Raw genomic sequence first — 57491 nt, forward strand, 5'->3', positions numbered from 1 at the left:
GTCCCTGCTGGCGGGTGTGCCGACCTACCTCAGGGGAGCGGTGCGGACCGACATCCCGTCCGGGACGCAGCTGGCCGTCGACGCGGTGACCGTCGAGTCGGGGACGGCCAAGGTGGACCTCGCGGCCACCCGGCTGGGCAACGACCCGGGGCAGCGTCAGAACCTTGGTGCCCAGTTCCTCGCGACCGTGACCCAGGCGCCGGGCGTCGAGCGCGTCGCGCTGCGGCTGGAGGGCGCCGACCTGCAGATGCCCAACGGCGAGAGCACCGTCGACTCCCTGTCCGTGCTGGGCTTCACCACTCCGTCCGACCCGGACGTCAAGCCGCTCCTGCGGGTGGGGTCGGCCTTGGTTCCCGTGGATCCCGATGACGTCGGCGACTCCGTCGAGCGGACCCCGCCGCCGGAGGCGGCGACACTGCCTGCGGTGCAACCCGGGTGGGCCTATCTGGCCATGTCCCGCAACGGTCAGGAGGTCGCGGCCGTCGGTGGCGACCGCGCCCAGCTGGCGCGGTGGCGGGGCAACACCCAGGTGCAGCTCGTCTCGCCCGGCACCCGGCTCACCCGGCCCACCTACGACCGTGAGGACGTGCTGTGGGTGGCGGGTCGCAGCAACGGCGCGACGAAGGTCTGGGCCATCAATGCCGCGGCCGATCCGGCGGACGCCTCCAAGGCCCTGCCGCAGGTCGTGGCCGTCGACTGGCTGGCCGACCGGTCGGTGGTGAGCCTGCGACTCTCGCCCGACGGGCAGCGCCTCGCTGTCATCACTACCAAGGCGGACGGCACGGACCCCCGCGTCGAGGTCGCTGGAGTCGTGCGGCAGCCGAACGGTCTGCCGGCGTCCTTGGCTGAGCCGCTCCGACTGGCGCCGACGCTGACGCTGGCCCGCGACCTGGTGTGGGTGGACGACGCCACCCTGGCGGTCCTGGGCAGGTTGACGCCCACACAGGTGGTCCGGCCGTGGCTGGTCCCCCTGGGTGGTGCGATAGCCGCGGGGCCGGATATCGCTGGGGCACAGTCGATCACGACGGTCAACGGGGAGCGTGGACTCGTCGTGACGACCGACAAGCACCAGGTGCTCATCCGCGCCGGCAGCAGGTGGCAACGGGTCGGCGAGGGAACCGACCTGGTGGTCGCCGCCAGGTAGTCCTGCTGCCCTGCTGCCCTGCCGCCCTGCTGGCCTAGGAGGCGCTGACCGGCGCGCGCAGGAGCACGTAGTCGCCACCCGTGGCGATGGGGGACCACCCGAGCCGTTGCTCCAGGGCGCCGGCCAGCGCCGAGTCGGTCCTGAGCACGGCGTAGGTCGCCCGCGTCCGGGTGAGGATGTCCTGCCACCCCGGCTGGACCCGCTCCGCCCGGCGGTAGGCGGCAATGTGCTCAGGGGAGTAGAGCTCCACTCGCAGGTCGATCACGGGCGTGAGTGACGGGTGCCGCCACAACAGCCACCCGCTCAGGCCGAAGTCGTCGAGGACCACGGTGTGCTCGGGAAGGTTCGCCAGCGCGGAGTCGACCGGACCGAGCTTGCCGGGGAACTGCTGGGCGGAGGTCCCGCCCGGGCCGGCCGCCACGAGGGCTGCCAGGGCCAGCGCCAGTGCCCAGGAGACCGCGACGGCCCGGCGCTCGCGACGCGACCATGCTTCGCGGGGTCGGCCGATCACGGCCTGGAGCGCCGTGGCGAGCAGGGGCGCGGCCAGGATGGCGCCGAGCGGCACGAGCCGCCACATCACCAGGGTGAGGGCCAGCGACAGGAGGAGCTGTGCCGACTCCCAGGGTCTGGGTCGATGCCGTCCCCACACCCACAGCAGTGCGGTGCCCACTCCCATGGCGAGCGCGGCGAGGGCGAAGACGTTGTTGACAGGGGTGGCCCGCCATTCCTCCGCGACGCCGGCGGCGTTGGCCGCGACCTCGAACGGGCTGAGCAGCAGGGCCGGGCCCAGCGGGGTGAGGGCCACCGCCGCTGCGCAGGCGGCCACGAGGCCGACGAGCTGGGCCGACCTCCGGCGATCCGGGCGGGTCGAGGGGTCGATCAGGAGGGCGGTGACGAAGACGGCGCTCGCGACCAGACCGAAGGTCCACAGGCCGTGGCTGCAGGCCCAGAGCCAGAACACCGGGATCAGCCACCACCGGGGTCGGCCGTCCCGAACGGTTCGCGACCAGGCCAGCACGACGACGGCGAAGCAGACGAAGCTGATGAGCTGCGGTCGCGGGTTGAGCCCTCCTCCGCAACCCAGGATCCCCAGCGCGGCCGTCGCGGAGGCCGCCAGGCGGCCGGCCGACTGACGCCCCGTCAGGTAGAGCAGGACCACCAACGACACGGTGGCCAGGGCCCGCAGCCACACGAGGGCGCCCAATCCGGTCTGGCCGACGAGCCACGCCGTCACCGCTTCGGGCAGCCACTGGGTGGCGGTGTAGGCGTGCGCGGCGAACGCTGCCCAACGGTCCGGGCCGCGCAGCACGTGGGTGTCCAGGACCTGCTGTCCCACCCGCAGGTGCCACCACGTGTCCACCTCGGCGTACTGCCCGACGCCGAAGCCGAGGGCGACGACGAGCGCCACGGCATACGCGAAGACTCCCAGGGTGCGCGAGAACGAACGCGTCATGGTGCGACCAACAGAACGAAGCCGCGGTCGTGTCCGCGGGCGACCCAGCCCGACTCTTGCTGCAGAGCGCCCGCGAGTGGGGAGGACTGGAGCAGGAGGGCTGCCTCGGGGTCGGTCCTGGTCAGGAAGGACTGCCACCCGGGCACGGCCGCGCGGGCGTCGATGTAGGCCTGGACGTGGGCGGGGGAGTACGACTCGATGCGCAGGTCGAAGACGGGACGCAGCTGGGGCGCGACGTACAGCACCCATCCCGTGACGTCGCCCTCAGCGACGACCCGGGTGCCTTCGGGCAGGGCGTCCAAGGGTGCCCGCAACGCCGTGGGGACGTAGGCCGGGCGGTCCTGGGCCGCGTGGGCGGCGAGAGGCACCGCCAGCAGGGCAGCGACCAGGACGGCGGCGACCAGGCCCCACGTCTCCGTGCGAGGGACGCGCGACCAGTCGTGCGGCTGGGGCGGCGGCTGCGGCGGCTGCGGCGGCTGCGGCGGCTGCGGCGGCTGCGGCGGCTGCCGAGAGGTCCAGGCGCTGGCGACCATCGGCGCCAGGATGAAGGCTGCCACCGGCACCGTTCGCTGCATGGCGAGGGCCAACCCGAGGGACAGCAGCAGGAGTAGGACCTCCCAGGACGAGGGTCGGGCCGGCTGGTGCAACCAGAGCGCCACCAGCACCGCGGCCAGGCCGAGTGCTGCGACGACCTGCGGGTCGCGCGCCGACGACGGCAGCCACTCCTCGACGAACTTGCGTCCGTTCGAGCCGGCCTGGAACGGCGTCAGCAGGAGCGCGGGCCCCAGAGGCGTGAGGGCTGCGGCGACGAGGCTGGCCACCCACACGGCGACCAGCTGTCGGTGGCCGGGGCGCGTCCAGGACGTGGCGATGACGGCCACGGCACCAACCGCGACCCCCAGTGACCAGACGCCGTGGGTGCACGCGAGGAGCCAGGTGAGTGGCACGAGCGACCAGTGGGGTCGGCCGCTGCGAGCGCTGGCCTGCCACAGGGCCACGATCGCCGCCAGGAGCACGAAGCCCAGCAGCTGCGGTCGTTCCGTCAGGGCCGGCCACGCAGCCACGAGGACCACGCCCGAAACCGCAAGGGACACGGCTACCGCGCCCACCTCCCGCAGGGCTCGGTAGACCACGGCGGCCAGGGCCACGATGCCGACGACCCGCGCCCAGACGACCACTCCGAGACCGAACGTGTCGGTGAGCGCGGAGACGACGACGGACGGAAGCCACTGGGTGGGGATGTAGGCGTGCGTCGCGAGGGGGGCCCAGGGGTCCGGGAGGCCGAACCGTCCACCGTGACGCAGGTACTCACCCACGCGCAGGTGCAGCCAGGGACTGGGATCCCCGATCCCGCGGCTCAGCAGGATCGGGGACAGGGCAAGGACCAGGGGAGCGATGAGGAACGCCCGGCCGCGCAGCAGTCGTGGGGGCCGGGGCATGGGGTCATTCTTCGGGCAGGGCGCATAGTCCTGCACCTCGACCCCTGGGTATCGCCTGTTCGGGGGACCAGGCTGAGTCGAAGGTGCCGGTCAGTCCTGGCGTGATGGACGATGATCCAAAGTAGTTGCAGATGCCACCCTTCGAAGGCGCTAGGGCAGATCGTCCAGCCACCGCGTCTCGAAAGGACTCCTCATGCACAAGTTCGCAGCCAGGCTGAAGGCTCGGATCGTCACCCGCGAGCAGGGCGCGACCGCAGTCGAGTACGGCCTGATGGTCGCCCTCATCGCCATCGTCATCATCGTCGCCGTGGCTCTCCTGGGTGGCAACCTCAGCACGCTGTTCAACAACGTCGCCACGAGCGTCTGAGCTCAACCACGCTTCTTGCTGGACCACGCTTCTTGCTCGACCACGCTTCGCAGTCGCCTCCACGCGACGGGATGGAACGACACGGTCGTCTCCATCCCTCGCTGGGGGCGACTTTCTTGTGCCCGCCTACTCACACCCCTCCACGCACGGGTATCCGCCGTTCGGGGGATAAGGCCGAGTCGAAGGTGCCGGACCGTCATGGCATGACGGACGATTACCTGCCGTGGGTGGAACTGGAAGTCTTCTCGGCGCTGGGGCATCCCGTCCAAGCGCCCGTTGGTCTTGAAAGGACACATCACATGCACAAGTTCGCCGCAAAGCTGAAGGCCCAGATCGCCACCCGCGAGCAGGGTGCGACCGCTGTTGAGTACGGCCTGATGGTCGCCCTCATCGCCATCGTCATCATCGTCGCCGTCGCCCTCCTGGGTGGAAACCTCAGCACGCTGTTCCACAACACCGCTACCAGCATCTGACGCTTCACCAACCGACGGGCAGCTTCAGCCCGCCGACCAGGAGGACAGCATGACTGCACGACTCGTCCGTATCGCGCCCCTCGGCCGGTTCGTCCGGGCACTGCGGTTGCGTTCCTCCGACAGCGAGCTGACCCGGGGGGGGGGGGGGGGGGGGGGGGGGGCGGGGGGGGCCGTGGTCATTATCGTGTCGGTGGCGGCCTTCGGCCACAACGTCAGCGACCTTTACAACGTGCCGTCGAGCATCTTCAACCCGTAGGCCGGGCCCCGACAGCGGGCTCGCCTTCTTCGCCTGACTTCAAGCAAGGGAAATGACATCGTGGGACGCAGAATTGTCGCCATCTTCGCGGCCGCGCTCGTGGCACTTCTCGGCGTGGTCGCCGTGCTGATGTACGCGAGGGGCGCGGACAGCCGCGCAGTCGCCTCGCAGCATCCCGCGTCCGTCTACGTGGTCAAGTCGATCGTGCCTGCCGGGACGACGCTCAAGGACTCGGTGCAGAGCGGGTTGATCATCAAGACCTCCGTCGCGGCCAAGGGTGTGCCGCTCGGCGCACTCTCCGGCGTCGACGGGTCCAACGGTGGGCTCTTCGCCCTCTCTGACATCCAGCCCGGCGAGTACGTGCTTGCTGACCGCTTCGGGACCAAGCCCGTCGGACAGAAGGCCATCGACGTCCCCGCCGGCCTGGTCGCGGTCTCCATCGCGCTCGCCGACCCCGCCCGCGTCGGCACCTTCCTCACCCCTGGCTCGAAGATCGTCCTCTTCGACACCTACACACCGACCGAGACCGGCGCGAAGACCGGGAGCACCAGCGGCACCGCGAAGGTGATCAGCCAGCAGACCCGTGTGCTCCTCGACGACGTCCTCGTCATCGCCATGGGCGAGGCCTCGCTGACGCCCGCCCAGGCCCCCGCCGGTGAGGACAAGGCTGAGAACACCGCGCCGGTGGCCGGGGCCCTGATGACGGTGGCGGTGACCCCCGCCGACGCGAACCGCCTCGTGCACGGGATCCAGACCGGCAACCTGTATGCCGCCCTCCGCGGCACCGACGCCAAGGTCGACCTGGGCAAGGTTGTCTCCGAAGCCAGCCTCTTCTCCGGCAAGTAGGAGCAGGACCATGACCCTCTTGTGGGATGCAGACCCCTCCGCCCAGGAGCGCTACGACTTCGCCGTCGGTGCGATCCTCCGCGTCGACACGCAGGTGGCTGCGGTGCGGGCCCTCGAGGACAACCCCAACGAGCCGCTCGTCCTGATCGGTCCGGACGTCGACATGGACGCCGCGTGTCAGTTCAGCGAGTTCTGCCGCGTGGAGCACCCCGAGCTCGGGGTGCTCCTGCTCCGTCGTCGCATCGACGTGGCTGTCCTGGGCCAGAGCCTTCGCGCGGGTGTGCGCGAGGTGGTCGCCGCAGACGACCTCACGGGTCTGGCCGACGCCGCACGACGCAGCCGCGAGCTGACCATGCGTGTCCACGGCCACTCCGGCGAAGCGGTGGGTGGTCACACGGCCAGGGTCGTCACGATCTTCTCGGCCAAGGGTGGGGTCGGCAAGACGACCTTCGCGACCAACATCGGCGCCTACCTCGCCTCGACGGGGTCCAAGGTCCTGCTGGTCGACCTCGACCTGGCTTTCGGCGACGTGGGCATCAGCCTGCAGATGCTCCCCCAGAACTCCATCATCGACCTGGTGAGCATGGCCGGAAACATCGACGAGCAGGCCATCAAGTCGGTCGTGACCAAGCACGACAGCGGGCTCGAAGCCATCAGCGCACCCGCAGAGCCGAGCGACGCGGACCGCGTGCCGGGGTCCACCGTCGGTGAGCTGATCCGGGTGGCCAAGCGGCACTACGACTTCGTCGTGCTGGACACACCTCCCGCATTCACCTCCCACGTCCTGGCTGCCTTCGACGACAGCGACGTGCTCGTCCTCATCGCCACGCTCGACATCCCGGCCGTGAAGAACCTGCGGCTCACCCTCGACACCCTCGACCTGCTGGGCAACCCGAAGGACAGCAGGCTCATCGTGCTCAACCGGTCCGACGCCAAGGTGGGACTGCGGGCCGAGGACGTGGTGGCCGCCCTCAAGCAGGAGATCGCGGTCATGGTCCCCAACAGCACCGCGGTGCCGGCTTCGGTGAACCGGGGAGTCCCGATCGTCCTGGACGAACCCAAGCACCCGGTGAGCGCCGCCCTGCGCGACCTCGCCGACAACTTCATCCGCACGCCCGAGCACCACGGCTCCGCAGCAGTGCAGCCGACCACCGCACCAACCACCCGTGCGGGTCGCTGGTCGCTGTCACGAGGGGGTAACCGATGAGTCTGGCCGAGCGTCTCGAGAGTGTCCGTAGGAGCCAGCAGGCAGTCGAGGCGAACTCCGGGACCCAGACTCCCGCCACGGGCAACGAGCGCCAGCGCATCGCCGACCCGTTCGCTGCTGTCAAGGCGAGCGTCCACCAGGCCCTGCTGGACTCGCTCGGCCCGCAGCTGTACGACCCGCACCTCGACCAGGCCGAGCTCGAGTCGAAGGTCAGGCACACGCTCCAGGAGGTCATCGACCACGAGGAGACGCCTCTGTCGCTGGCCGACCGGACGCGCATCTCCCAGGAGGTCGCCGACGAGATCCTGGGCCACGGGCCACTGGAGCCGCTCCTGCGCGACAGCGAGATCACCGAGATCATGGTCAACGGTCCCGACCAGATCTACGTCGAGCGCGCCGGCAAGCTCTATCCCGTCGAGACGCACTTCAGCTCCGACGCCCACCTGCGCCGCACGATCGACAAGATCGTCGGTCGCGTCGGCCGGCGCGTCGACGAGGCCAGCCCGCTGGTGGACGCCCGACTCCCCGACGGCTCGCGTGTCAACGCGGTCATCCCGCCGATCGCCCTGGACGGGTCACTGCTCACCATCCGAAAGTTCGCCACCGACCCCTTCACCGACAAGGACCTGATCGCCTTCGGGACGTTCACGCCGCAGGTCCGTGACTTCCTCAGCGCCTGTGTCCGTGGTCGCCGGAACATCGTCATCTCCGGTGGTACCGGCTCCGGCAAGACCACGCTGCTCAACGTCGTGTCCTCCTTCATCCCCGACGACGAGCGCATCGTCACCATCGAGGACGCTGCGGAGCTCCAGCTCAAGCAGGACCACGTGCTGCGCCTGGAGTCCCGACCGTCCAACATCGAGGGCCGGGGTCAGATCGACATCCGCGAGCTCGTGAAGAACGCGCTGCGCATGCGACCCGACCGGATCGTCGTCGGTGAGTGTCGAGACGGCGCCGCCCTGGACATGCTCCAGGCCATGAACACCGGTCACGACGGCTCGTTGACGACCGTCCACGCGAACAGCCCCCGCGACAGCCTGGCCCGTCTCGAGACGATGGTGCTGATGGCCGGCGTCGACCTGCCCGTGCGCGCCATCCGCGAGCAGGTTGCGGGAGCCGTCGACATGGTCATCCAGCAGGCCCGCATGAAGGACGGCTCGCGCCGGGTCACCGCGATCAGCGAGGTCATCGGCATGGAAGGCGAGATCATCACCATGCAGGACCTGTTCGCGTTCGACTACAGCGCCGGGCGCGACGAGCAGGGCCGCTTCCGCGGCACGCTCCGGAGCACCGGACTGCGGCCGAAGTTCGCCACCGAGCTGCACGACCAGGGAATCGAGCTCGCCGCCGACATCTTCGTGCGGGGGATTTGATGCTCGTTCGTATGCCGCGCATGCTCGGCGCCGTCGTGGCGCTGGCCTTCGCAGGCCTGCTCTCGGGGGCTGTCTCTGCGAGTGCGGCCTCGGCCCCGATCGTCAACATCACGGGCATCGAGGCCAAGAACACCAACCTGATCGGCCTGATCTCCGCCAGCGGCGGAGCGGCCATCGACCCGAGCCTCACGGTGACGGTCTCGGGCAAGGACTACCCGGTCGACGCGATCACGTCCGGCCAGGGCACGCCGGTGACCCGCACGACCGTGCTCGTCGTCGACACGAGCGGCTCCATGGGTGAGTCCGGGATGGCCACGGTCCGCTCCGCTGTCGCGGCCTTCCTCAAGAGCGTCCCGATCGACGTCCGCGTCGGCGTGGTCTCGTTCTCCGGCAAGGCTGTCGTCAACCTCGCGCCGACGAGTGACCAGGGCAAGGTCCAGGCCGCCGTCAACAACCTCAAGTCCGACGGCGAGACCGCCCTCTACGACGGCGTCGCCCTCGCCGTGCGGACCCTGGGCAGCAAGGGCGAGCGAAGCATCCTGCTCCTCAGCGATGGTGGCGACACCGCCAGCAAGACCACCCAGGCCCAGGCCACCAGCGCCCTGAAGCGTGGTGGCATCCGGGCTGAGGCAGTGTCGTTCAAGTCCACCGAGGGCAACGTCTCGGTGCTCAAGGGGTTCGCCTCCGCGGGTGGTGGCTCCGTGGTCTCGGCCGCGAATGCCGGTGCGGTCGCCAGTGCCTTCACCACCGCTGCCAAGACCCTGGCGTCGCAGCTCACCTTCTCCATGCCGATGCCGCCGGGTGTCAGCGCCGTGCAGAACATCAAGATCTCCGGCCTCGCAGGCGGCAAGAGCTTCGCGACGACCGCCCTCGTCGACTTCGGCGATGGCGTCCCCCTGAACGGCAAGGCGGCCCCCGCCTCGAACAGGCCCGTCGTCGGTCCGACCGAGGAGGTCGTGAAGGCGGCCCCAGAGGCCAAGACGCTTCCGGTCCTCGGGGTCTCGCCCCTCGTGGGAATCGCGATGATCGCGATCTTCCTCGGCGTGGCCGCTGTGGGCATCGCCCTGTCGGCCTCGTCGTTCAAGTCCGGTCGCCAGAGCCGGGTCGACAGCATCGACAGCTATGTGACGGCCGGCGGACCCATCAAGGCGAAGAAGCGGCAGCGCCAGACCGCCGCGATGTCCGAGAGCCTGGTGTTCCTGGGCGAACGGATGATGGAGGGACGCGCGTCGACCAGCAAGACCATGGCGCTCATCGAGCGGGCCGACCTGCCACTGCGGGCCGGTGAGTGGTGGGTGCTGCGGATCATCGCCCTCGTGGCGGGTGTTGCCGCGTCGATGTCCCTGATCCGTGGCGGGACGGTCATGACCCTCGTCGCGGCGCTCCTGGGCGTTGTCCTGGGCATCTTCGCCCCCGCCTTCATCCTTCGCTTCCTCGCGAAACGGCGAGCGAAGAAGTTCGACGGCCAGCTCCCCGATGTGCTCACCCTGGTGGCCAGCAGTCTTGCCACCGGCTTCTCGCTCCCGCAGGCACTCGACGCCGTGGCCAAGGACGCGGCCGACCCGTCGGCCAAGGAGTTTTCCCGGGCCCTGGCCGAGACGAGGATCGGTGCGGACATCGCAGACTCGCTCGAGCGGATGTCCGAGCGGATGGACAGCGCCAACATGCGCTGGACGTCGATGGCGATCCGCATCCAGCGTGAGGTCGGTGGCAACCTCGCCGAGACCCTGCGCATCACCGCAAAGACTCTTCGGGAGCGCGAGGAGCTGCAGCGCCACGTCCGTGGGCTCTCCGCCGAGGGCAGGCTCTCGGCGTACATCCTCATCGCCCTCCCGATCGGCATCTTCATCTACACGTTTGAGACCAACCGGTCGTACATCGAGCCGCTGTGGACCCGACCCATGGGCATGGTCATGATCGCCGTTGGCATCGTCCAGCTGGTCATCGGCTGGTTCTGGATGAAGAAGACTGTGGAAGTGAGGGTCTGAGATGGGAACCATGCTGCTGATCGTCGGCCTCGTCGCCATCGCGGGGGCACTCGCGACGCTCGTCATCGCCATGTCCGCTGGGGCCGGTACGACCACAGGTGTCGCCAGGTCGCTCGAGCTGCTCGAGAAGACCGTGAACCAGCGGGAGGTCAGCAAGTCCGACCTGCCGTTCATGGAGCGGATCGTGGTGCCCACGCTCGCCAGGTTCCGCGCCCTGGCGAACAAGCTGTCCCCCACCGGCACCCAGGAGGGCCTCACCCGGCGCCTGGACCTGGCGGGAAACCCCGGTGCCTGGACCGCAGAGCGGATCATGGGCGGCAAGGGAGCGGGCCTGATCATCGGCGCGGTTCTCGGTCTCCTGTTCGGCGGTTTCAGCCTCAAGGGTGGCCTGATCGCCCTGGGCGCTGCAGCGGCCGGTTTCTACCTGCCTGACGTGCTGCTGATGAACGTCGGTCAGAAGCGTCAGGAAGAGCTACGGCGTGGCCTCGCCGACGCTCTCGACATGCTGACCGTCTGTGTCGAGGCCGGCCAGGGATTCGACGCCGCGCTGATGCAGGTGGCCAAGTCGGTCTCCGGGCCGATCTCGGGCGAGTTCGCCCGCGTCCTGTCCGAGATCCAGATCGGCAAGTCCCGCGGTGCGGCGTTCAGCTCGCTGGCCGCCCGCACCACTGTCGCCGAGGCCAAGACATTTGTCAGCGCGCTGGTCCAGGCGGACCGGCTCGGTCTGCCCATCGGCAACGTCCTGCGCGAGCAGTCCATCCAGATGCGCCTCGTCCGTCGTCAGCGGGCCGAGGAGAAGGCCATGAAGGTGCCGGTGAAGATCCTCTTCCCGATGTTGCTGTTCATCTTCCCGGCGTTGTTCATCGTCATCATCGGACCCGGCGCCATCCGCATCGCCGACACCTTCAGCGGTGGGGGACTCTGACCGCGCCTGACAAGGGCGCACCCACGTGCTGACCGCCCGCGGCGACAGCGGGCGGCATACCAAGGCAGTGCCGTGGGCCGGTGGCCCGCGCCTGCCCCAGCGGCTGACCGTCAGCGGCCGCGGTGGCCGATCGACTCGGACTTGACGAGGCCCAGGCGCAGGGCTGACATGACGGCCGACGCGCGGTTGTGGGCACCGAGCTTCTCGTAGACCTTGGACACGTGCGTCTTGACGGTCGACTCGCTCATGTAGAGCTTCTTGGCGACGGCGGCGATCGAGTCGCCGGCCACGAGTCGGTCCAGCACCTCCGCCTCGCGCGGCGTCAGGCGCGGCTTGTCACTGGAGTCGCGACGACGCAGCGCTTCGGCCAGGCCGGTCGCCATGAAGGCGTCGGGAGCGACGGCGGCGCGACGGACGGCCGCGATCACCTCGTCCGACGGGGCGGACTTGAGCACCAGGGCCGACGCGCCGAGGTCGAGCGCTTCGAGCAGGGTCTCGTCGTCGTTGTGCATCGTCAGGACGACGATGCCCAGACGCGGGGACGCCTCTCGGGCCGCCCTCGCCATCACCAGGCCGGAGCCGTCGGGCATGGACACGTCCACGACGAGGACGTGGATCAGGCTCTGCGCGAGGACGGTACGGCCTTCGGCGATCCCGCCGGCCTGCCCGACCACGGACAGATCCGGCTCGCTGTCGATCATCCGGCAGACGGCTTCGCGCACCAGGGTGTGGTCATCGATCACCACGACGTTGATGGTCATGAGGGCTGGGGGATCCTTTCGTTGGACAGCGTGGCTGAGGGGGCCGCACCACGGGCTCGCATGCGCATTCGCAGGGAGACCCCGTCTCCGGCATATGGCTCGACGGAGATCTCGCCGCCCAGGCCGCTGAGCGGGTGGTCGGCGAAGTCGCGTTCGGACAGTGAGGTCGTGCCGTCGTGCGACATCCAGAGCTCGACCCTCGGGGCCGCGACGTTGAGGCGCACCTCGACAGTCTGCGCGTTGAGCGAGTGCCGCGCATCGGCGAGCATCCGCAGGAAGAGGCGGTAGATGAGCACTTCGGTGTGGGCCGGGAGGCGGAAGCCGGTCTCGCTGAGGTGCATTCGCGTCGTGACCCCGGACGACGAGCCGAAGTTCTGGAGTCGCGCACCGATCATCGCGCCCAGTCCGGTGTCGGGACGCACCGCGATCCGCAGGTCCCCGATGTGCAGCCGCAGGTCGGCCAGCACCCGTGACACATCCACGCGGAGTGCGTCGAGCTCCTCGGCGAGCGGCGACCCCTGGCCGCGGGCGTTGCGACGCACCGCGTCGATGCCGAAGCCGAGCGCCACCATCTCCTGGGCGATCCCGTCGTGCATCTCGCGGGCGAGGCGTTCGCGCTCTTCCAGGCCGGCTCGCTCCCGCAACCCTGCGAACAGCACGGACAGGTCGATGTTGGCCGCGTGCCGGGCGGCAACCGCACCAGCCGCGGCGAGGTCCTCCTCGGTGAAGGGGGTGACCAGTGGCCGGTCGGCGACCATCAGCCCCAACCGGTGGCCGTCGCCGTCATTGAGCGGGACGACGATGACCGAGCGGGCCACGAGGTCGTCCTTCCACTGCGCAAGGGTGGGCACGCCCTGGTGCCACGACCGCGCGAGGACCGAGTCGGGCTCCATCGGGTCGGGCCAGGGGGTCCGGTCCGCGCCCCGGATCGCGAGCGGCACGGCGGGGTCGTCGCCGTAGCCCACGAGGATCGCGCTGCGCGCCGCACGCATCTGGTTGCTGAGGTCCTGGAGGGCCATCTCGGCCGAACCGGGGGCGTCGAAGCCGGTGTCCAGGGTGTCGGCGAGCTCGTGCAGGCGCCGCAGCAGCAGGCTGGCCTCGGCCGCGACGTTCGGGTCGAGGGGCATCCCCACGCCCTCCATGCGGTGGGACCAGGCTCCCAGCAGACCGAAGACGAGGGCGACCATCGCGGCGAGCAGGATGGCCTGCCCCTCGGTCCAGTCCAGGCGCTTGAGCCACCACGCGGTCGCGAGGCCGGAGGCCAAGCCGACGGCGGAGATCTCCATCGCGCCCCGCCGGCCCAGCCGCAGACCGGCGTGGAACGCTGGGATCAGGATGAGGGTCTTCGACCACGGCCCGGTGTAGCCCATCGCCAGTCCGGCCACCAGGGCTCCGGCGACGAGCAGCCCGGTCAGCTGGATGCGGCGGGTCGCGGTGTCCTTGGGGCTCAGGGCGGGAAGCGCCGAGGCCGCGAGGTCGAGGGTGACGGTCAGCAGGATCCAGGGAAGACCCCGAAGGATGTCGTTGCTGAGCGATGCGAACATGGCGGCCACCAGCGCCATGGCCAGGCGAATCCGGGTGGAGACGGCGAGATGGGGCAACCACCGCATGCTCGCCTCCCGTCTCGCGTCCCCGGCTCTTCGCAGTTGTCCACAGGCCAGTGCCCAGACTAGTCGTGTCCACAGGCTTCTGCTTCCGAATCGACGCCAACACACCGCGCCGACACGATGGGGGGCATGGTGCCGCCGAACCCTGTGACCGGGGCGATCCAGGCCCTCACGGCCCTGGCCCTGCCGGTCAGCTGCGCCGCCTGCGGCCAGCCGGACGACGCGGTATGCCGTGGGTGCCTGGAAGAGCTCGGCAGGAGCCTCTGGCTCGGGGGGCCACGACAGGTCCGTCCGGACCCTTGTCCGTCCGGTTTTCCGCCCGTCTTCGCGAGCGGTCGCTACCGCGGGCCGCTCGCTGCCGTCGTCGCGGCCTACAAGGACGACGGTCGGCGCGACTGCGGGTTGCTGCTCGGGGAGCTCCTCGGCCGGGCCCTCGACGCCGCCGTGGGTGCCTGCCGGTCAGCGGTCGAGGTCCTGGTGCGCCACAACGGTCCCCTCCTGGTCGTGCCCGTCCCGTCGTCCCGAGCCTCCGTTCGCGCTCGTGGGGACGCGCCTCTGGTGGCCGTGGCCGCCCACGCGGTCAGAGGTTTCGCCGCGGACGAGGCCGTCGTGGCGCCGGCGCTGCGACTCCGGCGGCGGGTCGCCGACCAGGCCGGGCTCGGCGCGCGCGCACGAGCTGTCAACCTCGAGCACTCCATGGTCGTGCAGCGGGACTGGGCCACGGCTCTCGAGGGTGCCGTGTGTGTCGTGGTCGACGACGTGCTCACCACCGGTGCGACCCTGGTCGAGGCGGCCCGGGCGCTCCGGTCGGCGGGCGCGGTGACGGTCGTGGCGTCGACGATCTGTGCCACGCAGCGACGGGTCCCGACGTCCAGCAGTCGCACCGCGCGATGAACACTCCAATCCCTGTGTCGCAATCGACCGAGGTGGTCTAAGTTCGACGTATGGCCCCCCTGGCCCCCGTGCACGTCACGCAAACAGGGCGCCTCGGACGCGGTCCGGCGGGCGCCCTCTGGCAGGGAGCGGAGCCCGCAGGGCCGACGTCCGAGTCCCCGACGTTGCTGGCAACCGGGTCGCTGTCCCTCGTGGCAGTGCCCCTCGTGCCACTGTCCCTCGCGTCGTCAGAGCGTGGGTGGTGCCGCGGCTGAACCCGGGCCACGCCGCCCGACTCGAACTCCCGCCGAAACCATGGAGGACACCGTGGAGATTGTCGTCACCGGACGCCACATGCAGGTCTCAGACCGATTCCGTGACCACCTCGACGAAAAGCTGGCCAAGATCCCACAGCTCGCGCCGCGAGTTCAGCGCGTCGACGTGATCGTGAGCCACGAGTCGAACAAGCGCCAGGCCAAGGCCTGCGAACGGGTCGAGATCACCTGTCACGTGAAGGGCCCCATCGTGCGGGCCGAGGCATGTCTTGACGACAAGTACGCAGCGCTCGACGTGGCGCTGGACAAGCTGATGGAGCGGCTGAGGCGGGCCCAGGACCGCAAGCGCGTGCACCGTGGGAGGCACGCGCCAGAGTCGGTGTCCGCCGCCACGGCGCGGATCCAGGAACCGACGCAGGGCGAGGGCGAGGACCACGTCCACGAGGTCCATGGCGAAGGCGACCCCTTCGGCGCCCAGGGCAACTCACCCGTCGAGATCCGCGAGAAGATCCACGCCACCGTGCCGATGGCCCTGGACCAGGCGGTCCGCGAGATGGAGCTCGTCGGGCACGACTTCTACCTCTACCACGACGAGGAGACCGACCAGCCGAGCGTCGTCTACCGCCGCAGGGGTTGGTCCTACGGCGTGATCCACCTCGATGTCACGGACGACGAAGGCGTCGCCCGCAAGGTTTCCTGAGTCAGGCGCTCGACGACGCCGGGCGTGCCCACGCGGCTTTCGCCCGGCGTCGCGGCCTCGCCATGACAGTATGTGGCTCGTGACGAATGGGAATGGTGGTGTGACGAGCGGGGTCGAACCGATCAGGGTCGTCATCGCCGATGACCACGTCCTCTACCGCCGTGGCCTGCAGATGGTCGTTTCGCAGGACCACGACATCGAGATCGTCGGCGAGGCCGGCGACGGCAAGGAGGCGGTGGACCGCACCGTCGAGCTGCTGCCCGACGTCGTCCTCATGGACGTGCGGATGCCGCACACCTCGGGCATCCAGGCCTGCCAGACCATCAAGGCGCTCGTGCCCTCGACCAAGATCATCATGCTGACGATGTCCGACGAGGAGTCCGACCTCTACGAGGCAGTCAAGGCGGGAGCCAACGGATACCTCCTCAAGGACGTCCCGGGCGAGGAGATCGCCGACGGGGTGCGCGCGGTCCACAACGGCGACTCGCTCATCTCGCCCTCGATGGCCTCCAAGCTGCTCGCGGAGTTCGCCCAGATGAGCAAGCGCCAGGGGGAGCGACCCACCGGGGTCGGCGCGCCCCGGCTCACCGACCGCGAGCTCGAGGTCCTGCGGCTCGTGGCGCGGGGCATGGCCAACAAGGAGATCGCTCACCAGCTCTTCATCTCCGAGAACACCGTCAAGAACCACGTGCGCAACATCCTCGAGAAGCTCCAGCTCCACTCGCGCATGGAGGCGGCGATGTATGCCGTCCGCGAGAACCTCCTCGAACCCGGCGAGTGACCAGCGGCGCACCTGCTGTGACGACCCTCCCGCCCGTGCGGCTGACCCGCGCCCAGGCCCGTCGGATCGCCTTGGCAGCACAGGGTTTCGCCGACCCCAGGCCTGAACCGGGGGCGGCCACGATGCGTCACGTGCAGCGCGTCATCGACAGGGTGCAGATCGTCCAGATCGACAGCGTCAACGTGCTCACGCGCAGTCAGTACCTGCCGTTCTTCTCCCGGCTGGGTCCCTATGACCCCGCGCTCCTCGACCGGGCGCGCGACCGTTCGCCCCGGCGACTGGTCGAGTACTGGGCCCACGAGGCCAGCCTGATCCCTCCCTCGACGTGGCCGTTGCTCGACTTCCGCATGCAGCGCGCCCTGCACGATGCCTGGGGTGGCATGCAGAGCGTGGCCAGGGACCACCCAGAGCTGGTCGCGGCGGTGCTCGCCGAGGTCAAGGCACGCGGACCGCTCACCTCGCGCCAGCTGGAGGCGGCCCTGGAGCACGACCTGCCCCGCCAGCGCGACGAGTGGGGCTGGAACTGGTCGCTGGTCAAGAACGCCCTCGAGCACCTCTTCTGGGCGGGACAGGTGAGCTCCGCGGGCCGGACCAGCCAGTTCGAGCGACGGTATGCCGCGCTGGACCGCGTGCTGCCCGGTCAGCATGCCGCGGCTGCCTCCGATCCCGCCGTTCGGCCGCCCCACGACGTCGCCTTCAAGGAGCTGATGCTGATCGCCGCCCGCGCCCACGGGGTCGGCACCGAGCAGTGCCTGCGGGACTACTTCCGGCTCAAGCCGCACCAGTCCCGCCCCGCGCTGGACGCCCTCGTCGCAGTGGGGGCCCTGGTCCCGGCGACCATCGAGGGCTGGAAGCGACCGGCCTACCTGCACGTGGAAGCGCGACGCCCCCGCAAGGTGAGTGCCCAGGCGTTGCTCAGCCCGTTCGACTCGCTGATCTGGCAACGCGACCGCACGGCGGCGATCTTCGGGATGGACTTCCGCCTCGAGATCTACGTGCCCGCGCCGCTGCGGGTGCACGGCTACTACGTGCTGCCGTTCCTGTTCGGCGACGAGCTCGTCGCGCGGTGCGACCTCAAGGCGGACCGTGCCACGGGAGTGCTGCGGGTGCAGGCCGTGCACTGGGAGCCGGGGGCACCGCCGCAGGCGCGTCCGGCCCTCGACGACGAGCTGTCCCTCATGGCCGGCTGGCTCGGCCTGACGGGAGTCACCACCTGACCCGTCGCTCCTCCATGCAAAAGGCGAGTTAGCGCCGTCGCGCCGCGGCGCTAACTCGCCTTTTGCATGAGTTGGCGACGGGTGTGCTGGCGGGATCCGGGGGACGGTTGTCCGGAAAGCGCTGTTCGCGGCGCCGTTTTGGCAGTTAGCCTGCGACAGTGACGATTCCTGCCGCCACGGCGACCGAGACCGCAACCAGACGGCCGCGGGTGCACCGGGCCTGGTGGGTGGCCGCTGTGATCCTCGGAGCCCTCGTGGCCGCGGCCGGCTTCCGCTCCTCCACCGGCGCGCTGCTCGAGCCGCTCGAGTCCGAGTTCGGGTGGTCGCGCGCCACCACCTCGGGAGCGGTCACCGCGAACCTGGTGATCTACGGCCTGACCGCACCGTTCGCGGCAGCGCTCATGGAGCGGTTCGGCCTGCGTCGGGTCGTGGCCCTGGCGCTGGTCCTGGTGGCGGTCGGCAGCGGTCTCACCACGGTGATGACCGCGCCGTGGCAGCTGTGGCTGCTGTGGGGCGTGTTCGTCGGCGTCGGTGCGGGTGCCATGGCGCTCGTCCTCGGCGCCGTGGTGGCGAACCGGTGGTTCGTCGAGTCGCGGCGCGGACTGGTCACCGGGATCTTCTCCGCGGCCGGAGCGGCCGGCCAGCTCGTGTTCCTTCCGGGCATCGCGGCGCTCGCCGCCGGCCCCGGCTGGCGGTATGCCGCGCTCGTGGTCACCGGTGCCGCGCTCCTGCTCGTGCCACTGGTCGCGTTCGTCGTCCGCGACAGACCCGCCGACCTCGGCCTTCGTCCGGTCGGGGCGCAGCCGGGTGACGTGCTCGACGAGCCGGCCACGCGGCATACCGGATCGCAGGTCGGGCCGGCGGCCCTCGCGGTCCGCACACTGCGGGAGAGCGCGCGGTCACGGACGTTCTGGATCCTGTTCGGCACGTTCTGGATCTGCGGCTGGTCGACCAACGGGCTGATCGGCACCCACTTCATCCCCGCGGCCCACGACCACGGCATGCCACAGACCACGGCTGCCAGCCTGCTCGCCCTCGTCGGCGTCTTCGACCTCGTCGGCACCATCGCGTCCGGCTGGCTCACCGACAAGGTGGACCCGCGGCTGCTGCTCTGCGGCTACTACGGCTTCCGTGGACTGGCGCTGCTGTTCGTCCCCGCGCTGCTGGGTCCGGACATCCACCCCAACCTGTTCATCTTCATCGTCTTCTATGGCCTCGACTGGGTGGCCACGGTCCCGCCCACGATTGCCCTGTGCCGCAGGCATTTCGGGGTCGCGCGCTCGGGCGTCGTGTTCGGCTGGGTCTTCGCCGCGCACATGGTGGGGGCCGGTGTCGCAGCGAGCTACGCCGGCTGGGTGCGGCAGAGTACCGGTGACTACTTCACGGCCTGGCTCACCGCCGGCGGGCTGTGCCTGTTCGCCGCGCTGGCCTGCCTGGCCATCGCGAAGTCGCCGGAGCGCGGCTCGTGGAACTCCGAGGGTGAGGACGCCGAGGTCGGCGCCGTCGCCTGAGGCGGCTGGCCGGACTGGCCAGACTGGCCAGACTGGCCGGACGGGCCGCGAGAGGGTGGCAGACCGACTCATCCCGCTCGGGAAGCTCCGGTCTGCCACCCTTTCGGCGCGAGCTGTCAGTGCAGCCCGCGCAGCCGGATGACGACACCGGCGTGGTCTGAGGGCCACAGGCCGGTGGCAGGGTCACGGTCGGCCACCTCGTTGCCGGTGACGGTGCCGCGGTCCACGGCCGCTCCACCCGCCGCGGTCCGCGCGAGCACCAGGTCGATCCGGTGGTCGAAGCCTGCTGCGGTCGCGTCGGTGACAGCCTCGGACAGCCCCGAGGTGCAGCCGTCGTCCCGGACGTCCACCGGGCAGCTGCCCGGCCGCAGGCGGAGCCACTCGTCGGTGAACCCGCTGGCCACCATGAAGTCGTACGGGCCTGAGTGGGGCGTGCCGAGCGGGTCGGTGCGCTTGACGCTGTGGTCGAGCGGGTCGGAGTTGCAGTCGCAGACCACCACGGTCGGCTTGCCCGAGGGTGCGGCCGGACCGGCCAGGAGCTCACGGGCCTGGCCCAACGCGATGTCGGAGCTGGCCGACTCGAGGTGGGTGTTGACGACCCGCACCACGGTCGAACCCGACCGGATGTCGGCCCAGTTGTAGCCGCGGATGAACACGAACGGGACGCCGCCGACGCTGACCGCGAGCCGGGTGGCGTACTGCCCACCCCCGCTGGCCTGCACGGTGAGGCCCGGGTCGACCCGCACCAGCATCGCGTCGCGCATGGTCAGCCGGATGTCGCGCGCGGCCGTCATCGTCCCCGCGAACGGGTTGCCCTTGAACGCAGGCCCCTCCACGTCGGACTCCTGCTGCACGTTGACCACGGTGTACTGCGCGCCGGTGGCCGCCAGGTCGCTGGTGAGCGTCGCCAGGAAGTCGTAGTCCGGGTCCGGGGCGTTCGCCGTGCCGATGGCGCCGAGCTCCAGGGGACCGCTGCGCCACAGGGCCACCTCCTGCAGACCCACCACGTCCGGACGCTGCGAGGCGATCTCGCCGGCCAGCAGCTTGCTGCGCAGGGGGAAGTTGGTCTGGTCGACGACGGCACGCAGCGCGTCGTTGGAGTTGCCGAACGCCACCAGGGCCGCGGCGCCCGTCTTGCCAGCCGTGGCCACCAGCGGCCGGTTGATGTCCCCGCCCAGGTAGAGGTTGCGCGTCATCACGGTCAGCGGCCTGCCCGGGGCTGCATCGGGCGGAGCGGCGGCGGCCGGCACCGACGCGTTGGCGGCGAGCGCACTCACCAGCGCTGCTGCCGCCGCGGCGACTGCCCGGAGAGCGGGACGGGACGGGTGGATGGACATCGTTGGCCTCCCTGCGTCAGGTGTGTGGGCTCATGCTGGTCACTGGCCCGCGCCGCGGCAAGGGTCCAATGGCGTAGTTCCGCCGACCGGGTCCAAATGGCGTGGTTCCGCTGGCAGGGACGCACCCGCACGGCCCCGTCCCGGGGCAGGCCGGACCCGGCACGACCGGCGTTGACAGTCGTGCTTGGCTGGGGCCATGACGGACGCCGTGATCACGGACAACCCCGCCCAGCACCGCTACGAAGCCCACATCGACGGCGTGCTCGCGGGCTTCTCCGCCTACCGGTTCAAGCGCGACCACATCGTCTTCACCCACACCGAGGTGGACGACACTTTCGCCGGGGAGGGTGTGGGTGCCGCCCTGGCCAAGGGGGCGCTCGACGACGTCCGAGCCAGGGCGGAGCACGACGTCGTGGCCCTCTGCCCGTTCATCTCCGCCTGGATCGCCCGCCACCCCGACTACCAGGACCTCGTGGCGCCCTGAGCCGCCGAGCGCCTGGGTGGGCGCCTGGGTGGGCGCCTGGGTGGGTGCGGAACCGCCGCGGGCCCCGGCGCGTTCGGCGCTGGGGGAGGGTTCCCCCGCCCGCACGTCCGCGGTGGTGCGTCGACTCGACTAGCCTAGGTCGGGCCGTTGCCACCCGGATGTCCACGGCTGCGAAGTTCCGGGCGTAGCAGGACATCAGAACTTCCGGGCATAGCAGGAGATCAGAAACTTCAGGAGATATTGCGTGTCCAAGATCGTCGAAAAGCTGCTGCGTGCCGGTGAGGGCCGCATCCTCAAGAAGCTCCACGGGATCGCCGCCCAGGTGAACTCGATCGAGGAGGACTTCGCCGCGCTCACCGATGCCGAGCTGCGGGCCGAGACCGACGTCTTCCGCAAGCGCCTGGCCGATGGCGAGACGCTCGACGACCTCCTTCCCGAGGCCTTCGCCGCGGTCCGCGAGGCGTCCAAGCGCACCCTCGGCAAGCGGCACTTCGACGTGCAGCTGATGGGCGGCGCCGCACTGCACCTCGGCAACGTCGCGGAGATGAAGACCGGTGAGGGCAAGACCCTGGTCGCGACCCTGCCGTCCTACCTCAACGCCCTCGAGGGCAAGGGCGTGCACGTCGTCACGGTCAACGACTACCTCGCCGAGTACCAGTCCGAGCTGATGGGCCGCGTGCACCGCATGCTGGGCCTGGAGACCGGTGTCATCCTTGCGTCGATGACGCCCGAGCAGCGTCGCGTCGAGTACGCCAAGGACATCACGTACGGCACCAACAACGAGTTCGGCTTCGACTACCTGCGCGACAACATGGCCTGGTCGGTCGACGAGCTCGTGCAGCGCGGCCACAACTTCGCCATCGTCGACGAGGTCGACTCGATCCTCATCGACGAGGCCCGCACGCCGCTGATCATCAGTGGCCCGGCCGACGCCGCGACAAAGTGGTACACCGAGTTCTCCAAGATCGTCCAGCGGCTGACCCGCGGCGAGCTCGAGTCCGGCGAGGGCGACTACGAGGTCGACGAGAAGAAGAAGACCGTCGGCGTCCTCGAGGCCGGGATCGCCAAGGTCGAGGACTACCTCGGCATCGACAACCTCTACGAGTCCGTCAACACCCCGCTCATCGGCTACCTCAACAACGCCATCAAGGCCAAGGAGCTGTTCAAGCGGGACAAGGACTACGTCAACATGAACGGCGAGATCCTCATCGTCGACGAGCACACCGGCCGCATGCTCGCCGGGCGTCGCTACAACGAGGGGATGCACCAGGCGATCGAGGCGAAGGAGGGCGTCGAGATCCAGAACGAGAACCAGACGCTCGCCACGATCACGCTGCAGAACTACTTCCGCATGTACGACACCCTCTCGGGCATGACGGGCACCGCCCAGACCGAGGCAGCCGAGCTGAACTCGATCTACAAGCTCGGTGTCGTCCCGATCCCGACCAACCGCCCGATGGTCCGCAAGGACCAGGCCGACCTCGTCTACCGCACCGAGGAGGCGAAGTTCTCCGCCGTCGTGGACGACATCAGCGAGCGGTATGCCGAGGGGCAGCCGGTGCTCGTCGGCACCGTGTCGGTGGAGAAGAGCGAGTACCTCTCGGACCAGCTGCGTCGCAAGGGTGTTCCGCACGAGGTTCTCAACGCCAAGCAGCACGAGCGTGAGGCCGCGATCGTGGCCCAGGCGGGCCGCAAGGGCGCCGTCACCGTCGCCACCAACATGGCCGGTCGAGGCACCGACATCATGCTCGGCGGCAACCCCGAGTTCATGGCCGTCGCAACCCTCAAGCAGCAGGGGCTGGACCCGGTCGAGACCCCCGAGGAGTACGAAGCCGCGTGGGACGAGGCGCTGGCCAAGGCCGAGGAGGCCGTCAAGGCCGAGCACGACGAGGTCACCGGTCTGGGTGGGCTCTACGTCCTCGGCACCGAGCGCCACGAGTCGCGCCGCATCGACAACCAGCTCCGCGGTCGTTCGGGCCGCCAGGGTGACCCCGGGGAGTCGCGGTTCTATCTGTCCCTGCAGGACGACCTCATGCGGTTGTTCAACGCCGCGATGGTCGATCGGTTCATGACCACGGCCAAGATGGAGGACGACGTCCCGATCGAGTCCAAGATGGTCAGCCGCTCGATCCAGAGCGCGCAGGGCCAGGTCGAGGGCCGCAACTTCGAGATCCGCAAGAACGTCCTCAAGTACGACGACGTCCTCAACCGCCAGCGCACCGTCATCTACGACGAGCGGCGCCGCGTCCTCGAGGGCGAGGACCTGCACGAGCAGATCCGCCACTTCATCAACGACGTCGTGGGCGGGTACGTCGACGCCGAGACGGCGGAGGGCTTCTCCGACGACTGGGACCTCGACCGCCTCTGGACGGCGCTCAAGACGCTCTACCCCGTGTCGGTCACGCCGGAAGCGGTGCAGGAGGCCGAAGGTGGCTCCCTGACGGCGGACACGCTGCGTGAGTACATCACCTCGGACGCCCACCACGCCTACGACGAGCGCGAGGAGCAGCTCGGCGAAGAGGTCATGCGTGAGGTCGAGCGTCGTGTCGTCCTGTCCGTGCTCGACCGCAAGTGGCGCGAGCACCTCTACGAGATGGACTACCTCCAGGAGGGCATCGGCCTGCGGGCGATGGCCCAGCGCGACCCCCTGGTCGAGTACCAGCGTGAGGGCTTCCAGCTGTTCGAGGCGATGAACGAGTCGATCAAGGAAGAGTCGGTCGGCTACCTGTTCAACGTGCAGGTCGACGTCGACCAGCCGCAGGCGGAGGCGCCGGCGGTCCAGCCGGTCAGTGTCTCCGACATGTTGGCGGGTTCGGGACTGTCCTCCGCCGCGATCGAGGTCGACGAGCCGGTGGACGTGTCCGCCGTGTCGGGCAACGGCGGCCAGGCCGCGGACGCCGACCTGGTGCCTGCCGAGTCCGCCGCGGCGGTCGACAAGCACCCGACCTTCCGCGCCAAGGGCCTCGAGCAGCCTGAGCGTCGCCCGCAGCAGCTGCAGTACTCCGCACCCAGCGAGACCGGTGATGTCGAGCACCGGGCGGTGGGCTCCGCGGGCGACACGCTGACGGAGGACCAGCTCAAGGGCGTCTCGCGCAACGGCCCCTGTCCCTGCGGGTCGGGCAAGAAGTTCAAGATGTGCCACGGAAAGGCCTGACCTCCGCCTGACTCGCACTCACCTGCACGGCCCGCCCGCCCTGGCCGGCACTTCTGGCCACTGATGCTGCGTGCCGGCCCCGGTTGGCGGGTCTGGTGCCCCACCTGTGGCCGGAAGTGGTGCGCGTCAGCCGACCTGGAGGGCTTCGACGCGCCATCGACCGTCGATGCCGACGAGCCGGAACGCCAGCGCGCGCACCCGGCCACCGTCCACCACGACGGCGCTCGCCTCAGCGACCCCGTCCGCAGGCTCACAGACCCTCACCCCGCGCACGACCGTGCGCCGCGTCGACGCTGCTCCGCGCCGAGCCGAGACGGCGGCGCGGCGGGCCACCGCGGCATACACCTCGGGGGTGGTCCAGCGGAGCACCTGTGGTGCGGGGCGGGCCCCGGCCATGACTTCCACGAGCCCCTGGGCGATGTGGCCGGCCCACTCGAGTGGATCGGGCAGGTCGCCGCGGCGCGTGGGGCGTTCCCCGAACAGCTGGTCGTCGGTGAGGCTGTCGAAGTCGATCGCGAGGGCGTCCTGGACATAGCGGTTCGACCCGAGGTCGTCGGGGACCCACGACTCGGTCTCGGACAGGACGGGCGGCCTGGTGCGCGGCGCCGGCACGATGCGCAGGGGCGTGAGTCGCGAGACCGGAAGCCCGGCTGCCGCGTTGCCGATCAACCCGCGCGCCGTCGCCTTCACCGCCTCGGGCACCGCCGCGTTCACCGCCCCGCTCCGGACGACGCGCTGGCCGAGTCTGCGGCGGGGCTCGGCGGCCGCAGGATCTGGCCGGGCAGGATGAGGTCGGGGTCGTCGCCGATGACGACGTGGTTGGCCCGGTGCCAGGCCGGCCAGGCGTCTGCGACCTCCGCGTCGGAAGCGTCCGGGCCGAGCTGGCGGCGGACGATGTCCCACAACGTGTCGCCCCGGTGGACGACGACTTCGGCCGCAGGGTGGGCGCCGACGCTGCCCGTGACGAGGCTGGAGGCGGGCTGGGGTCGCTGCGCGGGGCGTGAGGGGGTCCACCCCGGAGCGGGAATCGGGGAGGTCGGCCCGTCCAGGGCCGAGGCAGGCGCTGGGGATGGGGCCGGGGTCGGCGCCGTTGTCGGAGAAGTGACCGGGGCCGGGGATGGGACCGGAGAAGGTGTCGGAGATGGGGCAGGGGTGCTCACCCGCTCCGGTGAGGTCGCTGTGAAGGCGGGGGTCAGGACGGCACGGGTTGCGGGCGGCGCGGTGGGACCATCCCCGAGGGCGGTCCCGGGTGCCAGCGCGGCGCCTAGAACAGCGCCCACGATGGCGGCGGCGACGCGTCTGGAGACCGCTGGGGCGCAGGCCCGAGCGCACCGGTCGGCCGCTAGGCCGAGCCGCCCGGGCAGGTGTGCCAGCAGTGCGGCGCCAGTGCTGACGGCCAGCCAGGCGCCCAGCACCGCCGCCGCGACCAGGACGACGAGCGTCAATGCCTCGGCCAGGCTGGCTGGCCCTGGGGCGTGCACGATCCGCCACTGGGCGCGGACGGCGAGGCAGAGCGCGCCCTCGACGAGCGCCCCGACCCCCATTGCTGACATGGTCCCCACTGCGACGCGGATGGCGCGGCTCATGATCCCCCCGGATGGCTGTTTGCTTGTGTTTGCGTTCGTTGGACCATAACGACCTTGACGTGCAGATGGCAAGGAGGTCCGGCGCAGGGGTAGGTTCGGCCCGGCCGCGTCACGGTCGGTGGCCGGCAACGTCTCAGCGAACGGCAGCGGGAGAAGCAACGAAGGGGGGCACGGGATGCGTTGGGACGCCCTGTTCGCAGACCTGGCCGCGCAGTGGGAGGCGGAGTCCAGGCGCGAGCTGGACGCCGAGGTCGCCGACCGGACCAGGCGCGAGCGGGCCTCGGTAGGGCTCTACGAGCGGCTGGCGGCCGCGGGGACAGGCCTCGTGACCGTGTCGCTGCGCAGTGGCGCCAGGGCGCGGGGCCAGGTTGCCGAGGTGGGCGACGGGTGGCTGCTGCTGGCAGCCGAGGCGAACGGGCCCCAGGCGGGGCCGTCGTCGGGGCCGGCGCTCATTCCCTTCTCGGCCGTGACTGCCGTGACCGGGCTCTCGGGCCGCGTCGGAGGGACTGCCATGGGGCGCCGGTTCGGGTTGGGCTACGCCATGCGGGGATTGAGCCGGGACCGCTCGGTCGTGCTCCTGACGGACCTCACGGGCACCGTGGTCGCCGGCACGATCGACGCGGTCGGTCGCGACGTGCTCGAGCTGAGCGAGCATGCCGCGGACCTGCCGAGGCGTACCCAGAACGTCACCGGGCGACGTCTCGTCCCCTTTGCCGCCGTGGTCATGCTGCGCCCTGCGTAGGCCTGACCTTCACGACCCCCMCCCCCCCGGATGGCGGCCCACGCAGGGCGCAACGACTCAGTCCTGGCCCTGACCGAACGGGTGCGCCGCGACGAAGGTCTTGGTCTCGCTGTACATCCGCTGGATGTACCCTTCGAGCTCGGCGACCTCGACGCGCCACTGACCGCGGCCGCCGACCTTGATGGCCGGCAGTTCGCCGGATCGGACCAGGGCATAGGCCTGGGCGGATGAGATGTCGAGCACTTCCGAGACCTCAGCCAGCTGAATGAAGCGCTTAGCCACGTCAATCCCCTCTTCTTTTCCGCCAGCCGACTTGACTGGATGTAGACGTTCTCTTGACCGAATTTTTACCATGTTCTTGTGGCTGCGTCTGGTCAATGGGCAGATTCTGGCATCTATAGCCGTTTGGGGGAGTTGGCCTACCGACCTTGTGGATGACCCGCGAACCTGTGGATTCAGGCGACGCTGGGCCACCTCGGTGCGCCATGATGTCCCCGCGGGTGCGGCCGAACAAGGCTGGAAAAGGGATGATGAAGGGGACATCACCATGACCGATCTGCCCGTGCCCAAGGCTGCGAGGCTTCAGAAACCGCGATGGCGGGACGCCCGGCTGGTAGTGGGTTTGCTGCTGGTGCTCACCTCAGCGGCCCTCGGCTCGTTCGTGGTTGCCCACGCCGACGACCGGACGGCTGTGTATGCCGCGCGGGGACCGCTGGTGCCCGGGCAGCAGCTGGGTGACGACAACCTCACGCGGGTCGACGTCGGGCTGGGCTCCGAGCTCTCGCGCTACCTGCCGGCCACGGAGGGCCTGGCCCCCGACCGGTACGTGTTGCGTGAGGTCAGCGCCGGTGAGCTCGTCCCCGCCGCGGCGGTGGGGGGCAAGGACCAGGTCGGGGTCCAGCCGCTGACCCTGTCGGTCGACGCAGGCGCTGCGGCCGCCTTGCGGGTCGGCTCGCGGGTCGACGTCTACGTCAACCAGGCGGACGCGGCGGCAGCTCCTGGGGGCAAGGCGTTCTCCGGTCCGGAGCTGGCCCTCGAGGGCGTGTCGGTCTCCAGCCTGCCCAAGACGAGCGGGGGCCTTGGAGGCGGCGCATCGGGTGATCGTCCCATCCAGGTGATGGCTCCCACCGCCCAGATCAAGGAGATCATCGCGGCGGTCGACCTCGGCGCCCGCATCACGGTCGTCCCCGTCGCGGGTTCGTCGCTGCGGGTCGATCAGTGACCCGTTCGGTCATCGCCGCGCTCAACGGCGCATGGGAGTCCGAGCTGGTGACGGCCATCGAAGCCACCGCCGGCTACACGGTGTCGAGGCGCTGTGCCGACCTGCCCGACCTGCTGGCCGCTGCGGCGGCCGGTTTCGGCCAGGTCGCTCTCGTGTCGGCCGACCTGCGTGCGCTCGACCGGCCGGCGCTGCACGAGCTCGCAAGCCACGGTGTCGAGGTGGCTGGGGTCGTCGCACCGGACGACGACCTGGGGGAGCGACGGCTGCGCCAGCTCGGCCTGAGCGTCGTGCTCCGGGCCGATCTGGCCAGCCACGAGATCGACGACGTCCTCGACTCCCTCGACCCCCTGGGCCACCTCCCTGCCGCGGAGGGCGTCTCCGTGGTCCTCGCGGATGACCTGGGGGAGTCAGCCCAGCCGATCGTGGCGGCCACGGTCATCGCAGTCTGGGGACCGACGGGCGCCCCGGGACGCAGCACCGTCGCCCTCAACCTGGCCGCAGAGCTGGCCAGCAGCGCACCCACCCTGCTCATCGACTGCGACACCTACGGGGCGTCGGTCGCGCAGTCGCTCGGCCTCCTCGACGAGGCTCCCGGCGTCGCGGCCGCGGCGCGGGCGGCCGACCAGGGCGCCCTCGACCTCGCAGCGCTGGCCCGGATCGCTCCCGAGGTGGTTCCGGGCCTGCGGGTGCTGACCGGCATACCCCGCGCGGAGCGGTGGACCGAGCTGCGGGCACCATCGGTGGCTCACGTGCTCACCGTCGCGCGCCAGCTGAGCCATTTCGTCGTCATCGACTGCGGCTTCGCGATCGAGGACGACGAAGAGCTCTCCTACGACACGCTCGCCCCCCGACGCAACGCCGCCACCCTCACCGCCCTCGAGTCCGCCGACGAGCTCCTCGTGGTCGGTTCGGCAGATCCGGTCGGCCTCCAGCGACTGGTCCGGGCCGTGCAGGACCTCGCGGCGGTGCCCTCGCCGACCCCCCGAGTGGTCGTCAACCGGGTGCGCGCGTCTGCGGTCGGCACCCGACCCGAGCGGCGCATCGCCGAAGCCCTGGGCAGGTTCGCGGGCATGGACGACCTCACCTACCTGCCCTGGGACCAGGACAGCCTCGACGGTGCCATGTTCGCCGGCACGTCGTTGGCCGAGTTCGCGCCCGAGTGCGAGCTGCGGCGTGCGATCGCCTCGCTGACCATCCCGTATGCCGTGTCGGCACCCGAGCGGAGCCGCCGGCGCCGGCGCCGCTGACCCCTTCCTGGCGACTTGTTGCCGCCTGGTGGTCACGAGGGGCCGGAACTGGGTGGTCGGTGACGATCTGCGAGCAACAAGTCCGGGGCCTGGCGACTTGTTGCCGCCTGGTGGTCACGAGGGGCCGGAAATGGGTGGTCGGTGACGCTCTGCGAGCAACAAGTCGCTGCCTCAGGAGCTGAACAACAGGGTGAGACCGCCGAGGGTGTAGCCCACCATCAGCACGAGCAGGGGCACCTGACCCAGCACAGCGGCCCGGCGGGGAAACAGGGAGACGGCCCGCTCGTGCGCGGCGACGACGCCGAGCACGTGGCCGGTGATGATGGCGACGACCTGGATGCCGGCGACCAGGCCGGGAGCGATCAGCGACGCCGACGGGGTCACGCCCGCCGTGCCGAGCCAGTTCGCGCCGGTCCCCAAGGGGTCCGACATCTTCGCGAGGCCGTTGGTGCCCTCCCACACCCACAGCGACCAGTAGTGCGCGACGAGGTATCCGGCCGCGATCGGGATCAGCGAAGGGGCGAACGCCGTGGCAACTCCGCGCACGCTGACTCCGGCGAGCCGCGCGGAGAGGACGGCCGCGGCATACAGGGAGGCGGCGACGACGAGGCTGAAGGTGACCAGCGCGCCGGTCTCCCACACCCTCGCAGGGAGGCTGGAGGACTGGACGAAGGTGTACCAGCGGGTCTCTCCGGAGAAGCCGTCATACGCGGTCGTCCCGAGCATCACCGAGCTCACCGCCAGCAGTCCCGGCGCGGCAGCGAGCCCCAGGGGGCCGTGCAAGGGGGTGCGCAGCACCCATCGGCGGTCGGCCCGGCGCCCGAGCGGGCTGAGGGTGCCGTAGAGGGAGGACCACGCGGTGAACGGGTCGCCGCGATGCAGGTAGGGAGCGCCGAACGCCATCGCGAGCATCAGGCTGACGACGAGGTAGCCGAGGACCGCGACCCGCAGCACCGGAAGGTCCGCGTTGTCGGGTGCAATGAGCTCGAGCCAGGCGAAGGCGAGCAGTCCCGTTGCCGCCGGCCAGTACCCGAGCCGGTACTCGGCCAGCGTGAAGTCCGGCTCGATCCGCAGCAGCGCCAGGATCCCCCGGTGCAGCCAGCGCACCGGGTTGACCACGCGCCAGATGCCGCCGACGACCATGGAGATGAAGGCCAGCCCCACCCACAGCCAGACGTAGACGACCGACGGGACGGGGTTGTTGGCGTTGTCCTTGCCCAGGGCCAGCGCCAGCAGGGTCCAGCCGGCGATCGCCAAGGACGCGATGACGAACAGTCCGCGCACCGCCGCGCTGTCGAGGGCAAGGGCGACCGGCATCGGCAGGAGTCGGCCGTCCTGGGGCCGCAGCCTGGGCTGTTTCCACAGGGCTCCCAGCGCCACGAACGACACGACGAGGGCCAGCCCCGCGCCGATCAACAGGAGGTTGAAGGGCAGTGGAAGGTCTTCGCGGGACCCGACCCCGTGGGCCGGCAGCGCGGCGAGAGCTGCCAGGGTCACTTGACGGCGATCTTCAGCAGGCGCAGCTCGGGGTGGTGGGTCTCGACATCGTAGACGCCGGGCTGGGCTCCGGTGACGGTCACCGAGAGCGGCTTCCCGGCGACCAGGTCCTTCTCGATCTCGAAGCCGTGGAGGTGCAGCTGGTCGGCGTGGTCACTGGTCACGGTCAGCGTGAGCGACTCACCGACGCCGAGGTCCACCGTGGTGGGGGTGGGTGACACCTTGTTGCCGGTGACCGTGATGGCGATGGTGCGGCCGACGGGGGTCGATGAGCTGCCCGAGGCGCCGTCGGAGGTCGACGTGCCGGGTGTGCTCGACGACGAGCTCGACGACGAGCCGCTCGTGGTGCCCACCACGGGGTCGTCTCCCGCCGTGCCGCAGGCGGTGAGGGATGCGGTGAGGGATGCGGCGAGGGCCAGCCCTGCGGCATACGAAAGGGGCGTGCGCAGAGTCATCTTCGTCACGAACCCGAGTCTAAACAGCGCTTTCTGACACGATGAGCGGGTGCCTGACCGCCTGAACTCCCTCGACGCGTCGTTCCTCTACCTCGAGGAGGCGACCACGCCGATGCACGTGGGTTCGGTCATGGTGTTCGACCCGCCGAGCGACGGGTTCGACTACGACCGGCTCGTGCAGCTCATCTCGACGCGGATCGCGTTCGTACCCCGCTACCGCCAGCGGATCCGCCAGATCCCCGGGCGGCTCGCCAACCCGGTGTGGGTCGACGACGAGAACTTCGACGTGACCTATCACGTGCGCCGCTCCGCGCTGCCGAAGCCGGGCAACGACGAACAGCTCCAGGAGTTCGTCGCCCGCATCCAGCCTCGTGCCCTCGACCGCAGCAGGCCGCTCTGGGAGGTCTACCTCGTCGAGGGCCTGGACGAGGGCCGGTTCGCGATCGTCACCAAGTCGCACCAGGCCCTCGTCGACGGCATCAACGCGGTGGACATCGCCCACGTCATCGTCGACGGCGACCCGGCGGCCGAGGGCCTGGTCACCGACACCTGGCGGCCGTCCCGTGAGCCCAGCGACATCGAGCTGCTCACCGGCGCGCTCGTCGATGCGGTCCGTCGCCCGAGCGAGGTCGTCGAGAACATCCGAGGCGGCATCGTCGACGTCAAGGCCGTCGGCACTCGCGCCTTTACTGCCGCAGGCGATGTCGTTGCCACGTTGGCTCGCACCGCAGCCCGGCCGGCGCCCCATTCTCCGCTCAACGCCTCCGTGGGCGAGGCTCGTCGCTACGTGATGATCGGCACCGATCTCGAGGACTACCGCAAGGTCCGCAGTCGGCTGGCGCGTGGCAACTACGCCGACGACGTCTCGATCAACGACGTCGTGCTCGCCACGATCTCTGGCGCCTTCCGCACCTGGCTGCTGACCCGGGGGGAGTCCGTCCACTCGGGCACGACGGTCCGCGCGATGGTGCCGGTCAGTGTCTACGACGCGGACGCGAGACACCTCGGCAGTCGCCTCACGGCCTGTTTCGTCGACCTGCCCGTGGGCGAACCGGGTCCCTCTATGCGGCTGCACCAGATCGCGTTCGCGATGCGCCAGCAGATGGAGGGCGGCCAGGCGGTCGGTGCCGAATCGCTTGCAGGACTAGCAGGTTTCGCACCCCCGACCCTCCACTCGCTCGGCGCGCGCCTCGGCTCCGCCGTGTCGCGACGCCTCTTCAACGTCGTCATCACCAACGTCCCGGGACCACAGCACACCTTGTATGCCGGTGACGCGCGGATGTTGTCCACTTATCCCGTGATGCCGCTCGCCAAGGGTCAGGCGCTGTCGATCGGGCTGACGTCCTACGACGGCGGGGTCTACTACGGCCTCAACGGCGACCGGGACTCGATGCCCGACGTCGACGTGCTCGGCCAGAGCATCGTCGACTCCCTCGGTGAGCTGCTGGACAGCCACCGGTCCAAGGCGCGATGACGCCCACGTCCCGCTCAGGGGCGGCGCGCTCCCGACCCAAGGGTCCGCGCCGTGGTCTGGTGCTGGGTGGCGGTGGTGTGCTGGGTGCCGCCTGGATGGTCGGCGCCCTCAAGGCTCTCGAGGACGAGCTCGGCGTCGACGCCCGCGAGTTCGACGAGTTCGTGGGGACGTCGGCCGGCTCGGTCCTCGCCGGGCTGCTCGCGTCCGGTGTCTCCGTGTCGGACCTGCTGGTGCACCAGCTCGAGGGCGCCGTCGACATGGGACCCCTGGCGGGATACTCCTGGGACTACGAGAAGGACACCGGGGGCGACCGTCCAGGCCTGCCCAAGGTCGGTTTCGGATCACGAGAACTGTTGCGGCGCAACGCACTCAACCTGCGTCACCTGCCGCCCACGGCGGTGCTGTCGGCCATCCTGCCGGAGGGGCGCGGCAGCATCGAGGCGGTCGGCGCACTCGTCGGTCACGTCGTGCCGCACGGCTGGCCCGACCGCTCCGGACTCACGATCGTGGCCCTGGACTACGACACCGGTGAGCGGGTGGCGTTCGGTCGGGCAGGCGCTCCGGTGGTGGACCTCTCCGCCGCGGTCATGGCGTCGTGTGCGATCCCCGGCTGGTACCAGCCCGTGCGGATCGGCGAGCACCGCTACATCGACGGCGGTGCCTGGTCGTCCACCAACCTCGACCTGATGACCGGCCTCGAGCTCGACGAGGTCTACGTCCTCGCGCCCCAGGTGAGCTTCGTCCGCGACGCGCCGACCCACTGGCGCACGCGGGTGGAACGCCAGTGGCGCAACCGCGTGACGCTGCGGGTGCTGCGCGAGCTGGCCAAGGTCCACGGGGACGGTGCCGACGTGACGGTGCTCGGTCCCGGCGAGGAGGACCTCGAGGCGTTCGGCTCCAACCTCATGGACGTCAGCCGTCGCCCCGCAGTCATCGCCACCTCGCTGCGCACCTCGGCCGTGGCGCTGCACGACCCTGCCCCCCTGCCGGACCGCTCCGCTTTCCAGGATGTTGGACTCAGTGAGGACGTTGGATGATGCAGCCAAGATGTTGGACTCAGTGAGGACTGGGATGAGAGAACAATGACGCAGACCCGGATCTACGTGCCGCTGCTCCCTGACGCCGTGCGCCGACTTGCCGCCGAAAGCCAGCTCGGACCGGCACCGATCGCCGCCTTCGCCGTCACCGAACGCCTCGAGCGTGCCGACGCCACCGGCCTCGAGGAGGAGTGGGAGTATGCCGCGTTGACCGAGGCCGTCGAGGCTGCGGCGGGGCTCCAGGGCACCAGTGTCGCCAAGCGGGTGGTGGCCGCGGCCGATGTCGACCCGGGGTCGGTGTCGACCGACGGGATCCGCGAGGGACTGGGGGCGGTGACCGTGTCGGCCGCCGTGCAGCTCTCGCGGATCGTGTCCTTCCACATCGACGAGGCGGCGGGGGACCAGGGCATGGAGGACCTCCTCTGGTACGACGCCACCGAGCTCGACGAGGTGCTGCGCCTCCTGTGAGGCAGGTCGGGAGTCGGGAGGCGGCGTGACGGGCGACGCGGAGCGTCAGGCGCGGCTGGCCGAAGCCATGGCCGCCAACCTCGCAGGCTCGACGATCCCGCACGTCGTCGTGATCCTCCCCGCGTTCAGCCTGGCCGACAGCCTCCTGGCGCACTATGCGACCCGGCTCGGCGCCTACGAGCACCGCTACCTGCTCACCACCCTGATGATCCCCAGGATCCCCGGCTGTGAGCTGGTTTTCGTGACCTGTCAGGCCCCGGAGCGCGAGGTCCTCGAGTACTACGACCGCCTCGGGTCACCTGACCGCCCGGGGGGCCTGCTCGAGCGGTTGCACGTCGTCACCGTCGACGACCGCACTGCGCGGGGAGTGTCCGCCAAGCTGCTCGACCGGCCGGACCTGCTGCAGCAGCTGCGTGGGCTGACCGAGGGTCGGCTCGCCGTGATCGAGCCGTGGAACGTCACCGATACCGAGCTCGAGGTGGCCAGGGCGCTGGGGGCTCCCGTCAACGGCACCGATCCGGAACTGTGGCCGCTGGCCTTCAAGAGTGCCGGGCGCAGGCTGTTCCGCGAGGTCGGCGTGCCCACCCCCGCCGGGATCGAGGATGTCCGCGACCTCGCAGGCGTGGCCCGGGCGGTCACCGAGATCCGACGCACCAGACCCGAGCTCGGGTGCGTGGTCGTCAAGCACGACAACAGCGGGGCCGGCGATGGCAACGTCGTGGTCGGCGTCCGAGACCCCTCCGGGCACGCCATCGAACCCGCCGACCTCGTCGTGGCCCTCGAGCAGTCCCTTCCGCAGTGGTACGTCGCCGACCTCGGCGCAGGCGCGGTGGTCGAGGAGCTGCTGACGGGTCGTCAGGTGCAGAGTCCGAGCGCCCAGGCGGACGTCCTGCCGGACGGGTCCGTGCGGGTCGTGTCGACGCACGAGCAGATCCTCGGTGGCGACAACGGTCAGGTCTACTCGGGCTGCCGGTTCCCGGCCGACCCTGCGTATGCCGCGCGGCTCGGTGAGTACGCCGTGGCCGTGGGTCGGTGGCTGGCCGACCGCGGAGCCAGGGGGCGGCTCGGCATCGACTTCCTGGCCGTGCGGCGCCGGGGCAGGTGGGACGTGCGTGCACTGGAGGTCAACCTGCGAAAGGGCGGCACGACGCACCCCTTCGCGGCCCTGCGCCACCTGGCGTCGGGGACGTACGACGCGACGACCGGGAGCTACGACCTGCACGACGGGACCGGCCAGCGGTGCTACCGCTCCTCGGACGGGTTCATGGACCCGTCGTGGACCGGTCTCACGCCGAGCCAGGTCATCGACGCGGTCGCCGCTGCAGGCCTCGAGTTCGACCCGGTCAGACGGGTCGGCGTCGTCCTCCACATGCTCAGCTGCCTGCGCGTCGACGGCAGGCTCGGGGTGACAGCCATCGCTGCCGATCCCGGCGAGGTCGAGCGCCTCTACGCGGCCACCGAGCTGGTCGTGTCGTCCCTCGTCACGACCTGATGCGCCTGCTCCGCCTCAGAACCGGTCGGCGAGCCAGGGATCGACCAGGGCATGGAAGGCATCGGGCACGTCTCGGCGCACGCAGTGGTTGGCGTCCAGGAGCTCGACCCGCACGTGAGGGTTGTCGATCGCCTTGGCGCGCAGTCGGATCGGCTCGGGCAGCAGGGTCGAACGCTCGCCGATGACGACGAGCGTGGGCGTCGTGATCGCGCCGACGAGCTCCTCCCACGGCCGGGTGAAGGACGCGACCCCGAGGTCCAGGAAGTCGAGGTCGACCTGGGTCTTGGCCTGCGCCCACGGGGCGAACTCCGACTCGGGCCAAGTGGGGTTGTCCGCACGACCCTTGGCGAGCTGGCCCTCGGGGTCGTCGACGAACGCCCGGCAGTCCGCGATCCGCTCGGCGACCACCGACGCGCCCTGTACCCGGACGCCGGGATCGCGCCAGGCAGGCTCCTCGAGCACGGCGGCGCGCACCAGGTCCGGGCGGCGGGCGGTCAGCGCCGTCGCGATGCCACCACCCATCGAGTGGGCCACGAGCGCGACGGGACCACTGACCGAGGCGACATGCTCCAGCGTCGCGAGCGCCGCGGCATACAGGTGCTCGATGGGGTCCTGCGCCGCCCGCTGCTCCGGCGTGAACCGCGGGGAGCGGCCGTGTCCGAGCAGGTCCAGCCCGACCACGCGGTACCTCGGGGACCAGCGGCGCACCGCATCGGGCCAGCAGTCGCCGGAGTCGCCCAGACCGTGCAGCAGCACGAGCGTCGGGGTGGCCGGGTCGGCGGACCCGGACCAGCGGTAGGCAAGGTCGGCGGCGTCGAGGGCGGGCGGCATACGTGACACCATAGGTGGGCGCTGCGCTGCCCCCGGAGCTGTTGGGACTGCGGCCGCGCCCGAGCCACCGAAGCGATCCCGAGGAGCCTGCCCACATGGATGCCGTCACCCAGGTGCCCGTCCCCGTCAACGAACCCGTCTTCGACTACGCGCCTGGCAGTCCCGAACGCGCCTCGCTCGAGGTCGCGCTCGCCGAGCTGGGCAGCGCGAGCATCGACCTGCCCCACACCATCGCCGGCAAGCGGGTCATGGGCACGGGCAAGAAGATCGAGGTGCGGCAGCCGCACGCCCGTCGCAAGGTCCTCGGCACGATGCGGAACGCGACCGTCGGCGACGCGCAGGCGGCGGTCGACGCGGCCAAGGCGGCGGCCCCCGGGTGGCGCGCGCTGTCCTTCGACGACCGGGCGGCGATCCTGCTCAAGGCGGCCGAGCTGCTCTCCGGACCGTGGCGGGCCCACCTCAATGCCGCGACGATGCTCGGCCAGTCCAAGACGGCCTACCAGGCGGAGATCGACGCGGCCTGCGAGCTCATCGACTTCTGGCGGATCAACGTCCACTTCGCGCGCCAGATCCTCGCCGAGCAGCCTCCCCTCAACTCCAAGGGCATCTGGAACCGCACCGACCACCGCCCGCTCGAGGGGTTCGTCTACGCGATCACGCCGTTCAACTTCACGGCCATCGCGGGCAACCTCCCCACCGCGCCGGCCCTCATGGGCAACACCGTGGTGTGGAAGCCGAGCCCGACCCAGCAGTTCGCCGCCAACCTGACCATGGCGCTGCTCGAGGCCGCTGGGATGCCGCCGGGTGTCATCAACATGGTGACCGGTGACGGCCTCAACGTCTCGAAGGTCGCGCTCGCGGACCCCGACCTCGCGGGCATCCACTTCACCGGGTCGACGCCGACGTTCCAGCACCTCTGGCAGGAGGTCGGCGCCAACCTGCCGAACTACCGCACCTACCCGCGCCTGGTGGGCGAGACCGGGGGCAAGGACTTCATCCTCGCCCACCCGTCGGCCGACCCGGATGTGTTGCGGACGGCCATGGTTCGCGGCTCGTTCGAGTACCAAGGTCAGAAGTGCTCGGCTGCCTCACGTGCCTATGTGCCGCGGTCGCTGTGGAAGAAGATCAAGGCGGACCTGGTGTCGATCACCAACGGCCTGAGCCAGGGCGACGTCACCGACCTGTCCAACTTCATGGGCGCGGTCATCGACGAGCGGGCCTACGCCAAGCACAGCGCGGCGATCGACCGGGCCCACGCGACTCCCGGGGTGGACGTCGTCGCCGGCGGCACCTATGACGACAGCGAGGGCTGGTTCATCCGCCCCACGGTCCTGGAGATCGACGACCCCACGGACGAGTCGTTCAAGACGGAGTACTTCGGCCCGATCCTGTCGGTCCACGTCTACCCGGACCGCCAGTACGACAAGGTGCTCGACCAGATGGAGAGCTTCGCGCCGTTCGGCCTGACCGGCTCGATCATCGCCCAGGACCGGATGGTCATCGCCGACGCCACGCACCGGCTGCGCTTCGCCGCGGGCAACTTCTACGTCAACGACAAGCCGACGGGCGCCGTCGTCGGGCAGCAGCCGTTCGGTGGTGGACGGGCATCGGGCACCAACGACAAGGCCGGCGCCGCCCAGAACCTCCTGCGCTGGACCAGTGCCCGCTCGATCAAGGAGACGTTCAACCCGCCCACCGAGCACGCCTACCCCCACATGGGCTGACTTTGCCGCAGCCCTTTACGCCTCCCCCTTTATCGGGTCTAGGGGGAAAGTTGCGCTTCACCCGACAAGCGTTCTCGGGTGAAGCGCAACAAAGTCCCTCAACCCGATAAAGGTGAGGTATGCCGCGTGGTCGCCACGCGGCATACCTCACGCTCGCGGCCTGCCGGCGTGAGCTCAGCGGGCGAGCCACTCCTGCGCGGTCGTGGCCTCGATGTCGATGGCTTCCTCGATCGGCGGGGCGGCGGCCTTCTCGATCTTGCCGCCGATCAGCGGGATCTTGGCCTTGAGCTCGGCGTCGAGCTGCTCGACGGTGCCGGCACCGCCGGGAGCGATCGCCAGCGTCCCCGTGAGGGCGATCGGAGCGCCGGCCACGGCCATCGCGACGGTGCCGCGACGGCTGCCGTCGGCCGACGCCGGGCCCCAGTCCTGCGTCTCGGTGACCTTGAGGGTTTCGCCCACCATCGACTTCGCGAAGTCGGGCAGCCCGTCGCTGGGCAGGATCCGCATGGTGGTGATGACGGTGTGGTCCCCGACGCTCTCGACGTCTGCAGAGTGCTTGATGGCTGCAGTGGCGGCACATTTCGCCTCCTGGAACTTCACGTCCGACAGGACCGAGAAGACCTCCTGCGGGGTGGCGGCGTACTCGATCGACTTGGCGATCTTCATGCGTCTTCTCCTGTCACGGGAATGGCTGCCCACCATGCGGCGGACGTCGCGTCGTCAGCGTAGCCACGTCACAGTCGGGACCGCGACGAAGCCTGCCGCAGCCGCACCTGCTGGCCCGGCACGAGCTGGGCGGCCGCATCGGCCGAGTGGGACGTGAGGACGCCGACGACGGGGTAGCCGCCGGTCACCGGGTGGTCGGCGAGGAAGAGGACGGGTTGCCCGTCGGCCGGCAGCTGGACGGCACCGCGGACGACGCCCTCGCTGGGCAGCTCTCGATCCTCGAACCCGGCCGCACGAGTCAGCGTTGGTCCGTCCAGTCGTACCCCGACGCGGTCGCTCGCGGCGTGGACGCGCCACGTGGGCTCGGTGAGGGCAGCGAGGTCGCCGAGCCAGTCGCTCCGCGGCCCCGGGGTCACCTCGAGGGTCGCGGCCCCGGCGGCAGGCGGAACCACCGGGGCGACGTCGACGAGGAGTTCGCCCAGAGGAGTCCCGACCGGGAGCAGGTCGCCGTCCCGAAGCGGCGCGGGACCGATGTCGGAAAGCGTGTCGTACGAACGGGATCCGAGGACGGATGGCACCGAGACGCCGCCGCGGACGCTCACGTAGGTGCGTATCCCTGTGGTCGGGCGGCCGACCCGCAGCACTGAGCCGTCGCGCACGAGGAACGGCGCGGCATACCCGACGGGTGTCCCGTCCACGCTGGCGGTGCCCGGCGCACCTGTCAGGACCATCGTGACGCTGCCGTGCGCGCGCAGGGTGAGCCCACCGTGGTGGCACTCCAGCGCGGCGCAGTCGGTGGGTTGGCCGAGCAGCCGCGCACCGAGGGTGAAGGCGCCGAGGTCGGCAGCGCCCGACGGGCCGACGCCGAGGGACGCGAGGCCGGGTCGACCCAGGTCCTCGACGAGCGTGAGCGGCCCCGCCGCCGCCACCTCGAGGTGGGCGTATGCCGGGTGGTCGACGCCCGTCACCGGTCACCTCCCGCATCGACGAACCTGACCCGCAGCCCTGGTCGCAGCAGTGCCGGGGGATCCCGGTCGAGGTCCCAGACGACCAGGTCGGTGCGGCCGATGAGCTGCCAACCACCGGGGGACGACCGCGGATAGATGCCGCTGAACTCGCCCGCAAGTCCGACGGCGCCGGCGGGCACGCGGGGCCGAGGGGTCGCTCGGCGCGGGACGTCCAGCCGCGGGTCGCCGTCGACGAGGTAGGCGAAGCCGGGGGCGAACCCGGCGAAGCCCACCCGCCACTGCCGACCGGTGTGCGCGCTCACCACCTTGTCGGGTGTCAGGCCGGTCAGCGCGGCCACGTCGTCGAGGTCGGGTCCGTCGTAGTGCACCGGGATCTCGACGACACTGAAACTGTCGTCGGGGTCCGTAGGTGCGGGCCCCGATGACAGCTCCGGACCCCGAGGTCCGGCCAGGAGGCGGTCGACGTCGGCACGCACGGCAACCAGGTCGCGGGCCGAGGCCGTGACCAGCAGGAGCGTCCGCGCCCCGACCACGGCGTCGAGCAGGCCGGGTGTCCGGTCTCGCACCCACAGCCGGTGGTGCAGCGCGAGCACGTCGTCGAGTGAGTCGACCTCGACGAGGACCGCGTGCTCGCCGCTCGGCAGCACCCGCCCGGTCACGACGCCCTAGCCGGCGACCGCGACGAACGGCGCCAGTGTGACCCCGGCGGCTTCGAGGCCGGCCCTCACCGCGGTGGCCATCGACACTGCTCCCGGGCTGTCGCCGTGGACGCAGAGCGAGGCCGCGTCCACGCGCAGGGACGCCCCGTCGCCCGTGTCGACCTCGCCGGTGACGACCAGCCGCACCGCCCGCGCCGCGACGGTCTCGGGGTCGTGCAGCACGGCTCCCTCCCGCCCGCGGGGGACCAGGGTGCCGTCAGCGAGGTAGGCACGGTCGGCGAAGGCCTCGGTGACGGTGGCGAGCCCGGCAGCCTCCGCCAGGCGGAGCAGCACCGAGCCGGGCAGCCCGAGGACTGGCAGGGACGCGTCGACCCTGCGGACGGCCTCGACCACGGCGGCGGCCTGGGCCTCGTGGTGGACCAGGGCGTTGTAGAGCGCCCCGTGGGGCTTGACGTAGCGCACGACCGTGTCGGCGGCCGCGCAGACGCCCTGCAACGCACCGATCTGGTAGATCACGTCGGCCATCAGGTCAGCGGGATCGAGGTCGATGAACCGGCGACCGAAGCCCGCGAGGTCGCGATAGCCCACCTGCGCCCCGATGACCACCGAGCGCTCAGCGGCCTGCTCGCAGACTCGGAGCAGCCCGCGAGGGTCGCCGGCGTGGAAGCCGCACGCGACGTTGGCGCTCGTGACCACGTCGAGCATCGCCTCGTCGTCGCCGAGGGTCCACCGCCCGAACGACTCCCCGAGGTCTGCGTTGAGGTCGATGGTCGTCACCGGCGCAGCGTTCCGGCGTGGGTGGCGAGCACACCCTGCGACTCGCGCAGGGTCGCGGCCAGCCGTTGGCGGCGCTGTCCGACCATGGCGGCCACCGCGTCGAGCTGGGCCTGCAGCTGCTCGCGCTGGGCGTCCAGGCGCGCACTCGTCGGGCCGTCCGCGACGCCGCTGACGCCCCACGCGGCCGCGAGCTCGCCGTCGGTGACGCGCAGCCCGGCTGCCTCGGCGCGGTCGGTGAGCAGGCGACTCTGGGCGACGGCTTCGGCCAGGTCGCTGGCGTGGGCCTGGAGGACCGTGCCGATGCGGTCGACCTCGCGGGCCGCCGCAGCCGCCGCGGCGTCGAGGAGGTCGACCCGGCGTCGGGCCTGCACGAGGACCGGGCCAGGGCGAGGGCCGTCCCCGTTGTCGAAGGCGTTGTCGATGGCGTTGTCGAAGGTGTTGCCGAAGGCGTCGTGGGCCGCTCGGCCTGCGGTGCGCAGTCGGGTGGCCAGCTGCCGCAGCGTGCCGCCGAGCCGGGAGCACGAGGCCGGGTCGCCGCTGACCGTGCCTGTCATCGGGACACCTCACCGGAGGTGCGCGTGGACCGGGTGGACGACTCAGCGATGGCCCTCGAACCGCCTGTGTTCAACGCGGCGACCCGCAGCACGTCGGCCAGGTCGGACGCGGTCGCATCGATCTCTCGCAGCAGGTCGGCTGCCTGCTCCACCCAGCCGTCGAGAGCCGCCTGGGTCTCACGGTCGCCGACCTCGGGGAACTGCGCGAGAACCTCCTCCGCGCCCCCTCTGGCGCACTCGCGCAACGGCCCGAGGGCCGCGCCGAGGGAGCGGAGACGGTCGGGATCGACCGGGGCGGGCGGCATACCCATCACTGTAGTGAGGTCATGGCAACGGCCCCCGGAGATACCCACATGCTTACGAGTGGGCACTCCGGGGGCCGTTCATCACGAACTGAGTCCGATCAGTACCAGTGCTTCCGGCCACCGATGGCCCGACCGGTGCCACCGAGGACGGCCAGGACGAGCCCGACGACGATGAGGATGGCGCCGATGGTCACGAGGATCTTGAGGCTGGAAACCAAGAGGCCAAGAATCAGCAAGACGATGCCGAGGACGATCACGTGGAGCTCCTTCTGTTCGTGTTGTGCAAACACCCCACCTCACCACAGATTCGGAAAAAACACACCTTGACCTGCGCAAACTTGCTGCTGGAGGGGCGCAAGGGACGGGGTATGCCGCGTGCGGGCACCGAGCGATAGTCTCGGTTGCGGCGCACATCGTGGTGCGGCCACGTGCATGACGATCCACCGTGCATGACGAACCACCGAGCATGACGATCCACGTGAGGGTGAAGTCGACAGCCATGTCCGCGTCGTTGGAGCAGTCCCGTCAGCAACTCCTGCACACCGCCGCCGAGCGCGCGGACCATGGGGGTGGTGAGGCGGTCGAGCAGTTCCTGCGGACCTACTACCGGCACGTGGCCACCGAGGACCTCCTGGCGCGGGCGCCCGAGGACCTGCTGGGTGCCGCGATGGCCCACCGCGAGCTGGCCCAGGACCGCCCCGTCGGCACGGCCAAGGTGGAGGTGTTCAACCCGGAGGTCGAGGAGCAGGGCTGGGCCAGCGGGCACACGGTCGTGCAGATCGTCACCGACGACATGCCCTTCCTCGTCGACTCGGTGAGCGCCGAGCTCCAGCGGATGGAGCGCTCGGTGCACCTGGTCGTGCACCCGACGATGCGGGTGCGCCGCACCGCGACGGGTGAGCTCGAGGAGCTCGTGCTGGGCGACGCCGACGGGACCTCGACGTCGGGGGCGAGCGGCTCTCGTGGGAGCGGTTTCGGGTTGGTGCGCGAGTCGTGGATGCACCTGGAGATCGACCGCGACAGCGACCTGGCACAGCGCGCCGACGTGGCCGAGGGACTGCGCCGGGTGCTGGGCAACGTCCGTGAGGCGGTCGAGGACTGGCCCAAGATGAAGGCGACCTGCTCACAGGTGGCGCAGGACCTCGTCGACTCCCCGCCGGCCGGCATACCGGCCGACGAGGTGGCGCAGGCTCACGGGCTGCTCGAATGGCTGGCCGACAACCACTTCACCTTCCTTGGCTACCGCGAGTACGCCCTCGACCGGGGCGCCGACGGCGACCGGCTCGAGGCCGTCCAGGGCACCGGGCTGGGACTCCTGCGCTACGACCGCCCCGGCGAGGGCGTGCTGCTCAGCGAGCAGGCCAGGACCGTTGCCAGGGCTCGTGAGCTGCTCATCATCACCAAGGCGAACTCACGGGCGACGGTGCACCGCAACACCTACCTCGACTACGTGAGCGTCAAGCAGTTCGACGACTCGGGCGAGGTGACCGGCGAGAAGCGCTTCCTCGGCCTGTTCACCTCCAGCGCCTACACCGAGTCCGTGACCCGCGTGCCGGTGCTCCGTGACAAGGTCGCCGCGATCTTCCAGCGCACCGGGTTCCTCTCCGACTCGCACTCGGGCAAGGACCTGCTCGAGGTGCTCGAGAACTACCCGCGCGACGAGCTCTTCCAGGCCGAGGAGGAGTCGCTCTACGACAACGCGACCTCGGTGCTGCACCTGCAGGAGCGACGCAAGACCAAGCTCTTCCTGCGACGAGACCGGTTCGGCCGCTACGTCTCGTGCCTGGTCTACATCCCGCGCGACCGCTACAACACCGCAGTGCGACTCAAGATGGAATCCATTCTGCGGCAAGCTTTTCCGGGCGCCACGGTGGACTTCACGACCCGGGTCTCCGAGTCGGTGCTGGCCCGGCTGCACTTCGTCGTCCGGGTGCCGGCGGGGGAGTCGATCCCGTCCATCGACGAGGCGGTGCTCGAGCGCCAGCTGGTCGACGCCACCCGCACGTGGGACGAGGACCTCAGCGAGGCCGCCCGTTCCGAGCATGGTGAGGAGGCCGCCGCACGCCTGGCAGGTCTCTACGGTCGCGCCTTCCCCGAGGCCTACAAGGAGGACTTCACCTCGCGCATCGGGGTGGCCGACATCCGCCACATGGATGCGCTCGAGAGCGACGACTCGACCGGGCTCAACATGTACCAGGAGCCCGGCGCCCCGGCCAACGAGCGTCGCTTCAAGCTCTACCGCCGCAGCCCCCTCTCGCTGACCCAGGTCCTGCCGATGTTCACCCACATGGGGGTCGAGGTCGTCGACGAGCGGCCCTACGAGATCTCCCGCGGTGACGGCGTGGACCTCTGGGTCTACGACTTCGGCCTGCGGGTGCGCAACGACAAGGTGTGGTCCGGAGACGGTGGGCGTGACCGGTTGCGCGAGCTGTTCCAGGACGCGGTCGGGGCGGTGTGGCGCGGCCAGGCCGAGTCCGACGGCTTCAACGCGCTCGTCCTCGGGGCCGGGCTGACTTGGCGCCAGGTGGTCATCCTGCGCACCGTCGCCAAGTACCTCCGCCAGACCGGTTCGACGTTCTCCCAGGACTACGTCGAGTCCGCGCTCGCATCCAACCTCAAGCTCGCAGGCAAGCTCGTGGCCCTCTTCGAGGCCCGCTTCGACCCGAGCCGGTATGCCGGTGCGGCAGGTCCCGAGCGCGAGGCCGCCCAGAACGCGTTGTGTGACCGGATCACCAAGGACCTCGATGACGTCAAGAGCCTTGACCACGACCGGATCATCCGCGCCTTCCTCGGCGTGATCACGGCGACCCTGCGCACAAACTTCTACCAGGCCGACGCGTCGGGCGCGGAGAAGACCTACGTCTCGATCAAGCTCAACCCCAAGAAGGTCCCCGACCTGCCGGCCCCGCGGCCGCAGTTCGAGATCTTCGTCTACTCGCCCAGGGTCGAGGGCGTGCACCTCCGGTTCGGGCCGGTCGCCCGCGGTGGGCTGCGCTGGTCGGACCGCCGGGAGGACTTCCGCACCGAGGTGCTCGGGCTGGTCAAGGCGCAGATGGTCAAGAACGCCGTCATCGTGCCGACCGGCTCCAAGGGCGGCTTCTACGCCAAGCAGCTGCCCGACCCCACCGTCGACCGGGATGCCTGGCTGGCCGAGGGGATCGGGTCCTACAAGGTCTTCATCTCGGGTCTGCTCGACCTCACCGACAACCGCGACGGGTCGCAGATCGTCCCCCCGGCGTCGGTGGTGCGGCACGACCCCGATGACTCCTATCTCGTGGTCGCTGCAGACAAGGGGACGGCGACCTTCTCCGACATCGCCAACGGAGTGGCTCAGTCCTACGGCTTCTGGCTCGACGACGGCTTCGCGTCGGGCGGGTCCGCCGGCTACGACCACAAGGCCATGGGCATCACGGCACGCGGCGCCTGGGAGTCGGTCAAGCGGCACTTCCGCGAGATGGGCCACGACACCCAGACCCAGGACTTCACGGCCGTCGGGATCGGCGACATGTCGGGCGACGTCTTCGGCAACGGCATGCTGCTCTCCGAGCACATCAGGCTGGTCGCTGCGTTCGACCACCGCCACATCTTCGTCGACCCCGATCCCGTTGCGGCCACGAGCTTCCCGGAACGCCAGCGGCTGTTCGACCTGCCCCGCTCCTCCTGGGCCGACTACGACACGTCGCTGATCTCCGCTGGCGGTGGGGTTTTCGACCGGTCGCTCAAGTCGATCGCCATCACCCCGGAGATGACCGAGGCGCTGGGCCTGCCCAAGGGCGCCACGACGATGACCCCTGCGGCGCTGATGAAGGCGATCCTGCAGTCGCCGGTCGACCTGTTGTGGAACGGCGGCATCGGCACCTACGTCAAGGCCGTCAGCGAGGGCAACGCCGACATCGGCGACCGCGCCAACGACGCGATCCGCGTCGATGGCGGGCAGCTGCGCTGCAAGGTCGTCGGCGAGGGCGGCAACCTCGGCCTCAGCCAGCTCGGCCGGATCGAGGCAGCCCTGCACGGCGTGCGGGTGAACACCGACGCCATCGACAACTCGGCGGGTGTCGACACCTCGGACCACGAGGTCAACATCAAGATCCTGCTGACCGCGCTGGTCAAGGCGGGCGACATGACGCTCAAGCAGCGCAACACCCTGCTCGCGTCGATGACCGACGACGTCGCCCACCAGGTGCTGCGCGACAACTACGAGCAGAACGTCCTGCTGGGCAACGCCCGCGCCCAGGAGCACCCGATGCTCCCGGTCCACCAGCGACTTATCCACTGGCTCGAGGAGCGCGGCGACCTCGACCGGGCCCTGGAGTTCCTGCCGACCGACACGGAGATCGACCGGCGCTTCGCAGACGGCCTCGGCCTGAAGTCACCGGAGTTCTCGGTGCTGGTGGCCTACGCCAAGCTGGCCCTCAAGGAGGACCTGCTGCCGTCGGAGCTGCCCGACGACCCGTGGTTCCAGGCGACGCTGACCGACTACTTCCCGGCGGCGCTGCGCGAGCAGTTCGCCGGTGAGCTCGCCGAGCACCCGCTGCGCCGGGAGATCATCACCAACTCGGTGGTCAACTCGATGGTCAACCGTGGCGGCATCACGTTCGCGTTCCGCGCGATGGAGGAGACGGGTGCGACGCCGGAGCAGATCGCCCGGGCGTTCGTCGTCTGTCGCGAGATCTTCGACCTGCCGAGCTTCGTGCACGAGGTCGAGGGCCTCGACAACGTCGTGTCCACCGACGTACAGAGCCAGCTCTACCTCGAGTTCCGGCGCTTGATCGACCGGTCGATGCGGTGGTTCCTCACCTCGCGGCCCTCGCGCCTCGACGTCGCCAACGAGGTGGCCCGGTTCGGCGCGGTGGTGGGTCAGTTCGCCCCGCAGATCCACGAGCTGCTCAAGGGTGCCGAGCTCAAGCGCCTGCAGCGCAACGCCGCCGGCCTCGAGAAGCTGGGCGTGCCGGAGACCCTCGCGCTGAAGTCCGCGAGCCTGCTCGACCAGTTCTCGCTGCTCGACATCGTCGACATCGCCACCGACACGGGGGAGGCGCCGACCGATGTGGCGCCCCTCTACTTCGTCCTCTCGGAGAGGTTCGGCATCGACGCGATGCTGACGCGGGTCACCAACCTGCCGCGTGACGACCGCTGGGACGCGCTGGCGCGCGGCGCGCTGCGCGACGACCTGTATGCCGTGCTGGAGAGCCTGGTGCGGTCCGTGATCGACGCGTCGACGTCGGGTGCCACGCCCATCGAGCGCTACGAGCAGTGGGCCAAGGCCAACGCCGAGAGCCTGACCCGTGCCAGGACTGCCCTGTCCGGCATCGAGCGGCTCGACAAGCCCAACATCGCCGCGCTCTCGGTGGCGTTGCGCACGCTGCGTTCGGTGATCCGCTCGGGGGCCGCAAGCTCCTGACGGCCTCCCGGCCGCTGACCCGGTCTAGGGGGTCAGCGCGGCGACGACCCACCCGACGACGACCAGGGCCACGCACAGGGCGGCGAGGCCGAGCCCCACCCAGAGGCACCCCATGCCGGGGCGGGGCTGCTTGGCGAAGCCGATGTTGCCCTTGGCGAACTGGTGCAGGGGCGAGGCGTACCAGACCTCGACGACCTGGCCGGGCGCCACGGTGGTGTCGAGAGCAGCCTGGCCATAGGTCCGCATCCACTGCGCCTCCATGTCCAGGTGGTTCGGCCCCGCGTAGACCGCCAGGTCCTGGGTGCCGTAGCGAGTCGGCACGGGGTACCCGTTGATGCGCAGCGTGGGCGTGAGGGCGTTGCTCGTCATCACGTTGCCCTGGATCGTGAGCCGGATGGTGCCCAGCGGCGCAGCCGGCGGAACGGGAGGCTGGTCGGTCATGGTCCGCGAGACTAGGCCGAAATGGTCGGCGATGAGGCGTGATCGTGCGGTTAGGGTGACCGGGATGACGGCTGAGCTGACGATGAGCCAGGTGATCCTGGTGACCCGCTACCCGGTGAAGTCGATGGGCGGCGAGCCCCTGTCGACCGTGGAGGTCGGACCCGCTGGCCTGCTCCCCGACCGGGAGTACGCCGTCTACGGAGCGGACGGCAAGCTCGCCAGTGGCAAGCACTCCCGACGCTTCCGCCGGATGGACGCGGTCTTCGACCTCGTCGCGGCCAAGCGCGGCGAAGACATCGTGGTGACGCTGGCTGACGGGAGAGAGGTCGTTGTCGGACAAGGAGATGCGGACACGGTCCTGTCCGAGCACTTCGGCGAGCCGGTCACCCTGCGACGCGAGACCGACGTCAGGCACCAGGACCAGGCCCAGCTGTCCATCGTCGGCAGCGCGACCCTCGTCGAGCTCGGTCGACACGAGGGCGACGGACGGCCGCTCGACCCGCGTCACCTGCGGGCCAACGTCGTGGTCCAGACCACCCGGGCGTATGCCGAGGAGGACTGGATCGGCCACGACGTCACCATCGGGGCGGTGCGGGTGCACGTCGCCGAGCCGATCGAGAGGTGCCGCATGGTCGGGGTGGCGCAGGTCGGCCTCGCGCCCCGCGACGGCATGCTGAAGGCGATCAGCGACCACCACTATCTCAACGCCGGGTTGTACGCCTCGATCCTCGCGCCCGGCACGATCTCGGTCGGGGACCCCGTCACCGTCGACTGACGCGCGAGCGGCTCGCGGGTGGCTCGCGGGCGGGCGCGGGGAACTCGAGCGGTGCCGATTAGGCTGCCCGCGTGCCCACCCTCAACGAGGTCCTCCAGTCCGCGACCGACCTCGCGCCCGCCGAGGTCGAGTGGCTGCAGCTGCTCGTCGGTGACTGGCAGCTCATCTCCGACCTGTCGTTCGCCGACCTCGTGCTGTGGGTGCCGGGAGGCATCGAGGGCTGGCTTGCTGTCGCCCACGTGCGCCCGACGACGGGGCAGATGGTCTTCTTCGAGGACGTCGTGGGCCGTCGCACCCACCGCGGCCGGCAGTCGCTGCTCGACCAGTCCTACCTCGACCAGCGGATCGTGCGCGAGAAGGACCCGATCTTCCGCGACGACATGCCGGTCCGCGAGGAAGCCATCCCCGTCGTGCGGGGAGGGCGCGCGCTCGCGGTGATCACGCGGCATACCAACCTGGCGGCGATGCGGACGCCGAGCCGGCTGGAGCTGACCTATCAGGCGCTCGCCGATGCGTTGGCGCGGATGATCGCGGCGGGGGAGTTTCCCAGCACCGCCGCGCCCACCGGGCAGCGGCGGGGCGCGCCGCGGGTGGGGGACGGCGTGATCCGGCTCGACGTCAACGGGATCGTGTCCTACGCGAGCCCGAACGCCCTCTCGGCCGTCCACCGTCTCGGGCACGTCGGCGACGTCATCGGCGAGCTGCTGGCCCAGGTCGTCGCAGACCTGCTGCGTGACGAGTCACCGGTCGACGAGTCGCTGGCGCTCGTCGTGACCGGGAGGGCGCCGTGGCGCACGGAGGTGACGTCGCGCGGTGCGAGCGTGTCGATGCGCGCGATCCCGCTCACCGAGGGCGGCAACCGGGTCGGTGCGCTCCTGCTGCTGCGTGACGTGTCCGAGCTGCGGCGCCGCGAGCTGGAGCTGCTCACCAAGGATGCGACGATCCGCGAGATCCACCACCGGGTGAAGAACAACCTCCAGACCGTCGCGGCCCTGCTGCGGCTCCAGGCACGGCGACTGCCCGAGGGGGAGGCCGGCCGCGCAGCGCTCGAGGAGGCGGTGCGACGGGTGGGGGTGATCGCGCTGGTCCACGAGACGCTGAGCGCGGGTTTCGACGAGACGGTGGACTTCGACGACATCGCGGTGCGCGGGCTGCAGGCCATCACCGAGGTAGCCAAGGTCGAGCATCCGATCACGTCCGAGGTGCGGGGGTCGTTCGGCACGCTGCGCGCAGAAGACGCGTCTGCGCTCGCCATGGTGATGTCCGAGCTGGTCCAGAACGCCGTCGAGCACGGCCTGGCCGAGACCGGAGGGGGCACCGTCGAGGTCGAGGCGCACCGCACGACCGACGACCGCGGCGACGAGCTGCTCACGGTGACGATCACCGACGACGGCGCGGGTCTGCCGGACGACTTCAGGCCGGGTGGCTCGGGGCTCGGCACCCAGATTGTCCAGTCGCTCATCCAGGACCTGCGGGGCCGGATCACCTGGGAAGCAGCAAAGCCGCACGGGACGCAGGTGCGTTTCATCGCGCGGCTTCGGCCACTGGGGAGGGAGTTCGCCTGAGGGCGGTCCCTGTTCTGTGCAGTTGACGGGGTGCAGTTGTGGTGCCGCTGTGGCCGCCGMCGCGAGTCGGCGGAGGAAGGCTCGGGGTCAGCCGGCGCGACGGGCGCGAGCGTTGCGACGCTTGAGGGCGCGGCGCTCGTCCTCGGACATGCCGCCCCAGACGCCGGCGTCCTGACCGGACTCGATGGCCCACTTGAGGCACACGTCGACAACGGTGCAGCGTCGGCACACAACTTTTGCTTCCTCGATCTGGAGGATCGCTGGGCCGGTGTTCCCGATGGGGAAGAACAGCTCAGGGTCCTCGTCGAGGCAGGCAGCGCGGTCGCGCCAGTCCATGAAGATCGTGCTCCTTGCGGTGACAGGGGGGTCGCGTCGGTGTGGTGGGCCCTGGGTTGCGGACCTCACGGCACGGACGCGTCATTGCGGGGTGTGCGGGGTCGTGCACCTGAGAGTCAGGGCCGACCGGCAAGACTAGCCGACCCAGATCCACACAGGGCGAAACACGTGCGCACCCATTTTGGTGGGGTGGACGCACTTCTGCCAACGGGTTGCCGGGTGTTTCTGTTCCAGCGTCACAGATCCGGCTCAGTTTCGGGCGGCTGAGCACAAGATATCCCCCGTGTAACAGTGAGGTGTTGGTCACATGTCGGACGCGTCCGCCTCAGCGAGGGCCTTTCGCGCGTCCGAATCCCGGTCACCGGTGCCCACTGGGTGGCCTCAGCGGTGCCCTGTGTGGCATGGCTGGCCCGCCACGGCGGACCTGAGGGCGCCTTCGGTATGCCGCGTGCGCGCCGCCGGCACGCGGGCCTAGCCTGAGTCCCGTGACCAGTCCGGCCCCTGCCCAGTCCCGCCCGCGCGATGTCTTCCGCTCCGTGGCGGCGGGGGTGTGCGCCGTCGAAGTTCTGGCGCTGCTGGGGTTCGTCGTGTTCTACCTGTGGGAGCTGACCCAGGACTCGGGGGGTGACGTCGCGCGCGTGGTCATGTCGGCGGTGCTGATCGCCGTGTTCGCCGTCGGGATCGGGGCGCTGGCCCGGGGCTGGGTGCGCGGCGACAACTGGCCGAACACCCCAACGGTCGTCTGGAACGCGCTGCTGCTGCCTGTCGGCTGGAGCCTGGTGCAGGGCGACCGCGGTCTGGTCGGCGCGCTGGTCATCGTGGTGGCACTGGTCGGCATCGTGGCGGCGATCCGTGCCGACACGACCGAGGCCGAGGACGTCGCACCCGACTGAGCCGGTGCGGCGCTCGGGGGGTCTTGATTGAAGGATCCCGTGCGCCAAGATCCACGCGATCCTTCAATCGGCAGCGTGTGGGGCGCCTGGCCGCAGCAGTGCTTCGCGTCAGGCCGCGTCAGGGGCCGGCGTGATCCGCAGCATCACGCGCTGAGGCGCCCCGCGGCGGAGCAGTCGCTCGATGCCCATGACGAGGCGGTACTCGAGCCCGTACTTGGCGCCCATCACCTCACCGAGCCGGTTCATCGCGTGAGGGCCCTCGACCACCTCGGCCACGCCGGCGACCGGTGGGGCAGACGTGTCGACGGTCCCGCGACGGCTGGACGGCTGGAGCTCGATCCGCTCGTCGTTGCGGACCCGCTTGACCTTGCCGCTGCCACTCGGTGTCGTCACGACGAGCGAGTCGCCGTCGCGGCCGACCCACACGGTGGTGGGAACCCCCACGCCGGACTTGCGGAACGTGGTGAGGGCGACGAACTTCTCGTCGCCTAGCGCGGCCAGGTCAGGGGTGAGAGTCACCTCCTGACCGTAGTCGCCCCGGACCGGCCGGGCGCACTGGGCAGGCTGGGGCCCGTGACAACCTCCGCGTCGACGGCCCGGTCGACGGCCCGGTCGGGGGTCTGGTCGGAGGTCTGGTCGGGGGCCTGGTCGGGGGCCTGGTCGGCAACCGCGACCTGCAAGGCAGTCGCGACCCCGTTGCGGACGAGGTAGCCCCGACCTGGAACAGCAGCGCGGTCGATCGGCACCCGCACCCCGAACACGTCCGCCTCGGCCGAGCTCGCCGGTCCCAGGAGGACCCCGGTACGGTGTCGCGCCAGCTCCACGGCGAGGCCGCGGTACTGCGCGGACAGCGCGCTGGCATCGGCTCCGGCCACCACCAGGCCACCGTCGCGGTCGACCACGGCCGCCACCTGCTTCACCGCGGTTTCGACAGCGGAGTCGAGCAGCCCCTCCGCGTTGTCCACGAGCACCGCCAGGTCGGGCACCACCCGACGCAGCGCGACCAGCTCTTGAGGCTGCGTCGGGTCCTCGCACCACAGGACCTTGGGGTCGCGGCGAACGGCGCCCCAAGGACCCGCTCGGGTCGCGACAACGGCGACACGACGCCCCCGCCTCAGCAGTTCGGTGGCGATCATGACCAGCGTCGTCGACACGCCAGTTCCGTTGCTGCCAGCCACGATCCAGCGACGGCCATCTCGAGCGGGTGACAGGCTCAGCACTCCGAGCTCATCACCGCCGAGACCGATCGGCATCAAGTCGTTGTGACCGGAGGGTCTCGGCAGGGACGCGGCATCCACCCGCTCGGGGAGGGCGTCGACCCGCCACGGCTGGTGGGTCGGGCACCCTCCGTCAGCGATCGGGGCCACTGAACGTGCAGCGCTCGTCGCGACGTCGGGGGTCTGAGCCGGGAGGTCCGGCGTCCCCGCGCGAGGCTGCCCTCCTAGCGTCCCTCGTGGCGTTCGTCGCGGCGACGCGAGGGCGAGCTGGACCTCGGTGCCGCCCTGCAGGGCGCCACGGCCGGGTGGCTGGGATCTGGGCACGGACCTGGTGGGGAGGCCGGCGAGGGACAGGTCGGTTGGGTCGGCAAGCCTCAGCAGGACGCGATGGGTCATGGCTGAGGCGGCCCGGCCGACCAGGAGGGCACGATCTCCCGCCACCGCGGCAGTGAGCCCGAGCCCGGCCCCCTCCCGAAACAGCCCCAACAGTCTCTCCACCAGGGTGCTGTGGTTCACCTCGTCCGTGCGCTGGGCCAGCACGTCCCAGTCGTCCACGACGACCAGCAGCCCGGGTGGCGCAGCGTCGTCCTCCGACTGCCACCAGGCGGCCATCGTGGCGTGGCCGCTCGCGGCGAGTCGTTGTCTGCGGTCCGCCACGTCGCTCGACAACCTCACGACGAGGCGCTCGAGCCTGGGAAGGTCGTCCCACCCGACGTGTGCGCCGCAGTGCGGCAACCCCTCGAGTTCCGACAGCGAACCTCCGCTCACGGCATACAGGTGCAGGCGGGTGTGGTCGAGCGCGAAGGTGGCGCCGAAGGCGACGGTGAGCAGGGCACTGGTGCGTCCGCTTCCCGAGGTCCCGACGAAGCCCCAGTGACCCGGCGCGGCGAGGTCGACCTCCAGCGGTAGCTGTCGCTGTGCCGCAGGCTCGTCCACGAGCCCGATCGGAATGCGGTACCCGGACCCAGCCGGCAAGGACTCCACGTCGAGCCGCGCCGGCAGCGGAGGCAACCACGGGCTGGGGGCCGGGCGGGCGCCGACCTGGTCCGCAGCCTCCGCAACGGCCTTGACGACGGAGACGAGGTCAGAAGGCCCGGCCTCCTGGTCGCCCGGCGCCACGGGCCAAGGGCCCGCCGCGCGGTCCCATTCGATGGCCCTGATGCGTATGCCGCGGGGCTCGGCCGGGCGGGACCGTCCGCCCGCGTGAGCCGACTGGAAGGTCACCAGCGGACCACCTCCGGCGCGGGCGAACCCACGACCGGGCACCGCGCGGTCGAGACCTGCGGCGTCAGGGACATCGATGACGTCGTCGGAGTCGGTCCGGTCACGGACCCGAAGGGCGATGCGGAGGTTGACGTTGGCCTTGATGTCGGCCGTCACCACTCCCGCCGGCCGTTGCGTGGCAAGGACGACGTGGACGCCGAGCGACCTGCCGAGGGCGGCGACGCGGACCATGCCGTCGACGAACTGGGGGAGCTCTTCGGCCAACGCCCGGAACTCGTCGACGACGATGACAAGTCGCGCGAGGGGAGAGCCCGCCGAGTTCGACGACGACTGGTAGGCAACGAAATCGGTGACTGCAGCCTCGGCGAGCAGTCGCTCACGCCGTTTGAGCTCCGCCAGGAGCGACGCGAGGGCGCGGTCCGCAAGGTGGTCGTCCAGGTCGGTGACGACACCGGCCACATGGGGCAGCGCGTCGCACTCGCGGAACGCCGCGCCGCCCTTGTAGTCGATGAGGACGAACGAGACGTGCTCGGGACGGTTGTGGAGTGCGAGGGAGGCGACCAGGCTCCGCAGCAGCTCTGACTTGCCGGCGCCGGTCGTGCCGGCCACGAGGATGTGCGGTCCGTCCACGGCCAGGTCCACGGTGAACGGGCCGTCGCTGGTCACGCCGACGGGCACCGCCGTCCGGTGTGGTCTCTGGGCCCAGGTGTGAGCCACTGCGGCCGACGTGGGGCCCGTGGCGTCGATGCGTGCGTCGCGAAGGGACGGGCCCAACAGCTCGGAAAGACCAAGGTGGTTCGGCAACGCACTCTCCTGACCTCCCGGTGTCGCATCACGCAGCGGAGCGAGGCCACGGCTGAGTCGGTCGGCCCACCAGGCGCCGGTCCGGTCCACGACCAGGTCCGTGGCTGCACCACCCGGGAGGTGCAACGAAGCTTGGGAAGGTGTGGTCAGGTCGAGAACCCCTCTCGCCTCGGAGGGGAGCCCGGCTCGATCCTCGGTGAGGGCGAGGACGCAGATCCCGACGGACGGACCGTGCTCGAGCACCTCCGCGAGGTCGGGGAGGCCACGCAGGGCCGAGACTCCGTCAAGGACCACCACGGTGCGAGGGCCGGACCACCGACCCGCGGCGTAGGTGGGCGCCGAGCGGCGCGCACGGACTCGTTCGGCCAGTTCGACGACAGCCGCGCGAGCGGTGGCATCGGCGTCCAGGCCGCTCACCCAGTGGTGGCTCGGACTGCCGTCGGGTCGGCGGACGTGGGGGAGCCGACTCAACCACGACCAGGCGGCGTCGGCTCGCACGCTTCCTGCGACGAGCCTCAGGTCGAGGTCGAGCGGGGAGTGCAGCGCGGCGAGCTGGCCCAGGACCACTCGCAGCAGGGCCATGACAGCGCCGCGCTCACCGCAGACACCCAGGATCCCGATGTCGGCCAACGACAGGGCGCACGGAACCCGTTCCAGCGCAGGGTGTTCCGGGCTCTGGTCGCCGGGCGGTCGAATGACGCGCAGGGTCGCGGGCGTCGTGCACTGGCCGATGCTCACCGTGAGCGCATCAGCGTCACCGCGACGTCGCTCCCACAGACGAGACCCCGGCATCGTCGCGATCAGGAGGGTCCGGGACGGGTCGGGCAATGCTCGTCGCAAGGAGCGCGCCTCCTCGGCGCAGGCCGCCGCGAGGCGCTCGTGGGAGGCGACGAGGTGACGTTCGTATGCCGCGTGCTCCGCGGCATACGTGCGCCTGCTCCCGACGCGGTCACTCAGGGCCGTGCCCGCCATGAGAAGGGGGCTCATCACTGCGAACGCGAGCATCATCGGACCGAAGAAGATCGCCATCACGGCAGCGAACGGGACAGGGAGCAGCATCGCGATCCAGGGCACGCGGGTGCGGCCGGGTTGGTCTGGTGGTGAAGGCAGGGCGATGGACACGGGAGCGGCCGGCGAGAGCAGGCGGGGTCGTCTGTTGACGGCGCGGGTCCCGTCGGGTCGAGGACGTAGGGCGGCCGGGACCGCGCCTGCCGGACGCAGGACCAGCACGGTGTCGCCGACCTGGACGGTCGCACCGACCGCCAGGGGAACGGGTTCGGCGCCGACCGGGACGCCACCGAGGTAGGTGCCGTTGGTCGACCGCAGGTCGGCAAGGGTGATGCCGTCGGCCGTCACCCGGATGGCAGCGTGGAGCCGAGAGATGCGCTGGTCGTCGATACCGATCGTCGCCTCGTCGGAGCGCCCCACGGTGTGGTACCCCGGTGCGAGTTCGGCCGTCCGGCCCGCGTCGGGTCCATGGGCGATCGCCAGGGCCACCGGAGTGCCTGGAGAACTGCTTGCCAGGGGCCCGGCCGAAGGCCTGGAGCCGAGGGCGATCGCCGCCCCGTCGACGAGCAGGTCGCGGCCCAGCAGGGTGCCATCCGCGATGAGGGAACCGCCGACCCAGACCACGGGGTCCTGCAGCTCGTCGGGTGGCTGGTCAGCCACGAGGTCCGGCACGAGGTCCGCCACGAGGTCCGCAAGGGCGACGGCAAGGTCGTGCGACGTGGCATCCACGGGAGCCTCGACCTCGACTTCGAGGGGGGAGGGCGATGGCGAGGCCGGCCCTCTGGGGCGGCGCACCACGGTCAGCTGCAATCGCATCGCTCGACCGTAGGCACTGCGCAGAGTGGGCGGACGGGGTTGCCCACCGCTGTGGACGCCGGAGGCCGCCCTGAAAGGTTACCCGCTAGTATGCCGCTGACGTCCGCAACCGGAGGCAAACGAGGGGTTCGCCGACCAGGGGGGTTGGGACGTCATGGGGAGGTTGAGATGGACGCTGTCATGACTGTCGAGTCCGAGGTTCGGGAGCTGATCCGGCGGTCGGGGGTGGACCCTGCCCGGGACGTGGGCGAGCTGGACCGACTCGTGCGCGACGCGGTGGCCGACTACGACGAGCGCTCGCTGCACGGGAGCCTTCCGGCCTTGGCGAACCTCGAGGACGCGGTGAAGTCGGTGAAGGACGCGGTGGCGGGGTTCGGGCCGCTGCAGCCCTACTTCGACGACCCCGAGGTCGAGGAGATCTGGATCAACGAGCCGACCAAGGTGTTCATCGCGCGTGGTGGGGTCGCCGAGCTGACCACCACCATGCTGACGGCTGACTCGGTCCGCGACCTCGTCGAACGGATGCTCAAGACGAGCGGTCGGCGGGTCGACCTCTCGAGTCCCTTCGTCGACGCCGTCCTCCCCGACGGGTCACGCCTCCACGTGGTCATCCCGGACATCACCCGGGCGCACTGGTCGGTCAACATCCGCAAGTTCGTGGTCCGGGCTGCCCACCTCGACGACCTGGTGGGGCTGGGCACGTTGACGCCGCATGCCGCGCGATTCCTGGGCGCCGCTGTCGCCTCCGGGCTCAACATCCTCGTCGCAGGTGGCACCCAGGCAGGCAAGACGACGCTGCTCAACTGCCTGAGTGCCGCCATCCCCCCACGCGAACGGGTCGTCACCTGTGAAGAGGTCTTCGAGCTGAAGATCCCACTCCGGGACGTGGCATCCATGCAGTGCCGTCCTCCCAGCCTCGAAGGCACCGGGGAGATCCCGCTGCGACGACTGGTCAAGGAAGCGCTGCGCATGCGCCCGTCGCGCATCATCGTCGGCGAGGTGCGCCAAGCCGAGAGCCTCGACCTGCTCATCGCCCTCAACAGCGGCCTGCCCGGCATGTGCACCATCCACGCCAACAGTGCTCGGGAAGCCATCACCAAGATGTGCACGCTGCCGCTGCTCGCCGGTGAGAACGT

50 protein-coding genes and 1 pseudogene (2 of these 51 running past the window's edge) are annotated in these 57491 nt (G+C 70.5%); 29 read left to right on the top strand and 22 right to left on the bottom strand.

The genetic code is table 11. The annotated features are described in order from the left end of the window. Positions 1-1144: the 3' portion of an LpqB family beta-propeller domain-containing protein gene (locus tag AC1DYG_RS12615; protein ID WP_477640208.1), read on the top strand. It extends 623 nt beyond the left edge of the window; only the last 1144 of its 1767 coding nucleotides appear in the window; its start codon lies beyond the left edge, outside the window; its stop codon occupies positions 1142-1144. Between the two features lie 34 nt (positions 1145-1178). On the opposite strand, the gene AC1DYG_RS12620 is transcribed toward AC1DYG_RS12615, so the two are convergent. Then, positions 1179-2597, bottom strand: coding sequence for a hypothetical protein (locus AC1DYG_RS12620; RefSeq protein WP_477640209.1), 1419 nt, complete (start codon positions 2595-2597; stop codon positions 1179-1181). Next, the gene (locus AC1DYG_RS12625; protein ID WP_477640210.1) at positions 2594-4036 is read right to left on the bottom strand and encodes a hypothetical protein; all 1443 of its coding nucleotides are present in this window, start codon (positions 4034-4036) and stop codon (positions 2594-2596) included. The genes AC1DYG_RS12620 and AC1DYG_RS12625 overlap by 4 nt, the downstream gene beginning before the upstream one ends. 193 nt (positions 4037-4229) lie before the next feature. Here AC1DYG_RS12625 and AC1DYG_RS12630 point away from each other — a divergent pair, with 193 nt between their 5' ends. The 7 genes from AC1DYG_RS12630 to AC1DYG_RS12660 all read left to right on the top strand — a co-directional run bounded on the left by AC1DYG_RS12630 (position 4230) and on the right by AC1DYG_RS12660 (position 11471). Then, positions 4230-4403 carry a Flp family type IVb pilin gene (locus tag AC1DYG_RS12630; protein WP_477640211.1) on the top strand — a complete coding sequence of 58 codons (174 nt, stop codon included), beginning with the start codon at positions 4230-4232 and terminating at the stop codon, positions 4401-4403. A 203-nt stretch (positions 4404-4606) separates the two neighbouring features. Continuing rightward, positions 4607-4876, top strand: a complete 270-nt coding sequence (locus AC1DYG_RS12635; protein WP_477640212.1) for a Flp family type IVb pilin — start codon at positions 4607-4609, stop codon at positions 4874-4876. 316 nt (positions 4877-5192) lie between these two features. After that, complete coding sequence (gene cpaB / locus AC1DYG_RS12640; RefSeq protein ID WP_477640213.1) at positions 5193-5978, top strand: Flp pilus assembly protein CpaB; 786 nt, start codon at positions 5193-5195, stop codon at positions 5976-5978. Positions 5979-5988: 10 nt separating this feature from the next. Next, positions 5989-7185, top strand: a complete 1197-nt coding sequence (locus AC1DYG_RS12645; RefSeq protein WP_477640214.1) for a CpaE/TadZ family protein — start codon at positions 5989-5991, stop codon at positions 7183-7185. Next, a complete protein-coding gene (locus AC1DYG_RS12650; RefSeq protein WP_477640215.1) occupies positions 7182-8558 on the top strand; it encodes a CpaF family protein in 1377 nt (458 codons plus the stop codon). The genes AC1DYG_RS12645 and AC1DYG_RS12650 overlap by 4 nt, the downstream gene beginning before the upstream one ends. A gap of 11 nt (positions 8559-8569) precedes the next feature. Beyond that, positions 8570-10546 carry a VWA domain-containing protein gene (locus AC1DYG_RS12655; protein WP_477640216.1) on the top strand — a complete coding sequence of 659 codons (1977 nt, stop codon included), beginning with the start codon at positions 8570-8572 and terminating at the stop codon, positions 10544-10546. Position 10547: 1 nt separating this feature from the next. Beyond that, positions 10548-11471 carry a type II secretion system F family protein gene (locus tag AC1DYG_RS12660; protein WP_477640217.1) on the top strand — a complete coding sequence of 308 codons (924 nt, stop codon included), beginning with the start codon at positions 10548-10550 and terminating at the stop codon, positions 11469-11471. Positions 11472-11581: 110 nt separating this feature from the next. Here the strand turns inward: AC1DYG_RS12660 and AC1DYG_RS12665 are convergent, their stop codons facing one another. Beyond that, entirely contained in the window at positions 11582-12232 is a 651-nt protein-coding gene (locus AC1DYG_RS12665) for a response regulator transcription factor (RefSeq protein WP_477617592.1), read from the bottom strand. Next, positions 12229-13842: a sensor histidine kinase gene (locus tag AC1DYG_RS12670; RefSeq protein ID WP_477640218.1), complete on the bottom strand. Its 1614-nt coding sequence runs from the start codon at positions 13840-13842 to the stop codon at positions 12229-12231. The genes AC1DYG_RS12665 and AC1DYG_RS12670 overlap by 4 nt, the downstream gene beginning before the upstream one ends. 126 nt (positions 13843-13968) lie before the next feature. Here AC1DYG_RS12670 and AC1DYG_RS12675 point away from each other — a divergent pair, with 126 nt between their 5' ends. From AC1DYG_RS12675 to AC1DYG_RS12695, 5 genes are all read left to right on the top strand, one after another. Further along, on the top strand, positions 13969-14733 hold the full coding sequence (locus AC1DYG_RS12675) for a ComF family protein (protein ID WP_477640219.1): 765 nt from the start codon (positions 13969-13971) through the stop codon (positions 14731-14733). A 306-nt stretch (positions 14734-15039) separates the two neighbouring features. Next, the gene (gene hpf, locus AC1DYG_RS12680) at positions 15040-15687 is read left to right on the top strand and encodes a ribosome hibernation-promoting factor, HPF/YfiA family (protein ID WP_477640220.1); all 648 of its coding nucleotides are present in this window, start codon (positions 15040-15042) and stop codon (positions 15685-15687) included. A gap of 79 nt (positions 15688-15766) precedes the next feature. Beyond that, entirely contained in the window at positions 15767-16468 is a 702-nt protein-coding gene (locus AC1DYG_RS12685; RefSeq protein ID WP_477640221.1) for a response regulator, read from the top strand. 41 nt (positions 16469-16509) lie between these two features. After that, a complete protein-coding gene (locus AC1DYG_RS12690; RefSeq protein ID WP_477640272.1) occupies positions 16510-17685 on the top strand; it encodes a winged helix-turn-helix domain-containing protein in 1176 nt (391 codons plus the stop codon). A 158-nt stretch (positions 17686-17843) separates the two neighbouring features. Next, positions 17844-19196 (top strand): MFS transporter, encoded by a 1353-nt coding sequence (locus AC1DYG_RS12695; protein WP_477640222.1) that lies wholly within the window; start codon positions 17844-17846, stop codon positions 19194-19196. A gap of 116 nt (positions 19197-19312) precedes the next feature. Here AC1DYG_RS12695 and AC1DYG_RS12700 read toward each other — a convergent pair whose 3' ends face one another. Continuing rightward, complete coding sequence (locus tag AC1DYG_RS12700; RefSeq protein WP_477640223.1) at positions 19313-20533, bottom strand: endonuclease/exonuclease/phosphatase family protein; 1221 nt, start codon at positions 20531-20533, stop codon at positions 19313-19315. A gap of 196 nt (positions 20534-20729) precedes the next feature. On the opposite strand from AC1DYG_RS12700, the gene AC1DYG_RS12705 reads away from it, so the two are divergent. The 3 genes and pseudogenes from AC1DYG_RS12705 (at position 20730) to AC1DYG_RS12715 (ending at position 24171) form a co-directional block, all read left to right on the top strand. Beyond that, on the top strand, positions 20730-21017 hold the full coding sequence (locus AC1DYG_RS12705) for a GNAT family N-acetyltransferase (protein ID WP_477640224.1): 288 nt from the start codon (positions 20730-20732) through the stop codon (positions 21015-21017). A 244-nt stretch (positions 21018-21261) separates the two neighbouring features. Beyond that, positions 21262-23749, top strand: a pseudogene (secA, locus tag AC1DYG_RS12710) (preprotein translocase subunit SecA); the annotation flags it as partial. A gap of 68 nt (positions 23750-23817) precedes the next feature. Beyond that, entirely contained in the window at positions 23818-24171 is a 354-nt protein-coding gene (locus AC1DYG_RS12715; RefSeq protein ID WP_477640273.1) for an SEC-C metal-binding domain-containing protein, read from the top strand. A gap of 126 nt (positions 24172-24297) precedes the next feature. Here AC1DYG_RS12715 and AC1DYG_RS12720 read toward each other — a convergent pair whose 3' ends face one another. Then, the gene (locus tag AC1DYG_RS12720; protein ID WP_477640225.1) at positions 24298-24885 is read right to left on the bottom strand and encodes an Rv3235 family protein; all 588 of its coding nucleotides are present in this window, start codon (positions 24883-24885) and stop codon (positions 24298-24300) included. Then, positions 24882-25724 (bottom strand): LysM peptidoglycan-binding domain-containing protein, encoded by an 843-nt coding sequence (locus AC1DYG_RS12725; protein ID WP_477640226.1) that lies wholly within the window; start codon positions 25722-25724, stop codon positions 24882-24884. The genes AC1DYG_RS12720 and AC1DYG_RS12725 overlap by 4 nt, the downstream gene beginning before the upstream one ends. A 208-nt stretch (positions 25725-25932) precedes the next feature. Here AC1DYG_RS12725 and AC1DYG_RS12730 point away from each other — a divergent pair, with 208 nt between their 5' ends. Continuing rightward, positions 25933-26499: a hypothetical protein gene (locus AC1DYG_RS12730; protein ID WP_477640227.1), complete on the top strand. Its 567-nt coding sequence runs from the start codon at positions 25933-25935 to the stop codon at positions 26497-26499. A 57-nt stretch (positions 26500-26556) separates the two neighbouring features. Here the strand turns inward: AC1DYG_RS12730 and AC1DYG_RS12735 are convergent, their stop codons facing one another. Next, entirely contained in the window at positions 26557-26781 is a 225-nt protein-coding gene (locus AC1DYG_RS12735) for a helix-turn-helix domain-containing protein (protein WP_477615037.1), read from the bottom strand. 265 nt (positions 26782-27046) lie between these two features. On the opposite strand from AC1DYG_RS12735, the gene AC1DYG_RS12740 reads away from it, so the two are divergent. Both AC1DYG_RS12740 and AC1DYG_RS12745 read left to right on the top strand, forming a co-directional pair. After that, on the top strand, positions 27047-27721 hold the full coding sequence (locus AC1DYG_RS12740; RefSeq protein ID WP_477640228.1) for a CpaB family protein: 675 nt from the start codon (positions 27047-27049) through the stop codon (positions 27719-27721). Beyond that, positions 27718-28968 carry a CpaE/TadZ family protein gene (locus AC1DYG_RS12745; protein WP_477640229.1) on the top strand — a complete coding sequence of 417 codons (1251 nt, stop codon included), beginning with the start codon at positions 27718-27720 and terminating at the stop codon, positions 28966-28968. The genes AC1DYG_RS12740 and AC1DYG_RS12745 overlap by 4 nt, the downstream gene beginning before the upstream one ends. Before the next feature lie 171 nt (positions 28969-29139). Here AC1DYG_RS12745 and AC1DYG_RS12750 read toward each other — a convergent pair whose 3' ends face one another. Together AC1DYG_RS12750 and AC1DYG_RS12755 are read right to left on the bottom strand one after the other, a co-directional pair. Beyond that, positions 29140-30465, bottom strand: a complete 1326-nt coding sequence (locus tag AC1DYG_RS12750; protein WP_477640230.1) for a hypothetical protein — start codon at positions 30463-30465, stop codon at positions 29140-29142. After that, positions 30462-30929, bottom strand: a complete 468-nt coding sequence (locus AC1DYG_RS12755; protein WP_477640231.1) for a cupredoxin domain-containing protein — start codon at positions 30927-30929, stop codon at positions 30462-30464. Before AC1DYG_RS12755 ends, AC1DYG_RS12750 begins: the two co-directional genes overlap by 4 nt. A 40-nt stretch (positions 30930-30969) precedes the next feature. Between AC1DYG_RS12755 and AC1DYG_RS12760 the strand changes: the two genes are divergently transcribed. From AC1DYG_RS12760 to AC1DYG_RS12775, 4 genes are read left to right on the top strand one after another with little or no spacing between them, the layout of a single operon-like run. Beyond that, positions 30970-32394, top strand: coding sequence for a WS/DGAT/MGAT family O-acyltransferase (locus AC1DYG_RS12760; RefSeq protein WP_477640232.1), 1425 nt, complete (start codon positions 30970-30972; stop codon positions 32392-32394). Beyond that, complete coding sequence (locus AC1DYG_RS12765; RefSeq protein ID WP_477640233.1) at positions 32391-33431, top strand: patatin-like phospholipase family protein; 1041 nt, start codon at positions 32391-32393, stop codon at positions 33429-33431. Before AC1DYG_RS12760 ends, AC1DYG_RS12765 begins: the two co-directional genes overlap by 4 nt. A 45-nt stretch (positions 33432-33476) precedes the next feature. Continuing rightward, positions 33477-33899, top strand: coding sequence for a DUF6912 family protein (locus tag AC1DYG_RS12770; RefSeq protein ID WP_477640234.1), 423 nt, complete (start codon positions 33477-33479; stop codon positions 33897-33899). A 25-nt stretch (positions 33900-33924) separates the two neighbouring features. Continuing rightward, positions 33925-35391, top strand: a complete 1467-nt coding sequence (locus AC1DYG_RS12775; RefSeq protein WP_477640235.1) for a peptide ligase PGM1-related protein — start codon at positions 33925-33927, stop codon at positions 35389-35391. Positions 35392-35406: 15 nt separating this feature from the next. On the opposite strand, the gene AC1DYG_RS12780 is transcribed toward AC1DYG_RS12775, so the two are convergent. Beyond that, complete coding sequence (locus AC1DYG_RS12780; RefSeq protein ID WP_477640236.1) at positions 35407-36222, bottom strand: alpha/beta fold hydrolase; 816 nt, start codon at positions 36220-36222, stop codon at positions 35407-35409. 95 nt (positions 36223-36317) lie between these two features. Between AC1DYG_RS12780 and pruA the strand changes: the two genes are divergently transcribed. Further along, positions 36318-37946 (top strand): L-glutamate gamma-semialdehyde dehydrogenase, encoded by a 1629-nt coding sequence (gene pruA / locus AC1DYG_RS12785; RefSeq protein WP_477640237.1) that lies wholly within the window; start codon positions 36318-36320, stop codon positions 37944-37946. A 174-nt stretch (positions 37947-38120) separates the two neighbouring features. Here pruA and AC1DYG_RS12790 read toward each other — a convergent pair whose 3' ends face one another. The 7 genes from AC1DYG_RS12790 to AC1DYG_RS12820 form a co-directional block, all read right to left on the bottom strand. Further along, complete coding sequence (locus tag AC1DYG_RS12790) at positions 38121-38612, bottom strand: DUF2505 domain-containing protein (RefSeq protein ID WP_477640238.1); 492 nt, start codon at positions 38610-38612, stop codon at positions 38121-38123. Positions 38613-38680: 68 nt separating this feature from the next. After that, complete coding sequence (locus AC1DYG_RS12795) at positions 38681-39580, bottom strand: 5-oxoprolinase subunit C family protein (protein WP_477640239.1); 900 nt, start codon at positions 39578-39580, stop codon at positions 38681-38683. Then, positions 39577-40239 (bottom strand): 5-oxoprolinase subunit B family protein, encoded by a 663-nt coding sequence (locus AC1DYG_RS12800; RefSeq protein WP_477640240.1) that lies wholly within the window; start codon positions 40237-40239, stop codon positions 39577-39579. Before AC1DYG_RS12800 ends, AC1DYG_RS12795 begins: the two co-directional genes overlap by 4 nt. Positions 40240-40245: 6 nt before the next feature. After that, positions 40246-41016 (bottom strand): LamB/YcsF family protein, encoded by a 771-nt coding sequence (locus tag AC1DYG_RS12805; RefSeq protein ID WP_477640241.1) that lies wholly within the window; start codon positions 41014-41016, stop codon positions 40246-40248. Then, positions 41013-41570: a hypothetical protein gene (locus tag AC1DYG_RS12810; protein ID WP_477640242.1), complete on the bottom strand. Its 558-nt coding sequence runs from the start codon at positions 41568-41570 to the stop codon at positions 41013-41015. The genes AC1DYG_RS12805 and AC1DYG_RS12810 overlap by 4 nt, the downstream gene beginning before the upstream one ends. Beyond that, positions 41567-41875: a hypothetical protein gene (locus AC1DYG_RS12815; RefSeq protein WP_477640243.1), complete on the bottom strand. Its 309-nt coding sequence runs from the start codon at positions 41873-41875 to the stop codon at positions 41567-41569. The genes AC1DYG_RS12810 and AC1DYG_RS12815 overlap by 4 nt, the downstream gene beginning before the upstream one ends. Before the next feature lie 98 nt (positions 41876-41973). Then, a complete protein-coding gene (locus AC1DYG_RS12820; protein WP_477640244.1) occupies positions 41974-42132 on the bottom strand; it encodes a DUF6131 family protein in 159 nt (52 codons plus the stop codon). A gap of 209 nt (positions 42133-42341) precedes the next feature. Between AC1DYG_RS12820 and AC1DYG_RS12825 the strand changes: the two genes are divergently transcribed. Then, a complete protein-coding gene (locus AC1DYG_RS12825) occupies positions 42342-47276 on the top strand; it encodes an NAD-glutamate dehydrogenase (RefSeq protein WP_477640245.1) in 4935 nt (1644 codons plus the stop codon). Between the two features lie 24 nt (positions 47277-47300). On the opposite strand, the gene AC1DYG_RS12830 is transcribed toward AC1DYG_RS12825, so the two are convergent. After that, positions 47301-47717, bottom strand: a complete 417-nt coding sequence (locus AC1DYG_RS12830) for a hypothetical protein (RefSeq protein WP_477640246.1) — start codon at positions 47715-47717, stop codon at positions 47301-47303. 64 nt (positions 47718-47781) lie between these two features. Between AC1DYG_RS12830 and AC1DYG_RS12835 the strand changes: the two genes are divergently transcribed. Both AC1DYG_RS12835 and AC1DYG_RS12840 read left to right on the top strand, forming a co-directional pair. Next, the gene (locus tag AC1DYG_RS12835; RefSeq protein WP_477640247.1) at positions 47782-48492 is read left to right on the top strand and encodes an MOSC domain-containing protein; all 711 of its coding nucleotides are present in this window, start codon (positions 47782-47784) and stop codon (positions 48490-48492) included. 71 nt (positions 48493-48563) lie between these two features. Next, positions 48564-50057, top strand: coding sequence for a sensor histidine kinase (locus AC1DYG_RS12840; RefSeq protein WP_477640248.1), 1494 nt, complete (start codon positions 48564-48566; stop codon positions 50055-50057). An 87-nt stretch (positions 50058-50144) separates the two neighbouring features. Here the strand turns inward: AC1DYG_RS12840 and AC1DYG_RS12845 are convergent, their stop codons facing one another. Next, positions 50145-50393, bottom strand: coding sequence for a WhiB family transcriptional regulator (locus AC1DYG_RS12845; protein WP_477615057.1), 249 nt, complete (start codon positions 50391-50393; stop codon positions 50145-50147). Between the two features lie 485 nt (positions 50394-50878). On the opposite strand from AC1DYG_RS12845, the gene AC1DYG_RS12850 reads away from it, so the two are divergent. Beyond that, a complete protein-coding gene (locus AC1DYG_RS12850) occupies positions 50879-51286 on the top strand; it encodes a hypothetical protein (RefSeq protein ID WP_477640249.1) in 408 nt (135 codons plus the stop codon). 108 nt (positions 51287-51394) lie between these two features. On the opposite strand, the gene AC1DYG_RS12855 is transcribed toward AC1DYG_RS12850, so the two are convergent. After that, positions 51395-51805 carry a PPOX class F420-dependent oxidoreductase gene (locus tag AC1DYG_RS12855; RefSeq protein WP_477640250.1) on the bottom strand — a complete coding sequence of 137 codons (411 nt, stop codon included), beginning with the start codon at positions 51803-51805 and terminating at the stop codon, positions 51395-51397. After that, positions 51802-56355, bottom strand: a complete 4554-nt coding sequence (locus tag AC1DYG_RS12860) for an FtsK/SpoIIIE domain-containing protein (RefSeq protein ID WP_477640251.1) — start codon at positions 56353-56355, stop codon at positions 51802-51804. Before AC1DYG_RS12860 ends, AC1DYG_RS12855 begins: the two co-directional genes overlap by 4 nt. Positions 56356-56523: 168 nt before the next feature. On the opposite strand from AC1DYG_RS12860, the gene AC1DYG_RS12865 reads away from it, so the two are divergent. Continuing rightward, on the top strand, positions 56524-57491 hold the 5' portion of the coding sequence (locus tag AC1DYG_RS12865) for a CpaF family protein (RefSeq protein ID WP_477640252.1). Its footprint extends 256 nt past the window's final position; the window shows 968 of its 1224 coding nt (coding positions 1-968); it begins with the start codon at positions 56524-56526; the stop codon falls past the right edge of the window.

The sequence above is a fragment of the Pedococcus sp. P1_H8 genome, assembly GCF_056405175.1.

Coding starts and splice junctions, on each gene's coding strand:
- AC1DYG_RS12620 (WP_477640209.1), bottom strand. CDS start 2,597: ATGACGCGTTCGTTCTCGCGCACCCTGGGAGTCTTCGCGTATGCCGTG.
- AC1DYG_RS12625 (WP_477640210.1), bottom strand. CDS start 4,036: ATGCCCCGGCCCCCACGACTGCTGCGCGGCCGGGCGTTCCTCATCGCT.
- AC1DYG_RS12630 (WP_477640211.1), top strand. CDS start 4,230: ATGCACAAGTTCGCAGCCAGGCTGAAGGCTCGGATCGTCACCCGCGAG.
- AC1DYG_RS12635 (WP_477640212.1), top strand. CDS start 4,607: ATGACGGACGATTACCTGCCGTGGGTGGAACTGGAAGTCTTCTCGGCG.
- AC1DYG_RS12645 (WP_477640214.1), top strand. CDS start 5,989: ATGACCCTCTTGTGGGATGCAGACCCCTCCGCCCAGGAGCGCTACGAC.
- AC1DYG_RS12650 (WP_477640215.1), top strand. CDS start 7,182: ATGAGTCTGGCCGAGCGTCTCGAGAGTGTCCGTAGGAGCCAGCAGGCA.
- AC1DYG_RS12655 (WP_477640216.1), top strand. CDS start 8,570: ATGCCGCGCATGCTCGGCGCCGTCGTGGCGCTGGCCTTCGCAGGCCTG.
- AC1DYG_RS12660 (WP_477640217.1), top strand. CDS start 10,548: ATGGGAACCATGCTGCTGATCGTCGGCCTCGTCGCCATCGCGGGGGCA.
- AC1DYG_RS12665 (WP_477617592.1), bottom strand. CDS start 12,232: ATGACCATCAACGTCGTGGTGATCGATGACCACACCCTGGTGCGCGAA.
- AC1DYG_RS12670 (WP_477640218.1), bottom strand. CDS start 13,842: ATGCGGTGGTTGCCCCATCTCGCCGTCTCCACCCGGATTCGCCTGGCC.
- AC1DYG_RS12675 (WP_477640219.1), top strand. CDS start 13,969: ATGGTGCCGCCGAACCCTGTGACCGGGGCGATCCAGGCCCTCACGGCC.
- AC1DYG_RS12700 (WP_477640223.1), bottom strand. CDS start 20,533: ATGTCCATCCACCCGTCCCGTCCCGCTCTCCGGGCAGTCGCCGCGGCG.
- AC1DYG_RS12705 (WP_477640224.1), top strand. CDS start 20,730: ATGACGGACGCCGTGATCACGGACAACCCCGCCCAGCACCGCTACGAA.
- AC1DYG_RS12715 (WP_477640273.1), top strand. CDS start 23,818: ATGTTGGCGGGTTCGGGACTGTCCTCCGCCGCGATCGAGGTCGACGAG.
- AC1DYG_RS12725 (WP_477640226.1), bottom strand. CDS start 25,724: ATGTCAGCAATGGGGGTCGGGGCGCTCGTCGAGGGCGCGCTCTGCCTC.
- AC1DYG_RS12730 (WP_477640227.1), top strand. CDS start 25,933: ATGCGTTGGGACGCCCTGTTCGCAGACCTGGCCGCGCAGTGGGAGGCG.
- AC1DYG_RS12740 (WP_477640228.1), top strand. CDS start 27,047: ATGACCGATCTGCCCGTGCCCAAGGCTGCGAGGCTTCAGAAACCGCGA.
- AC1DYG_RS12765 (WP_477640233.1), top strand. CDS start 32,391: ATGACGCCCACGTCCCGCTCAGGGGCGGCGCGCTCCCGACCCAAGGGT.
- AC1DYG_RS12770 (WP_477640234.1), top strand. CDS start 33,477: ATGACGCAGACCCGGATCTACGTGCCGCTGCTCCCTGACGCCGTGCGC.
- AC1DYG_RS12780 (WP_477640236.1), bottom strand. CDS start 36,222: ATGCCGCCCGCCCTCGACGCCGCCGACCTTGCCTACCGCTGGTCCGGG.
- pruA (WP_477640237.1), top strand. CDS start 36,318: ATGGATGCCGTCACCCAGGTGCCCGTCCCCGTCAACGAACCCGTCTTC.
- AC1DYG_RS12790 (WP_477640238.1), bottom strand. CDS start 38,612: ATGAAGATCGCCAAGTCGATCGAGTACGCCGCCACCCCGCAGGAGGTC.
- AC1DYG_RS12810 (WP_477640242.1), bottom strand. CDS start 41,570: ATGACAGGCACGGTCAGCGGCGACCCGGCCTCGTGCTCCCGGCTCGGC.
- AC1DYG_RS12815 (WP_477640243.1), bottom strand. CDS start 41,875: ATGCCGCCCGCCCCGGTCGATCCCGACCGTCTCCGCTCCCTCGGCGCG.
- AC1DYG_RS12825 (WP_477640245.1), top strand. CDS start 42,342: ATGACGATCCACGTGAGGGTGAAGTCGACAGCCATGTCCGCGTCGTTG.
- AC1DYG_RS12830 (WP_477640246.1), bottom strand. CDS start 47,717: ATGACCGACCAGCCTCCCGTTCCGCCGGCTGCGCCGCTGGGCACCATC.
- AC1DYG_RS12835 (WP_477640247.1), top strand. CDS start 47,782: ATGACGGCTGAGCTGACGATGAGCCAGGTGATCCTGGTGACCCGCTAC.
- AC1DYG_RS12845 (WP_477615057.1), bottom strand. CDS start 50,393: ATGGACTGGCGCGACCGCGCTGCCTGCCTCGACGAGGACCCTGAGCTG.
- AC1DYG_RS12860 (WP_477640251.1), bottom strand. CDS start 56,355: ATGCGATTGCAGCTGACCGTGGTGCGCCGCCCCAGAGGGCCGGCCTCG.